Here is a 43599-nt window from a genome sequence, read left to right as displayed (position 1 = left end):
TATGGTAAAATAAGACAAACCCAAGAATATTTTGGCCGATCAACCGTATTTGGCTAATCTTGGAGAAAAAAATTTCAGAATTAGGAAAGCAGGCTCAACTAATGAAGGTATTTAAACAAATCATCGCATTTCTCAATAAAATAAAGAACATAGACCTATTGGGATATAGAAATGAGGGACTATCCGATAAAGATAAAGAATATATAGACAGTCTCCCCACCCAAAATCCTTATGGAATTATCGGTTTGATCATTGGTGCGTTCGCATTCGCTTTTGGACCAAAATATGGCTTTATTCCTGTTCTTACTCTTATCTTTTGCATCGTAACGATGTTTACATTTGATAAGGAAAAAGAAGATAATCCTTGGCCGTTTTATATAGGTATCATACTCTCTTTCATAGGGTTATATATGTTCATTAAAGGTGAATCTCACCACCTAATCATCTAGTATGTCCACAAGTTAAACGCTAATTTGATTAGAACAGCCTGATTTTTTCGTTGATCGAGGGCAGTAATTTAATTAAATAGGAAAACAATGCCGCTACATTGCCTAACATATTCAGAAGTAAATCCGCTCTTTTTTATTTTCTTCTAGTCGCTTTTATCCTGATTCACTTTTAATATCTGTTTCAACGTAGTATGAATATTTGTAAGCGCAATTAAAATCGCACCTAGCATGACAAAGGTTACAATTTCCCCTGTAAAAAAGGAAACAATGCCAATCACTAAAAAATATAAAATGTATAAACCGTTACTCATTTCACTTCTCCTTTCTTGTAAATGTTCTTTTATCTCTGCATTTATTATACCCTATCCATCTTATGGAAAATATTGCGTATTCCATTCACACGCCAATTTCCTTGAGCTGATATCGTACATAAAGGCCTGTTCCATTAATCAGAGCGACGATTTATTTTTTTACACTAAAAAAGAACTTGCACCAGGCAAGTTCTTTAAACTCTTTCTCTGAGTAAAATACTCACGAGGTCCTCTCCTTCCTTTGCAAAAGCACAGCGGCGATTACGATCACGCCTTTAAAGGCTTCCCGTAAAAATGGCGGGACACCAAATAGATTTAAAAGATTGTTCATCACAGCAATGATCAGCATCCCATAAACCGTCCCAAGGATAAATCCTCTTCCGCCCATCATATTGGTTCCGCCGACGACGGCTGCAGCAATGGCGTCCATTTCCATTCCTCTTCCGGCATTTGAGAAGTCCATTGAGCCAATTCTCGACACTTGAATAATCGCTGCAATCGAAACAAGGAGTCCCATCAGTGCATATACTCGCAGCTTTACTTTTTCAACATGGATCCCTGAAAGCTTAGCCGCTCGTTCATTGGAGCCAACCGCAATAATTTGTCTTCCGAATGTCGTTCTATTCGATACATAGTAAAGAATGAAAGCAATGATGGCCCAGTAAATAATTGGCATTATCATAAAGCTGCCGATTTTAAAGCTAGCAATCTGTAAAAACTCTGCTGGCACTTTCGGATTATATCCCTGCATGAAATGCTGGGTTACACTGCGAAAGATCATCATCGCGCCTAAGGTGGCAATGAATGGCGGCACCTTCCCTTTAGTAATTGATACGCCAATTAACGAACCTAATAAATAGCCGAAAAGCAAAACAACGAGAATCGTAATCACAAATGCTGGAGCACCGGATATCCCCATGGCAAGCAAGAACCCTTTTGTTCCAGTGTCAAGGAGCATCATCGATAGTGCACCGGTTACAACGAGCGTAGAGCCGACAGCTAAATCAATGCCGCCTGTCATAATCACAAAAGTCATCCCTAAAGCAACGATGGCTGTTGCGGCATTGTTTCGAAGGATATTGGTCCAGTTGTTGATCCACGCCTGAAACCAGCTGCCAAAGGAATCATAATCAAAACCTAGCACAAGCGTTTGCAGGATAATCATGATGATAAGTGCAATGGCAATGCTAAAAAGCGGGTCACTTGACCACTTGTATTTAAACCATTGAAAAAAGCTTCGCTTATTTATCGCAGCCTTATCCAGATTTGGGTTCATTCCTGTCGATCCCTCCTTTTTCAGAAGTTCGCTGACCTCCCGTAGCAAGCCTCATCATCTCATGCTCGGTCATCTCTTCTCCAGCTACCTCTCCTTGAATGACGCCATGATACATAACTAGAGCGCGGTCACATATACGGATAATTTCATTTGCTTCACTTGAAAGGACAATAATGGCAATGTTTTCTTCCACAAGCTTTAGAATAATGTCATAGATATCTTCCTTGGCCCCGACGTCCACCCCTTGGGTAGGATTGTCCAAGATTAGCAGTTTCGGCTTAGCAGCCAGCCATTTCGCCAGGATGACCTTTTGCTGATTTCCGCCTGAAAGGCTCGTAATGCTGTCCGTCAGCTTCCCCATTTTTATTCTTAGCGCCTTGCGCTTTTCTGCAAACATCTCCTTATGTTTTTGCCTATTGATCGTGCCATTTTTTGAAAAAGCCGGCCAGGTCACAATCGAGGCATTCTCGATAATATTCATATCCTTGATAATCGCATTTTCCTTGCGGTTCCTGGGGACATACGCAATCCCTTCTTTAATGGCCTGTTGGGTGCTCGTGATTTTTACTTCTTTTTCGTTGAGATAGATTTTTCCGGACGCCATGTCCTCCGCTCCAAAAATCGATTGAAAGAGTTCACTTCGGCCATCCCCAAGAAGACCTGTAAAGCCAACAATTTCCCCTTCCTTAATCGAAAAGCTTATGTCTCTGAAGTAACGGCTATTTGAAAGACCCTCTACACGCAAAATCTCTCTGCCGATTTTTTTCTCTCTGTTTAACGGCTCGGTCCTTACGTCATGGCCAACCATAAAACGGGCCAGGTCATTCGTATTCACTTCATGTACGTTTCCGTCAGCGACAAGGTTTCCATCTCGGAGTATAATATAACGATCACAAATCTGCATGACTTCATTCAATTTATGAGAGATAAAGATGATCCCTACATCATGCTCGCTTAATGTTTTCATCATTTTAAAAACCCGTTCAATCTCTTGATCTGTTAATGACGTTGTGGGCTCATCCATAATAATGAAGGAGGCGTTCGTCATCATGGCGCGGCAGATTTCAACGATTTGTTTATAGGAAGCATCTAGGTCCCGGACCATCATTGCCGGGTCGAGATGAACATTCATTTGCTTAAACATCTTTTCTGTTTCTTGCTGCATTCGCTTTAAGTCCAGGCTTCCTCTTTTTGTCTTTAGCTCTCTGCCTAAAAACATATTTTCGTAAATGGGCATGTCGTTAATCAGGTTCAATTCTTGATGGATGAAGGCGATTCCAGCTTGCTGTGATTGTTTGGGAGTATGGAAAGCAGCTTCTTTTCCATTGACAAGGATGGAGCCTGAATCCATTCGATGGATCCCGCCGAGGATGTTCATTAATGTTGATTTTCCTGCGCCGTTTTCGCCTAGTAATGCACAGATTTCACCGCTTTTTATTGTAAAAGAAACATTCTTAATGACATCATTGCTTCCAAAGGACTTCTTAATGTTTCGCATTTCAATCATGCAATCACATCCGGATAGAGTTTGTAGATAGGTTGATCTGCGCTCCAGGAAGCTCGCTTACCTTGGAGTGGGCGGTGAGCCTCCTCGTCGCTTATGCTCTTGCGGGGTCTCACCTGTCACACACTTCCCGCAGGACGTTGAATAGGCTCCCTAAATAGACACCGCACGAAGGAAATGCGGATGCATTTTCGAAGATCTCGCACCTTTCGCTACGATCAACCAAGTTTTTTCAAAAGTACACCGTTTCAAAAGTAACAAACGATTAGAAACATTTTTAGAATACAATCGTATAGATTATTAACTGCTTGAAAGGGGGGATATTTGTGAAGAACATCATAACCATAGCTGCTATTGTTTTGTTTTTACTGGTTGGCTGCCAAAACATTCAAAATGGAACACTCGATACTTCTAAATTAACGTTAATAGAAATGAATGATGTGACAGATGCACAAAAGGAAAAAATGCCAGTCACATATCAAGCCCCTTCTGTTAAAGAAGGGCTTTCCGCCCTTCCATTCGAAATGAAATTGCCGGCACATCTACCTTTTAATGCTCAAGCTTTTCAACCGCCTACAATTACTGATATGTCCCATGATGGCAAGCTATTGATGGTTGATTTTAAAACCTCTTCAAAAAGTAATTCAGGAGAAGCAAATATTTTAATGATAACTGCTATTAATAGTAAAGTAGAATCAGATCTTACTAGTTCAAAAGTGGTTAAATTAAGCAGCGGTGTAATGGCTTATTCTACAAATAAGTCACTGTCCTTCTATCTAGATGGCATCTCCTACTCAATCACATATATAAATGATGACATTCCTCAAGAACAACACAAAAATGAAATCATAGATATTGCCAATCAGATGATTGAACAATAAAAGATAACAAGCACCTTTTCCTTAGAAAAGAGAGGCTATAGCCAGTGCCTTACCCCCTCTTTGATTGTTGATGCTTTTTTATGAAATTAAGGCTTAGTATGGGGAGTTTTCATCCAGGAATTCTTCATAGTTCTCTCTATCTACTATGGTTGTCGGGATGATTGTTTCTTTTTCTACTTCTTCTCCTTTTAATACTTTAAGAGCGACGTCTACAGCATCCTTGACCATTGCTGGACTGTATAGGGCGGATTGAATCCAGATGTCTTGATTTTCCGGCATCATCTTAAAATATTCCTGCATGCCGCCTCCGCCTGTTACGACTTTAATATCCGTTCTGCCTGCTTCTTTGATCGCTTGCAGGACTCCGATAGATGTTTCATCGTCCGTTGAGTAGACGGCATCAATTTTGTCCAGGCTTGTTAAAATGTCTGCAAAATCCTTTAAGCCATCTTCTCGTGTGAACTGGGTAGCATATGTGTGAAGCTCGATATCAGGGGCAATTTCTTTCATGGTTTCTGTAAAGCCCTTCCCTCTAAGCTCAGAAACGGAGCCTGATGACGGAACTTCAAGAATGACAACATTTCCTTCTGTACCGATCTTGTCTACCACATATTTCGCCCCTTGGATCCCCATGTCTTTATTGTCTCCGGCCACACGATAGATTTCATCTGAATCGATGACAATATCAAAATTGACGATCTTAATTCCTTCATCAATGGCTTTTTGAATCGGCACTTCCATTCCTTCCCATTGCGGGAAGGCGACAATCGCTTCTGCCCCCCAGGTCATGAGATCGTCTAGTTGAGTTGTCATTTCCTCTGCATTGCTGCTTGTTTGGATTTGGTATTCAATTTCGGTGGAAAGTTCCTTGGCGCGTGCTTCTGCATGGTAAGCAACCGCCGCAACCCATCCGTGTGTAACAGCTGGAGCCAAAATACCAACCTTATACTTCTTCTCTCCCGAATCACCTTCCGAACCGGTACCGCTGCCTTCATTTGTTTTTTCTGAGTTACACGCACTTAAAACCGGAATCAGGCACAACACAAGCAGCATGAAGAGATAGAAAGCCTTTTTCATTCAATAACCCCCTTAGTTTAAAAAATTGTCATCTATCACAGGCTAAAACCAGTTTAACGCTTTCATATAAAAGGAATTGTTACTGGGAATAAAGGTACGTTTGATAGACTTTAAATCCGAATCTTCTCTCCGGTTTCTAAAGATATTTCTATCGATTTCAACAGCTTAAGTGTATAAAATACATCTTCTAGCGGGATCACATGGTTTTCTTGATTCGTTTCAATGCAGTGGATAAAATAGGATAGTTCATTTTGAAAAGCATCCCCATTCACAAGGTCTATGGAAGTTTTCGTCTCATGATTATAGTAAATAAACTGTTGATTACCAATATGCTCAATATTCTCACCCGCTGCCACCCGATACTCTATCGTGCTCTGGACAGCCTGTGCTCTGAACGACATCGTAAACGGATAGCCGTTTGGCATACGGTGTGAGGCTTCAACAAATGCTTTACTATTATTTTTAAAAAGAAGGGTCGTCATAATATGATCCCAGGCACCATAGTTGTTTTTCGTGCCTACCGCATAAACGGATTCAACTTCGCCAAGCAGATACGAAATGAAATCGATATCATGAATATGGAGGTCGAATAAAGCACCACCGCTCTTTTCTGGATGACGGAACCAATCACTCCATGCCGGCGCCTGGCCTAGACGCTTGGCATGAACAATTTCGATATTCTTTAATTGATCGGATTGGCTGTAGGTTTTAATAATCTGATATGCTGGCCAAAAGCGGAGCAGATGACCGACAAATAGTCTCACGCCATTTTCCTGAACTGCTTTAAATACACGCTCGGCAGATTCCAATGACAAAGTTAACGGTTTCTCGCAGATGACATGCTTTCCGGCTCTTGCCGCCTTGGTGATAGACTCTTCATGCAAAAATGTAGGTAAACAAATGTCGATGATATCGATATCCTTGTGACGTAATAACTTATCATAGTCTGCAACAAAGGTACCGTTAAAAAGGGGGCGAATCTCCTCGTCTTCCACTTCACCTCGTGTACAAATTGCGGCAACTCGACAATTTTCAATCGATTGATACGCTTTCAAGTGCATTTTTCCGATAAATCCTAAACCAACGAGGCCAATGTTTTTCATATGGTCCTCCTTATTCGATTAGTCTTGAAAGATAGGCGTACGACCTCTTTACGGCTTCGTTCACTTCTTCTAGGTCGGCTGGACCTGCAGGGGTGAATTCAATTTCTACACTGATTGGTCCTCGGTAATTTGCATTTGTTAATATTCGAAAGATTTTCCGAAAATCTAAATCGCCATCTCCGATCGCAGGGAAGTTCCATTCATTAAATGCACCGCGTTTATCCTTTAAATGCATAAATGCTACACAATCAGCAGAGGCTTCTAGATCATCATAAGGCAAGGTATTTCCGTAAAAGATCACATTAGCTGTATCATAATTTATTTTGATACGGTTATTTAGTGAGGCAGCCAGTTTCTTCAATGCCACACCTGTCGAATAATTGTTTCCATGCGTTTCTATCACAAGGGTTTTATTTAATTTTTCACATTTTTGGATGACTGGTTCTATGTTCTCGGCGAGTATCCTTTCGTCCTCAACGACATCGGAGTCATGATGGGAATCGCCTGTAGCTGTAATGATATACGGGCAATTAAATTCTACGGCGAGGTCGATGCTTTTTAATAGGTTGTCGATTCCTTCTGCTTTCATGACGTTGCTATGGGCGCCAATTCCGACGCATTGCATTTTATACTCGTGAAGCAATTCTTTGATTTTATGAAACTGTTTGGATGACATTTCTGGCAGGACATGAGCGGTATGGTCTTTGACTGCGGATAGTTCAATTTGTGTGAACCCTGCTCTGCTTGCACCTTTTACTGCATCTTCTAGTGAAAAACCGTGATACGTGTTGGAATTGATTGCAAGCTGGTTTAACATTCTCGCCCCTCCTTTCTGCTTAATGGATGGCATTGAAACAGATAGTTAAAAATATGAAATCCATTACATGTTTAGTATGAAAATTTACTATTTTAAAGGTAAAAAGTTTGGTAGATGTTGATTTGTGCTACAGGATGCTCGCTTTCCGCGGGGTGGGCGGTGAGCCTCCTCGTCGCTTGCGCTCCTGAAGGGGTCTCACCTGTCCCACTACTCCCGCTGGAGTCTCGCACCTTCCGCTCCAATCAACTATTCATTTTTGTAGTTTCATAATAATCCTGCAGAATTCTTTACTCAATCTACAAACCTAGAATTTTATCAATTATTTTTAGACAAGCAAGTGCTTCCTTACTAGTGACTGGGGGTTCTTGGTCATGGATGATGCAATCGATGAAGGCGTCGATGACTCCAGAATTTGTTTGGTTATCATTGGTTTGAATGGGTTCTAGTTCGTATTTTATGAGGGTGCCGTCTTTTTTTTCGATCATGAGCTGGGATTCTGGGTGCTGGTAGATTTTGATTATTCCCTCCTGGCAATAAATCGTGGTTGAATTGTCTTCGGAACCATAGTAGGTCCATGAAAAGGAGGCTGTTCCTAACCTGCCTTTTTTCGTTTTTAAGGCGCAGACTACATTGTCGCAAACTTCGATGATCTTTCCTGTTTCGTCTACCTTATCAAGTGCTCCATGAAAGGAATGCACTTCTTCGATTTCGTCATCTAATAGGTAATGAATTAAATCGATTTTATGAATGCCAAGATCGCCTGCCACACCGGAGCAGGAACGGTCTTTTTTGAAAAACCAAGTGGCATTCGATTTGTCGACTCCCCAGTTTTCTGGGCCTTGATGACCAAAGGAGGTTTTAAAGGTTAACACTTCGCCTAGTTCCTTGTTATCTAGAACTTCCTTTGCTTTTTGGTGTGCCTTCGTAAAGCGCTGATTATGATCTATCATTAGTTTCTTGCCTGATTTTCGTTCGGCTTCGATGATTTCCTCGGCAAGCCTCACGTTAATCGCTAATGGCTTTTCACAGAGAACATGCTTGCCGCTTAGCAGCGCATTTGATGTATTGATATGATGCACCTCATTGGAGGAACAATCACTGATTGCTATAATGGATGGATCATTGAAAAGTTCTTCCACTGTTTTTACGGCACGTCCGCCAAATTCCATCGCTAATTCCTTCGCTCTTTCTGCATTCCGGTCATAAAATACCATTTCCTCTACATGCAGATTGGCTTTATACTCTGGTGCATGACGGTATTTAGCAATCGAACCGCAGCCGATAATTCCTACTTTCATTCTCAATCCTAAAAACCTCCTTACCCCATTGTTGACTCACGAATAATTAAATCATGATCAAGCACAACGCTTTCCACTTGTTCTCCCTTAATACTCATGATCAGCATGTTTGCAGCAGTCATCCCCATTTTGTACATCGGCTGAGAAACGGTTGTCAGTGTTGGATTCGTCATGTTGGAAAAACTTATATTGTCAAAACCGATAATGGCCAGATCGTTTGGTACATGCAGCCCGTTTCCGTTGATGCCTTTTAGCGCGCCAATCGCTAGCGTATCGGAAACTGCGAATACGGCAGTTGGCCTTTCTTCTAACTCAAGCAGCATTCTCATTGCCTGCACACCATTTTGAAATTCCAGATCTCTTGTGTGGTAGATCCATTCTTCACGAATAGGCAGATTGAACTCCTTTAGCGCTCTTTCATAGCCGCTTCTGCGCTGTCTTGCATATAAAAATTTTTCATCCGAATTAATGAGGGCAATTTTTTTATTTCCTAAGCGAATGAGATGTTTAACCGCTTGATAAGCAGCGAGCTCACTATCAATGGTTACGTATGGAATACTTCCGCCTTCGTCATATTCGCTGCAGAGGATTACAGGGTGACTTTCTGCTAATTCCGTCAGCTTCTGCATATTGACGGTCGGATCCATGGAGATGACCCCATCAGCTAGTTTATTTTTGATCATATTGAAGTAAATATTTTCCCGCTGCGGGTTTGAATCTGTTTCGCAAAGAAGAATGTTGTAGCTGTTAGCAATCGCTGTATTTTGAATCCCGTTAATAATTTCTGTGTAAAAAGGATTGGAAATGCTAGGGAGAAGGACGAGTAAAAGCCGGCTTTCAGAGTTTCTTAGATTCCTCCCTAGCATGCTCGGCTCGTAATTTAGTTCCTTAATCGCATTTTCAACCTTTAGTCTTGTTTTTGTGCTGACTGATGCCGCATGATTAAGCACTCTTGAAACGGTTGCGACGGAAACCCCTGCTTTTTCAGCTACTTGCTGGATATTTGCCATGATCCTTTCCCTCTTTCATACTCTATGACAGCAATTTGTAATCGATTACAAAATGATTTTAGAATTTATTGGATTGTTACTCAATATATTATGGTAACGCAATAAATATGGCTGTTTTATTGATAAAAACTTAGTTTGGTAGAGTTGAACTCACATGACTAATTCAAATTGCTTTTAATAATTGGCATGTAACGGATTACAAATTTCTTTTTTTTAGAGGATGGTGTTTTGATATGAAATTGGGTGTTTTTACTGTTTTATTTTCTGATAAAAGTTTGGATGAGATGCTTGATTATGTTGCTTCGATGGGGATTGAGACGGTGGAGCTGGGGACGGGCGGGTATCCTGGAGATGCGCATTGTAAGGTGGATGAATTGCTTGCGGATGAACAGAAGCAGAAGGAGTTTTTAGAGAAGATTACTAGCATAGGATTAATGATTAGTGCCCTCAGCTGCCATGGGAATCCGCTTCATCCGCAAAAAGCAGTGGCTGAGGAAGCAGACACTATTTTTATAAAAACACTGCAATTAGCAAGTAAGCTTGGTGTGCCTGTCGTTAATACCTTTTCCGGCTGCCCTGGTGACCATGAAGGTGCAAAATACCCCAACTGGCCTGTTGTCCCTTGGCCCAATGAATTCCAAGAAATTTTGAAATGGCAATGGGAAGAAAAAATCATCCCGTATTGGAAGGAAAAAGCGGCACTGGCTGAACAGCTCCATGTAAAAATTGGCCTTGAATTGCATGGCGGGTTCTCCGTACATACCCCTGCCACCCTGCTGCGTTTAAGAGAAGCATGCGGTCCAGCAATCGGGGCTAATCTTGACCCAAGCCATATGTGGTGGCAAGGCATTGATCCGGTTGAAGCTATTAAAATACTAGGGCGTGAAAATGCCATCCATCATTTCCATGCAAAGGACACGATTATCGATCAGCCTAATACAAATCGAAATGGCTTGACAGATATGACCCCTTATAGCGACATGCAAAACCGCTCGTGGTACTTCCGCACGGTCGGATTTGGGCATGATGCAAAGGTGTGGGCGGATATCATTAGTACACTGCGGCTTTACGGATATGATTATGTGGTGAGCATTGAACATGAGGATGGGCTGATGTCTGTGGATGAAGGGTTTGCGAAGGCGATTCAGACATTGAAGCCGGTGATGGTAAAAGAGTCGGTTGGGGGGATGTGGTGGGTTTAGGTGAATCAGAGGTGATTGCTGAATCTATTAATTTAATCTTTATATTAAAAAATAGTAAGGAAAGCTTTCTTTTTAAGGCTTTCCTTATCCTTGATTAATGGAAAAAACGCCATCATGTTTAGTGTGGTTGAAATACTAATTGATAAAGGAGAGTCTATTACTTAAGCTGGTTATTCAACAAACGCATACAATAACAATTACCGATTCACAGAAACCCATAAAATGTATGCGCCTTGAATGCCCTCATGTGGATACAATCGCCTCATTTCAAAATAAACATACTTCATGAATGTTACTGTATTTTTTTGTTTTTATCCGCTAAATACTTCGCATATTGAATCGTATTTCTAACTACATCTAATTCAAGTTGATTAATAATAGGCGGACCTGGCCTCCAATTTACTTCAAACAGCCACAATTTTTGGTTTTCATCTAATCCAACATCAATTCCTAATTCATCAAGTGATCGATCATATAAAGAATCAAAATGAGTAGAAAAGCTAATTGCAAATTGCTCAAGATACCTTTTAATATCGTACCAGTAGTCATCAAACTCTGTTTGTAAAAAAGAATCTAACAAAGTGCTATAACCCCCACTACCCATATTTGATGTAATGCTTCCCAAACGGCCTATCCTTGGAAAAATGGAAGTGATGACCCATTTTCCTTCTCCATTTTTTTGTACATGCAACCGGAAATCATAAACATGACCAGATTTCATTTGACATGATATAAACTGTTGAATTAAGTAATCTTCTTCTTGTATTTTAGGTATAAAGTCATGCAGTTGCTTTTCCCTCATTGAAAAGGCTTTTCCTGCCACATTCATTTTGTAATGGGATATTCCTTTCTCAATAAAAATGACACCGACGCCTTGATGCCCAGACAGCGGTTTAAGAATGAGTTTTTCATACCGTTGGATCATTTCAAAAAAATGCTTAGCCGTTAATTTTTGAAAAGGAATAAGGTATTGTTCAAACTCTTTTGCTTTTTTAAGTCTGTTATAAACACTTAATTTATCTCCAATCGAATGACTTGTAAATGGAATCCTATCACGCAAATAATCAAAAATCCCCTCCGCTTTATCACCTATAGGATAAGCTGAATTATAAATGACATCAGGAAAGGGAAATTCCTTTTCAATCCACTCGCCGTCTTCATAGACTTTCCCTAAAATTTTTTGCTTTTCAATATTTACTTTCCCTGGGGTAAAGTAAAAAAAGTTTACCCCTTCAGCTTTTGCTGCAGCGGCATAGGCGTATGATTTCTTTACATTATTGGGGTCTGCGCGATGATGAAGCATGCCAATGAGGGTCATGATCCTTCTATTCCACCTTTCTTTAAAACCTTTCCATTATTAATTAAAGTCATCGCTTATCACTCCAAAGCCTCAAGATGAAAACGCAGCTCTCTTACCGCTTCCTTGGCGATTCTTTTCGCTTCATCTTTATCATCGGATGAAGTCAAAATGTATCCGTAACGATCCCCCATAGAGAAAGGTGGACGTAAAATTTGTCCTTTTCGGGGTTTGATAAAAACCCTCTCGACACCAGGATATTGAGAACAGCGATTTTTGCCAGTCACCTTAAGTAATTTTCCTTTACAGTTACTTGTTAAATAATGAGCATAGGCATACTTATTATGTTTTTTAATGAGTCGAGGCTTATTCCCTAAAAATAATTGAATGGTTTCCTCTACTAAATTAAACCCATATGCAGCTTCAATAATTTGATTCATCGCACCGCCTGAGATTCTTGGGTTGATCTCAATCAATTTCCATTCTCCTTTTACCAAGCGCATTTCCAAATGACAAGCACCATTCTTCATTTCAAAAGCTTGTAAGATGGAACTTACTGTCTCATATATTTTATTGTAAAAGTCACGAGCGGGATCTGCTAATAGACAATATCCGGTTACGATAAATCGGCGGAAAAACGTAATCTCTTGTTCTATGATTGCGACAATATGAACTTCTCCATTGTGTACTAACACTTCAATTAAATATTGGGGGCCTGTTAAAAATTCTTCCAGTAAAATGGGTTTCTTTTCATATTTTTTCAATAGATATTGCATCGAGCGCTTTAATTGATCCTCATCATTTGCTAGTAGTACATCTTTCGAGCCAGAAGATAGAGGGGATTTTACTATAAGCGGTAAAAATTTCTTGTTGATTTTATTGATAAATCCCTCTAAAGAATGATTTGGTGAATATATTGCATAACGAGGGGTTATTGGGAGGTCTTTAAGAAGCTCACGGGTTAAAACCTTATCCTCCATTTTTCGAATGGGAGTGGCAGAGACAGCACCTGGACAAAATTCTTCGGATAAAGATGCTGCTATATGAACAAAAGGATCAACAACACTTAAAATCCCCTTTATTTGTTTCCCCTGTTTTATTAATTTGATGATCTTTTCTCTTAATTGCTCGTAATCAAAGATATCGACTAATACCATTTGATGAACATCGGGAAATTCAGTTCTTTGATCAAAGAATCTTCTTTTATTCGTTAGTAATACAGTAAAAAAGCCGAGTCGTTCTGCTGCTTGAAGTGCTTCTCTACTCGAACCAGATTTATTTGTTTCAATAAAAACAATGGTTTTCATATGCTTATGTCACCCTTTCTTCAGTGATTTTTATTAAAACCAACTGCATGTTGCTGCTTAGTATTAGAACTTTCGATTGCCGCATTCGTTCCCCCTGTACTGTCTTTTCCAGCTCCACTTGCCACTTGAGTAGCCCCCGCCATTTCTCCAGCTTGATTGATCTGATTATTGAATGGCAATTAAGTAAATAGCATCCCTTTTTACTTTATAAAATGTCGAGCGGAAGAAACTGCTTGGACAAATATACAAAGTCATAAATTTTTCCAAATAACTTTAAGCAGGATATTTTTTCACTAAGAAGAAGGACATCAGCTACTTCCTCTTAAGGAGGGCTGTCAAAAACAGGTGTATCCGCATGCCAAATTGACCAAAGAATTTTTTCATTCAGCGTTTTAATAATAAAAATACCTTCCCCAATCTTTGAAAGATTTTGAGAAGGCCTCTATTAATAGATTCTTTTTGAATGATCATTTAGATATTAAATACATACCTATATTGATAAAAGCGGGAAGAACGAATGTGAAAATTGTACAGTTTGATAGAGAGTAAACGGCAACTATATCTTAGTTTTTTATTGCAGCTTCCAAAAGGAAGATGAAAAGCGTCTTTAGCAATGATTACACTAAACTTAACTTTTCAATTGCCTGCTTTTCATCTGGAAAGAAAAATATATCCTTCCCTTTATTGCACTCGTAAATAAAGTCCTTCAAACTCTTACTTGAATATACAGAAAAGTCTCCTATAATTGCTTTTCGTGAACCTTCACAAATTGAAAAAGCGTATTTTGAATCAAAGTTTGATCAAAATACGCTTTCAATATATCTTAATTAATGATCAATTTATCATAAAGAATCTATCAGCTTGTGTTGGACACATTCATGCCTTTTCTTAAGGGAGTTAAATCCACACATCGTTTTCAGCAGTCAATTCTCCTTTTGTTTCACCCGTATTAACGACACCTCTTGGTTCCACTATCATTACGTGACATTCCTTTTCAGCATAGGGCTTATGCTCCACACCTTTTGGAACTATATACATTTCTCCTTTTGATAGCTTCACCTCACCATCACGGAATTCAATGGCCATCTCACCGTCAAGTACGATAAATACCTCATCCGTATCTTTATGATTATGCCATACAAAATCGCCCTGAATCTTGACTAGTTTAAACTGATAGTCATTCATTTCCCCAATGACTTTAGGAGACCAGTGATCAGTAAATTTCGATATCTTTTCGCTTAGATTGATTGGATGATACGCCATTTAAGTTCCTCCTCATGTTCCGTATCATTCTATCTTAACAGAGTACGATCAAACGTAGTTTCAAAATCATCCATTTATATCAAACTATAAATGGCGCAATTGCTGAAACGACGAAATGTATACGGACTGTATGGTTTTCGGGAATAATTATTCATGTGCTATTTTCGATACAACTAATTTATATGTTAGAGAAGCCCCTCTGTCACCATATCCAAAATATCACTTTTCGCTTCAAGAATATCCTTTTCTGATCGTACAGCTATCTCTTCTGCCACTTTTTGTGCGTTTTCAATCGTTGAAATTTCATCAATCGTCAGGATGTTTCTGTTTTCCATAATAACCTTCCCATCAATAATGGACGTTTCGACTTCATGTCCTCTCGCAGAGTAGACAAGATTTGGGACAATATTTCTTATTGGCTTTGTGTAGATAGGGAAAAAGGACGGGTCTTGTAAATTCACAATGATGATATCTGCCTTTTTCCCTTTTTTAAGTGAACCGACCTCATGATCAATCCCCATTACTTTAGCCGCTTCAATCGTTGCCATTCTTAGTGCCATTGTAGCGTTGAATACTCGTGGGTCAGCCAATTTCACTTTATTTAATATCGCTGCAAACTTCATTTCATTAAACATATTATTACAGTTATTCCCTGGGGCTTGATCAGATCCAAGACCAGCAGTACCGCCGGATTGGATAAAATGGTATACAGGTGGCACAAGGCCATCAATGATTCCGATACTGCCTGCGCAGTAAATCATCCCTGCCCCGCGTTTTGCTACCAGCGCAGTTTCTTCATTTGTTGCTTCTGTTAAGTGGACAGCAATTAATCGTTCATTTAAGAATCCATGCTCATCAAGAAAATCAATCGAACGTTTCCCATAGCGCTTCGCCATTTGGTCAATTTCTCTGTCTCCCTGGGCTACATGCATATGCAGCTTCGTATTTAATTTATCCCCTTGCGCCTTTATTTCATTTAATAATTCAAGACTCATCATATCTGGGCCATGCGGACCTAAGATAACAGAAATTCGTCCATCTTCGCTCTCATGATGATTTTCATATAAATCGAGATTGCGTTTTAATTTCGTGTTCCCGATGGAGGAATCAAATGGATACAGCTCCCCTACCGGCAAATCCCCTACATTATCAGGTATCTCATTGACAAGCTCAGCAACCCTAGCCCGTGCGCCTATTTTTCGATAGTTCTCTACAATAAGATCCATACGGCCGTCATAATCACAGAAGGTCGTTGTGCCTGCCTTGATTCCCTCCATAATATTGACCATGGAGCCGATGACACTTTCTTCTGCGCGTAAATGTTTTTGAAATGGCCATAATCCTTTTTGCATCCAATTCGACATGTCTTGGGCAACGCCGCGGAAAATGGCAATCCCCGTATGGATATGCGCATCAATCAAACCAGGCATGACTAATTTATTTGTTGCATCAATGACTCTCTCTGCCTGATACGCTCTTTTTATTTCATCGATCGTTCCTACGCCTTGAATCGTATTTCCTTTAATGGCGACAGCCCCATTTTCAATGAACCCAACGCCTTTTCCTTCCATTGTTAAAATATGCCCGTTTTGGATGATAAGATCTACTTTCACTTTCCTCTCTCCTAACTACATGTTTATGTTTATTGGATTTTGTGCGTTTTTCGCCTTCTTATTTAATAGATATAAAGCTGTAAATGTGGTTGCTGCAGTCGCTACAATTCCCAGCCAGCCAATGGTTGCACCAGATACTAAAAAGCCTATAAACGAACAGATTCCTATTAAAATGGCATAGGGCAATTGCGTTCTTACATGTTCAATATGGTCACAGGCTGCACCTGTTGAAGCTAAAATGGTTGTATCGGAAATGGGCGAGCAATGATCACCAAACAGCCCGCCGCTAATGACGGCTCCGGCAACAAGTGCTAAATTAATATCCATAGCTACTGCCATTGGAATCGCAATTGGCATCATGATTGCGAATACTCCCCATGAGCTTCCAGTCGCAAAAGCAATTAATGAACCAAGTAAGAATATAAGTGCCGGGACCGTAAAGGATGGCAAATAATCACCAACAAGCTGGGACATATATGCACCTAACTCCATTTCACCAGCAATTTTTCCAATCGACCAGGCCATGACTAAAATCATTGGAACAATCATTAAATTAATAATGCCTTGAGTCCATTCATCAAAAGCTGTTTTAATCGAATGAAGCTTCGAGGCAACAGAAATGACACCAGCTCCAATGGAGCCTACCAAAAATCCGCAAGAAATCGCTAAAACAATATTAGCATTAATAAACGAGCCTCTAAATCCATTCTCGGCAATGTTCCCTGTCCAAAAAATAACTGTAAATATCGTTACAAATAGCAGAAGCATCGGAACTAAAAATTGATAAAACTTAAATTCATAGCCTTCTGGAAATTCATCCCCTTTTTCAGCAACGAGCGGCTTATCATTTTTCCCGATGACTTCTCCTGTCTCTATGGCTCTTTTTTCCGCATGGTACATCGGACCAATATCAAGACCCGTATTAATTACGTATAGAACACCAATCATCGCAAAAAGACCATAAAAATTATAGGGAATCATCTGAATAAATAAAGACCAAGGGTTATCTGTTAAACTAAGAGCGGTAATCTGTGTGGCGAGCAATCCTGTGATGAAGGGGCCGTAGCTGCTGATGGGGGACATAGATGCAAGTGAAGCGCCCATTGAGTCTAAGATGTATGCCAGTTTCACACGTGACACATGCAGCTTATCGGTTAATGGCCTCATAATCGTTCCAAGAATGAGAACAGGCTCTGTATAGGAGAATAGCAATGCACTCCCCCATGTCATGTTTTGTGCTTTTCTTCTAGTATTTACTTTTTTCGTAGCGACTTGGGCAAAAGCTTGGGCGGCGCCAGTTACTCTTAAAATATGAATAAAGCCGCCAGCAAGAGAGACTAAGATTAAGAGTGCCGCATTCCATGGGTCAGCGATCGATGGGACCATATAATCTGAAATGCTTTTCGCAAATCCTGTTAATGGATTCCATGAATTTATGATGGTTGCTCCTGCCCATACACCAATAAATAAGGACAGAATCGTTTGTTTTGAAAGTAAAGCAATGACAATTGCAATTAACGGCGGCAAAATGGCTAACGCCCCAAATTCCATATATCTTCCCCCTTAAGTAGTTGTGACTAGCATAAAACGTCTAATAATTATTTTTCGTCACCTCCTTAAAAGAGTCTTCAATCGCTTGAATTAGTTTCTTCATATGGCTTTCCATTATGACCATCGCTTGGTTTGCATCCTTCGATTTTATAGCTTCCAAAATTTCTTTATGGTCTTTTATGTAGTGCTCACCTTGAGAATTTGTTTTTAGAAAAGGGAATTTTTTCTCCATTTCAATTTCTTCATGGATTAGTAATTTTAAGGCAGCGCTAAGAAAACGGTTTTGGGATGCTTGGGCAATCAGTTCATGGAAATGGCAGCCCACTTCAGTTAACTGTAAGTTTTGGCTCACATGTGCACAATGCTCTTGAAACGAGTGTTCTATCCGCTTGATATTCTCCTCTGTCGCGTTTAATGCCGCCAGCCTAGCCGTTTCCACCTCGATGACGATTCTTGCATGCATGAGCTTAAGCAATTCTTCCTGATTTTTAGGCTTTGAAGCTTCGAGAAATTCCTTTTCAATCGTAAAGCGATTTAGTTCCTCCTCTATCGCATGTAAGCATTCAAGCCCAGCTTCAGATATGACTCTTCCTTGATTTTTATAGAGTTCTGTATACCCCCTTTGATCCAAAATTTTCAGGAATCTTCCTATGCTCGCAACGCTTACTTCGATGTCGTATTCAGCTAATTTCTCCTTCAGGTTCCAAGAGCCTAGAGGATTTTTTGAATCAGCTACTATTCTGAGAATGACATAATTTCTGTAGTCATTCTCATTTTTAAAATACGCTTGCTTCATTTCCTTAATCAAAATAAATCCCCAACTTTCTTTCCTGCTCATCAGTAATGAGTAGTGATAGTTCTAATATTTCGACTTTTCTGTTTTAATTCCTTCTTGGTAATAAAAAAAATTAGATGATCGTTAACTAATAAAAGCATTACTTGATTAATAGTAATGCCTTCATTCGTACAAACAGATTATTTGGAAAACATTCCACAATTATTTAGGATGTCATCCGTACTAAGTAAAGATGCTTCTCTAATACTCACGTTATTCTCTTTCATAAATGACTGTACTGCTTGGTACCCGACCGCATATCCTGCAAATGATGATAAGCCAACAGGCTGGTAGCCTTGTTCCTTTGCAATGGTGTCACCAAACATATAGCTGCTAACCTCAGCAAAGCCTTTCACATCTAGTGCATCTTTTATAACTTCTTTTGAGTATGCTAAGTCCTCCGTATCAAGAGACGTTACCCAGGGCCCTAAAAGAGCTTCTCCATAAAGTTCTTTTGCAAAAGACTCTGCTAATCCTTCTATAATTAAGTAATCACCAACCGTTACGTTTCCATGATCCCAATCAAAATAGGAGAAACGTATATTATGATGAAATTCATGGGCAATGACGGCAGGAAGTCTTGGAATATTATAGGCATTGGGATATATAGATATTTGAATAAATCCTGGAATGCCTCCAAATCCACAATACCCTTTTTGTAATTCGAGCTTTTTCGGGTCCGCTATGAACATGCCAAATCTCAATTCATCCGCATGTACCTTTAAATTATTCTCTTCAATAAAGACAACACAATCATTCAACGTATTTTGTGCAGTTTGAAGAGCTTGAATTTCTTTTAATCTCTCTAATGCCCTTCTCCCCATTTCAGTATCTGATATGCTAAGATACCCAAGCATGTTTGTAGCCATAAGTACATCATATCCATTCGGCTGCTTTGCTTTTAATGGCACATTAATCGTATTCCACATTTTTTCAAACGGCTTCATCATTGAGTACCGGTAAAAATTTTCTCTATCTTCCTCTATTGCAAACAAGTTTTCATATTGTTCCACCGTATCCTCTATTATTATTTTCATTCCTGCCACCTCTTTTTTTGGTAATCTGTAAAAATCTCAAACCCTCATGCTCAATTGCCACTATAAAGGATTACGCAACGTAAAAGTCAATATTAATTTTCTATGTAAATAAAATGATGAAAGACAAAAAGAGAGCCATTCAATAAATGAACAACTCTCCTTCGTATTTCAACTCTATTCATCTAGTGTCTGCCAAATTAATATTAATAAAAATGAAGTGGATAGGTGCGATAGCTTGCCACTGGCATTTTTTCTGTTGTGTAGAAGCCCGGAGCAGCTTTTAATACATCTGGGATTCGATTCACAACTGTTGCGCAGGTTAATTCGACTGTTGCAGGATTTGAAATTTTCACCACTGTTTCTGGCTCACCTTGAATGACCCAATCATTACAATCCGTTTCACCTTCCGCATACACTTTGCCAATACATTCGCTTACAATCACAGGTCCTTGATGGGTTGCAGTCGTCACAACAGCTGACATTCCTGTTGCGTGTCCAGCAGGGATTGTTTTTCCTAATGTTTCTGAATATAAATCTTCGTGATGCGTCATTGGCACTAATTTCTGATTCTGAGATTTAATCGTCCAGCCAAATTGGGAACATAGCCATTCATTTGAATTTCTCATAAAAGATGGAAGATCATTATTGCTAGCAATTTTTTCCTCAAATTCTTCTAATGTTAAACCTGCTCCATGCACCTCGGCAAGAGCAATTCCGTAATGCTCAACATTGTAGCTGGATTTCCCTTCAATGCGAATAATATGATGTGTAGCACCAGCTAAAGTAGTGATTAAGTTCCCCCAGAATACATCCTGATAGCCAGACCCTGTTAATGTACAATGATGATCTTTTGCTAAACGGTCTAAACGATTCGTTATTTCAGGTGAAGTAGTCCATGGATAAAAGGCTTCTTCACAAGTAGAGATTGCATTTACGCCGTGACGAGCAGCTAATTCAAAAGCATCAGCAGTGTCTGTCATTAAGCTCTTCGTCATAATAATACAAACGTCAGCATCCGTTTCTTTAAATACTTCTTCAGCATTCCTTCTAATAGGGACATTTAGTTTAACATCTAATCCAGCGACTTCCCCCACATCCTTCCCGATAATCGCTGGATTCGAATCAATGGCTCCAACAATTTCTGCACCTTTTTCATATAAATAGCGCAAGCTAACCATACCCATTTTTCCACAACCATATTGAATAACGCGAACTTTTTCTAACATCACTTATTCCTCCTTGGTTTGCTCAGTATTTCACATGTTAGTATACATGTAAGAGAGTTTCTATAGTTATATCGTAAACCTTATTGTTACAATAAGGTCAAGCACTATTTAATTTCTTTTTCACAGGAATTTGCAGTTTCATAATCATCCGGCGTTCATACTGTGTCCAGCACGGCAATTCCACAATAACTTCGCAAATATAATCTCCAGCTATTTCAAGCTGATTTTCCACGATATAATCGATTAATTTAAAGGCATACACTTTCTCCTGCGAAAAGTGATCACAGTAAATCGATACGTATTCATGTGCAGGCAGACGCTCGATTCCCTTTACGTCGGAACAAGTTGCATCAACAAACATGAATATCTCTGTGGACGTAAGCTTCCTCTGTTTAATGGTATCCATACGAGTAATCGAGCCTACATTACAAAAATACGAAGTTGGGAACTGATGAATAAGGGCTAGATCCCTTAGCCCCCTCAATATATATTCATATGTTTCTAACTGATCGTCATAAATATCTCTTTTCCCGTCATAGCAATAAATGATTCGTTCTGGGAGGTATTCCCTCTCAACTACTCCCATTTCCGGGATTTGCCTATATGCCCTATAGTTTTCGGCTGCTATCTTCAGCGTTTTTTTCATTTGTGCTAGCTCATTCATTTTATGATCAATCCATTGAATTTTTTCATCAAGAAGCTTTGGAATGGAATCCGCATCTTTTTCTGCAAAAGCTTCTTTTATTTCTTGCAGTGTAAAGCCCATATTCTTTAAATACTTTATAAAATCCAGACATGCACATTGCTTAATACTGTAAAAACGATAATTTGTTTCTGGATCAATATAGCATGGTGACAGCAGCCCGATTTTATCATAATGATGCAAGGTTTGAGTCGTAATATTGTTTAGCTTCGCCATTTTCCCGATGGGAATCTTTTCTCGCATTGTTAAACCTCCTAGCTGTCTATCAAAGTAGAAAAAATAATTACTTTTATTATGACAGCGAAAGAGGATCATTTTACGCTATTATTTTGAACATTTTATGGAATGGAAACATCACCGAGGACTAGTTAGCATACAAGTAGCAGAATGACCGTCTCACTAGGACATACACGATATGTGACAACATTGTTATGTCGACGCGTGATTTTGTTATATAAATCAAGGGATTGGATAAATATTACCTGCTAAACTATACGTTGTTCAGAACATTTAGACTAACATGCGTGGAAACGACGCTGCTTCACCTGCTAGGAGCATGGCCATGTAAAGGATATACCTTCTTGTAACAGCAATAGCTACATAAAAAACTTACTTTGACCAGGGAGAATCGGTAATGAAGTACTCAGTAAAACTGTGTTTGTTAATGATTGTAATGATTTTAGCGGTTAGTGGTTTTACACCAAATATAGCTAAAGCCGACTCAAGTGAAAAAACTCGAAAGATCGAACAGTTTGTTGAACAGCAAAAAAAGATCAGTAAAATTCCAGGGATATCATTAGTTATTGTAGAAAAGGGGAAAACGGTTTATCAAAAAGGCTTCGGATACGCTGATGTAAAGGCGAAAACACCCGTTACTTCTAATACATTATTTGAAATCGGATCGACAACGAAGGCATGGGAGGGGGACAATGTTACTAATAATAATCATTCAGATAGCTATCAAAAGTTAGATAGCATCGTGACCATCCTGTGTATTGTAGTCGGATATTCAGGTTTATTTTTTATCCTACTAACGTTGAAAGTAATGAGGAAGCTTGTTAGAAAACAACGCATTAGGACATCATTAAACTTAAAGCGGATCATACTATTATGCATTCATACGTTAATTGTAGCTGCAATTTTGATACTCATACTCATTGGTTTGCCGTGGACATTTATAAAAGTTTGGGCCCCCACTTCGATCACAGTGTTACTTTATAGTGTCATAACAACAAGCATCATTTATTATTTGTTTGGGTTATTACTTATTTTCACCAAAAGTGATAGTAAATAAAAAATAAACATAACCAGCTCGAGTCCTCTTACTCCACCTAGCAAGTGGGTTTTCAATCAGGGTCCCTATTCAAGAACGCTTTTCCAGTAAAGGAAGCGATTGCTGAAGATCAAAGACAGAAAACAATCAAACTTTTTAATAAAATCGAATCTAAGAATCTATTTTGAACAAGCTTTATTTCAAAATAGATTCTTGTTATTTATTGTATAGGTTTGTGAGATATTTTTGATCAAACTTTATTTTAAATCAACAGCAGCACTACTGACACGGTTCACCGATATAGGATAGAGTAAACGGAATAATGTTTTTTGAATGCAAATATAATGTTCCATCTTTTTGATGCCATGCGTGAAAAATAGCGACCACATCTTTGAAAATAATATGAACTTCCTAGAATTCGCAGGATCGATCAAAATTCACTAGGAAATGACTGCATCTTTCCGTGCAAAGTGAAGCACTGCCTCCTCCAATACATCAATCCCCAATAAAATATCATCTAGTTCAGTGAATTCATCCGGATGATGGCTGAGACCATCTACTGATGGGACAAAAATAAGACCTGTCGGGCATAGTTTTGTCATGTTCATCGCATCATGACCAGCTCCACTTGCCATTACTTGGTAGGAAAGACCTCTTCTCTCACAAATGGCTTGCGTCACATCTCTTATTTCTTCGGATAGTAACACTGGTTCTTCACTAATAATTTCCTTACTGATAATTTCGAGTTTTCTTCTCTTTTCCACGGTTTGAATGGTTTGGACTAGGTGGTCTAACACCCTCTGTCTTGAATCTATTGAAGTTGATCGAATGTCCACTTTGATTTCTACTTCACCTGGCACGACGTTCATTGCGCCAGAAGGAATATCGACCACCCCAACAGTAGCAACCGTTCCATAATCTTGTTCATTTACCGCTATTTTCTCAAGCTCCAGCGCGATTTCGGAGGCACCAAGAAGTGCATCCTTTCTCATATTCATTGGCGTTGTACCAGAATGCGAAGGGGTGCCCACTATTTTTATAGAAAACCGAACCGGTGCCGCAATTCCAGTAACAATCCCGATTTTTTTATGATTGCCCTCCAGTACCGGACCTTGTTCGACATGCAATTCTAAAAACGCCTTGATTTTTTCCTCTTTCCTATTCGCATATTCAACACTATCAATATCAAGCGCGCAAAAGGATAGAGCCTCCTCCAATGTCATGCCATCACGATCTTTTAAATCTCTCACTTTTTCCTTGTCAAATAGGCCAGCCATTGCTTTGCTTCCTACAGTTGATACACCAAATCTAGAAGACTCCTCACAAGCAAATGCAATCACCTCAATGGGATGGTCTGTTTCAATCCCCTTTTCATTGAGCCGTTTAACCACTTCCAATGCAGCAGTCACACCGACTACTCCATCGTACTTCCCCCCTTGATAAACTGTATCCAGATGAGATCCCATTAGCACAGGGGGAAGACCTTTTATTCTTCCTTCTCTTCTCGCAATCACGTTTCCACACGGATCCATACGAATGTCTAATCCCTCTGCCTTACACATACGCATAAAAGCGTGTGTGCAAGACTGTTCTTCATTTGTATACGCCACTCGTGTAATTCCTTTATCGCATGCGTTATATTGATTGATTTTATCAAAAAGTATCTGATATCTTTCCTTGCTGTCCATACAGATATCTCCTATCTTCTCGTTTATAGATTCTAATTCTTCTATTATACAAGCTTCACCATCCTATTATCATCATATAATTGTTCCAAAGGGAAGTGTGTTTTATTGTATAGCTTGGATCAATGAACTAAGACCAGCAATACAAAAGGAAAATCCGGCACTAGATTCATAGGGCCGGACCAACTATGTATGAAAAACTGACATTACTTCTCTCCATGTATTTTCTTAAATCAATAAGCTGTTACAAATAGCAACAATAACTCGTTTTCCTGCTGGTATCCCCTCTAAATCTACTTTCTTCCTAGTAATTCAATCGACTGCTCTTTGTGTAATTGATATAAAGGATTAGTCGGATCATGTTTGATCGCATGTTCAATTGCATCAATCGCCTCTTCATGTCTTCCTAAAGTTCTAAGACTGTTCGCTTTATGGAATGAAAAGTCGTACCGATGCGGCTGGAGAGCCAAAAGCTTATCCATCTCCGTGACAGCTTCCTCGTGTCTGCCAAGTTCTCTTAAATAATTTGATTTATGATAACGGTAAAAAGTCTCATTCGGATCAAGGCTACAAGCTTTATTGTATTCAGCAAGTGCTTCATCCTGAAGATTCATAAGCCGCAAGCAATTCGCTGTATAGAAATAAAAGTCTAGATCAGTAGAATCTATTTTTAATGCGCGTTTGTATTGTTCAAGCGCCTCTTCATATCGCTTTAATTCTTGTAAAACATAACCTTTATAAAAATACAAATCTAGGTTTTCCCGATCCGTTTCAAGTGCTTTACTAAGGATCGTGAGTGCTTCCCCATATTTATTTTCTATATAAAGCGTTTTCGCTTGCTGAATGCTAGCATTCGTTTCGACATACGCTTTTGTAAGGATTTTTACTACCTTATGTTGATTGAGTTCTTCTGCATGCTGTAGGGATGACTTCCCATCTCTATCCTCAAGGTGTATATCTGCACCAGCTTCGACTAGAAGTTGGATCACATCAGAATATAATCGGCCGCCATTCCCTAAGATGACTGCCTCTAATAAAGCGGACCAGCCCAAATCATTCACATGATTCACTGGAACGCCTGCATCTAAGCAAACTTGAACGGTTTTCAAAAACCCTTTTTCACTAGAGGGCAGCAAGGCAGTACCGCCAAATCGATTGACGCTTTGGAGATCAGCACCATAGCCAAGCATCAAGCGTAGGATTTCGTGGAATCCGTTAGCACCCGAGCAAATAAACGGAGTTAACTGGGTAATATCTCTTGTATTCACATCACTTCCAGCTTCCAATAAAAGCTTCACTACAGAAATTTGATTTTTTTGTGTGGCAGCCATTAAAGCTGTACTCCCATTCCCATCTTTATATTCAACACTTGCCCCTTCTTGTAAAAGACGTTCTACTTCTGCAGCATTTCCACTTTTACTAGCAATAATTAGGTTTTCGTTTAAGGTTTGATCATACATACGTTCTATCTCCCTTATTATTTTTCAAGTTGTAGAAAAGACCCTTCTTGTGTAATTATCGAATTAAATTCTTATGATTCAAACTATAGTCAAAATTCTTCCATTGAGTTTTTTTACTTAATTTAGAAAAAAGAAGATCTATGTTTGCTTTATAGAGTATATCCTTAATAGCAATATTCATCGAAGTTGAGATGAATACTTCTTATTCGACATTAATAGGGTGTCTTCACTGTTAATAAAGTTATAAATAACCCCACTATATACAGTAACAGAATTAATTGTATATTGTGGGGTTAATAGTTGTAAAAGAAAACCATTTAATTCATAAAATAAATTGATTAGAACATGGTTAACGGAAGAACCATGGTTTCCAACTCATCCAAAATACGCTTTCCTAATTTGGGCAAAGATGCAATGGAGAAATGAATATTTCTTTCTTATCTGTATTCGCATTCCAAATATAGCCAATTACCTGAAGAAAAGGATTACTACGTAACTTTATAAACGTGGGTGTAGTTGTAACATACTGAGGATATACCTCCATATGGACTTTATAATTGTCACCACCAACTTTCAATGTTGTAGAAAGAAATGACGATGTTTCCTTATCCTATCCACCATCATCATTAAAGTAATATCGATCACTCCTATCTTATGGGTAGCTTGTTCCTTTCAAAACTTCTGACTCAAAGCAAAAGCGGCGTTCGTACTGTAGTCACTATTTTCCTTCAAATCGTTGCAGATTCATTGCCTTTCGTGTTACCTGTAAGTCTTTCTCGAGGATCCGTCTCGGTTCCCGCCAAACGTTTTAGAAACGTATTCCTCCAATTCAAAGACAATTCTTCTACTTCGAGGATTTGTTTGATGCCCTCGATATTATTCTTCTCTCGGTGCATAATCCGATTGGCAAATGAAACCGTAATTTCCTTAGGATGACGATGAAGAAGCGATAGTCCGTCGTCTTTAGAGACGACACCCTCTGCCAGAACGCGAAAGTAAAATCCCGTGTAGCCAGTTTGCTGTACCTTCAAGAGCATATCCGGTACACCATGCCTGATCGTCAACTTGTAACAAGGCTGTCTCGGCTGACTAACTTGAACGATTGCTTTACCAAGCTCAAAAACGTCCCCAATACAGACATCAGTTTCCAACAAGCCTTTTATCGTTAAGTTTTCTCCTAAGGACCCGTACTCTAACGGTCTATTCAATTCATTTTCCCAAAATGGATAGTGTTCATAAGGATAGACACATACGGCCTTCTCCCTGCCTCCATGATGAACGAGATCTCCCTGCCCATCCCCTTCAAAGTTTAGATAAGATAAATACAAAGCTTCGTCTGTAGCCTTCTTAAATATCCCCGTAGAAACGTCTTTCTGCTGAAACTTGACCTCCCTTGGCATACCTACATTTAATGATAAAATTTCAATAGTTGCCATTTGAATCACCACTCTCAAAGATTTTGATCAAAAAGTTTACTGATACGACTATATACCATGTTCCTGCATTCGTTCACGATGAATCTTAATAGCAAGCCATGACGACCAAAGAACTCAATTTTTCTATCTTTTAAGGTTCTTCTGGCTGCCATTGCTTCTATCCAACTGGTGACTTTTTTAATTACCTGCGTCAAAACTGAGAAGCGAGCGCCACCGTCTCCAATACAGCATCGATTACATCCTGCACGTCACTGTCGGTCATCGCCGGAAAAATCGGCAGAGATATTGCTTCTTCGTAATAGGATTCGGCATGGGGACACAGATGATCCGTATAACCAAGCGATTGATAATAACTCAAGAGTTCGCTCAACAGTTGGGAGTGTCACTGTGCAGGTTCCAAATATAGGTTTTCCAGACATAACAAGCGATCGAATTTCCTCGATTAAACCCATATTTACTCATCATTTTCCCTATTGTTGTACTTTCACCTCCAGGAATAATGATGCCATCTATACCGGTTAATTGTTCTTTTAATGGCGATGCCAACTGCACCAACTTCATGAATCATGTTCAGATGGTCGTCCACTGCCCTTTGCAATGATAAAACGCCTATTTTCGTTTCCATTATTGCCCTCGTTCCTGCATGCTATTTATTTACTTAAAATATGGAAATTTCGTTACAGGATCATAAGTTGAGTATAATATCGAAATTATGATAAGACTATTCCATTAATATTATAAAAACAATAGTTTTTTCCTATGATTCTAGCAAGCCTATCATTACGATAGGCAAATCATAATTGATACGGCATGAAACCTTATACTATAATGCTTCTTAAATCTATTTATAATCAAAGAAAAGTTGGCGATACTTATGGCGATTCGACGTTTATTTCATACGTTAACTGAACTGACATCTCATAAATGGTCCTCAAAGTTGATCGGGTCATTTACTAAAACAAGAGCCAGCCGCTGGCTTATTTCCTGGTATTCGAGAGCATACGGGATTGATACCGAAGATGCTGAAAAGCCTTTGAAATCTTATCAGTCATTAAATGAGTTTTTTATTAGACGTTTGAAGGATGGCATTCGTCCGATTGATCAAAGTAACGCCGCGTTAGTCAGTCCCGTGGATGCCGCCATTACTGGAATAGGCCGAATAGACGAAAAAAGCATCATCCATGTTAAAGGCCAAAATTATACTACGAACGAGCTGTTAGGTTCTGCTCCAACCTTTAACAGATATCGCGGAGGTTTCTTTATTGTACTTTATTTAAGTCCAGCTAATTATCATCGCGTTCACTCACCGGTTACCGGAACGATCATTGAGAAGAACCATATTTTAGGAAGAGCGTATCCCGTAAACGAGTTTGGGTTAAAGCATATGAACAAAGTATTAAGTCGTAACGAGCGACTAATCACTTATATGAGGCATCAATATGGCGTTTTATCTATCGTTAAAGTCGGTGCAATGAACGTAAGCAGTGTCAAGTATACGAACTCGCTCGCGATCCATCTCAATAAAGGAGAAGAGCTTGCTTATTTCGAGTTCGGGTCAACTGTTGTTCTTTTCGTTGAGAACGGAGCTTTCGAGTTTCTCCAAGAGCTTTGTTTAGGAACTCAGGTACGTGTAGGTGAACCACTTGGATATTGGGGACCAGGCTTTCAGAACGAATAGAAAACGGATGCTCTAATTGATATTCGCCTTTTCGTGAATACTTGTTGATTAAAGATTCATATTGTTTAATTAGTTTAGCCACATTCGAATATCGGCGATCATTGGTCCTAAAGGAGCTATTCGCCAACTTGCCAAGGTCCATGAATCAACCTAACACCGCCTTCCGATTATGTATCAGCTAATTCTTGCTCATTTTATATGCTGATCACTGACAATATTGTTGGATACTAAAAAACTCGTTAATGTTAAGGATTAACGAGTTTAATGAAAAAACATAAATTACATTAAAGTTGGTACTATTTTCAATACTAATTAGTCTGCTTAATTAATGTTAGTATGACGATTCATTACTTCTTACATTTTATTTACTACCATAGGATGCATTGGCGTTGTTGTTACATAATCAGATATTCTACCTGTTCACTTACTTTTATTTTTTCATAAAACAAAACTTACCTAAAAATCATGTTATGTTTGAGTAATGAAATCAACATCATTCTATGTGAGATTACGAGAAATTTAACCTAATTATTTGAAATACAGTATCTAAAACTTATTCCCATAAAATTCGGCAATTTTCGCCACAACCTTTTCTTGCTGCTCTAATTTAAGTTCCGGATACATTGGAAGTGACAATGCCTCTCTAGCTGCCTTTTCGGTCGCAGGAAAGTCCCCTTCTTTATACCCAAGACTTTTGAATACAGGCTGAAGATGAAGAGGTAGCGGATAATAAACCATTGTCGCAATTCCCTGCTCTTTAAGATACGACTGTAGTTCGTTGCGTTTCTCTACTCTAATCGTGTACTGATGGAAGACGTGATAATTTCCTTCTTTCTCAACTGGAGTTATCACTTCTTCACCCAATATTTTCTTTAGGAGACTTGTATATATTGCAGCCTTTTCACGCCTAAGTTCACCCCATCGCTCCAGATAAGGAAATTTGACATTTAGAACAGCTGCCTGAAGTTCATCTAAGCGGCTATTATAACCATTAACATGATGATAATATTTAGGCTTGCTTCCATGAACACGGATAATTCGACTCAGTTCTGCTACTTCATCATCATTTGTTACTATCATGCCGCCATCTCCATAAGCGCCCAAGTTCTTAGTAGGGAAGAAACTGTATGTTGCAACTGTTCCAAATTCACCTACAGTCTTCCCATTATGCTTCGCTCCTATGGCCTGTGCAGCGTCCTCCACAACTGCAAGATTATGTTTATTGGCAATTACTGAAATTTTCTCCATATCAGCCATTTGACCATATAGGTGTACAGGTATAATGGCCTTAGTTTTTTCTGTAATAGCTTCTTCAATTTTATTTGGATCAATGTTGAATGTTACAGGGTCAATATCCACAAAAACTGGTGTTGCACCTAATCTTGTTATGGCACCACCCGTTGCAAAAAAGGTGAAAGAAGTTGTAATAACCTCGTCCCCTATAGTTACTCCTAGAGCTTGTAAAGCTATAAGGACTGCATCGCTGCCGTTTCCGCACCCTATTCCGTGTGTAACATTATTAAACTTTGCAATGTCGTGTTCTAGTTTCTTAACATTTTCACCCAAGATAAAACTTGAAGAGCTCATTACATTATCAAGTACTTCCAATACTTCACTCTTTATTGATTGATACTGTTCACTAAGGTCTAACATAGGAATTTTCAATTTTACTTCCTCCGAAAGTTATTATTTTATCAAGTTTTTTTTGACAGGACTAAACTAGTAAAAAAATCAAAGGTTTCACTTTGATTATTCCATTAAAATGTAAGGGTGCATCCTCTATTATTCGTTCTACTTACACTTCTTTTTGCTTCTTAATTACTAAAATCCCAAGAAATACTAGAAGAAAAAGTATCAGGAGTTAACTCTGGATGAAAGGCACAAGTAAGGACATTTCCTTCTCTTGCTGTAACAAATCTACCATCTTATTTTGCAAAAACCTCTACATTTTCACCAATACTTTCAATATAAGGTGAACGAATAAAAAGAACCTTATACGGATCGCCAATACTTGAAATATTAAGATATGCTTCAAAACTAGCAATTTACCGGCCAAACTCATTTCTTTTTACAGTAATACCAATAATTTGAAGGGAGTGATTCCTCTAAACCAACCAGTTCTTTAGCATTTATTACAATCTTACCAGCCACGTTCTTGCATTCTTTCCTCAAGAGACAATTTGGAAATGTCGATTCCTTTCATCGCAGCTCCAAGTTCCTTAGAAAGCTTGCCAATTAAATCATAATCAGTGTAATAAGTTGTAGCTTGAACAATTGCACCTGCAAATTTTTCTGGATTTCCGGATTTAAAGATACCTGAACCAACAAACACTCCATCAGCGCCAAGCTCCATCATTAACGCTGCATCAGCAGGAGTAGCAATACCACCGGCAGCAAAGTTAACAACTGGCAGCTTGCCTAGTTCTTTAATTTGTTTTAAAACTTCAAAAGGCGCACCAAGAACCTTTGCTTCAGTCATTATTTCATCATCGCTCATCACAGAAACCTTTCGTACCTGTGCATTTACTTTGCGCATATGGCGTACTGCTTCCACGATGTTACCTGTACCAGGCTCACCTTTGGTACGCAGCATTGCAGTACCTTCTCCGATACGGCGAGCAGCTTCTCCAAGATCACGGCAGCCACATACAAATGGGACAGTGAAATCACTCTTCAATAAATGGAACTCTTCATCAGCAGGCGTTAACACTTCACTTTCATCAATGAAGTCAACACCCATTGCTTCCAGCACTCTTGCTTCCACAATATGACCAATACGTGCTTTAGCCATTACTGGAATGGATACTGCACTCATTACTTCTTCAACAATTAGAGGGTTTGCCATTCTTGCAACACCCCCGGCTGTGCGGATATCAGAGGGAACTCTTTCTAATGCCATTACGGCAACAGCACCTGCTGCTTCTGCTACTTTGGCTTGCTCTGCATTGACGACGTCCATAATAACGCCGCCTTTTTGCATTTGAGCCATGCCCCTTTTTACAGTTTCAGTTCCTATTAACTTTTCCACTTTTTATACACTCCTTTTTCACTAGCTATTACATTTTTAATCTATTGATCATTATAAAAATCTATTGATCGTATTAAAAGTGTCAGTTTTTCAAAAAATGACAAGGTCAGTTACTTATCTATATCATATTGTTGCAAAGCATCTATTTGCATATCGAGATTTTGTTCTTCTGTACTGACACGAGCATAACCAAAAATCAAATTATTTCACTTCCTATCTAAATATATCTATTAAATTTGTATCAAAAACCTCATTGAATTAAGATAAGGAACTTTTTTTGATATGGGTGTTGGTACTCGATATGAATGAGTTTTAACTCCTTTGTAAAAAAACAACCAAGTCCCATAAACGGTCGTTATGGGACTTGGTTGGTAAACAGTATATTATTAATCGCACCTAGTTCTATATAAATTAGAAATTAATGTTAAAATATAATGAAAATTATGAAGGAATGCACTTAAACTAGTAATTTATCTAGACAAGTCATTCTCTTTTATATACATCAAATGCTTAGACGACATTTCCCTTCTAATAAAGATTTCCGCCAAACATAAATTGAGCATCCAACAAAGCCACACCGCAATGGTGTATGACGTAACATAGGAAAGGTTTACACCATGGTGAATAATTGTGACAATAACGTAAATGGTCATGTTTGCAAAAGAAAGGAAGAAACTACGCATTATCCAATACTTGTGGGGAATTATTTGTTTCTTTTTAATAAATAAATACCCCTTGAGTGTTGTTAAAATCCATAAGGTGTTTAAAATGAGAAACCCAATTGTGCTGAGCCATCCCCCTGTTGCAAAGAAAGACACATAGAATCCAGGAATGTAGTTCAAAATAATCGACAAAACATAAATACGTCCATTCCAACGGTGAAACTGCAACGATTTCAAGCGAATTCGTTTAATCAAACCTAAGGGTCCTGTCATGAGAGCTGCTACAGCGAGAAGAATGTGAATACGAATCATCAAAATCCATAATGACTGGTTCATTAGGAATTGATCTTTATTGGAAAGAAACCGTTGAAACAACGGGTCAATTATAAAGTTTTTTGAAAGCGTATGTAGTACCCATATTATAGGGATGACTATAATAAGAATATTTGTCACCTTTTTTACTCGGTTCATTTTTTCCATCCTTTTTGAAGGTTACTGTAGGCATTTATCTAATAAGTAAAATTCATTTTAATTCGAAATATTTATAGGAAACACTACCCTTTCATTTTAAATGAAGGCTGAAAGAGTAGCATTTCTCTTTCTTAAGGAAATGATTTATTCCTAAGCCCCATGACATTTTAATTCTTTATTCTCTAATCTTTAAAAGGAGCATTCATCACCCAATCTACAAACCCCATACGAAGCATAGAAGAACTCAGATTATTTGGCTGTTGCTGTGCATTTTTTAAATCGGAATCATATTTAATAAGTTCAATCATAGATTTTTTGAAACCTAATCGAGGATAAACGTCAATTATAAAATTAAATGTTTCCTCCGGAATATCTTCTATACGTAAACCAACTACATCCATTCCCGCCCCGAAATGAACTAAAGCAATCTCTGGTTGTTTTTCTTCAGCAATTTCCGAGGTGTGTAGAATAATAGCTTCACGTACCACATCAATTTTATCTTGTGAAAAACCATGAGAATGAAGGAATTTTTCTGCATGATCAGCACCTTCATATTCAAATGAATGTTTACAACAAACATGCTCTGTAAGACCAACATCATGTAAGACAGAAGCAAGATAAAATAACTCCTGATCATATTTAAATCCATATTTTTTCCCCAATGCATCACCAAAGGCATATGTCCGTAAACAATGATTATAAAGAAATTCTGGAGAAATCTCGTAAATCAATTGGGTAGCTTCTTTTGCTACCTTACTATCTGGAATAATAATGTTATGCATAATTTCCTCCTTAGTTTTAATTGTTTTCAATAAATTCATGTCAGATATCAATAGCATGATAAGAATGTTGCATGCTCTTCAAATACTAATTCTCACACCCTCTACTTTTAGAAATTCTACTTTCAAGTTAAAAAGGACCGTTCGGTCTCTTTTAAGGTAACTTATTATATGTTAATGTACAACTAAAAGATGTTACAATTTATCAACAATAATAATGGAGGATATTATGCAAAAAGGTGAACAAACACGGAGACACATTATATTAAAATCGGCAGAATTGTTTAATCAAAAAGGCTATGCTGGCTGTTCAATGAATGACATTATGGAGGCTACAGGGCTACAAAAGGGTGGAATTTACCGTAATTTTAAAAGTAAGGATGAGATTGCTTTAGAGGCATTTGAATACGCCATTGATACTGTCTCACAACATTTTTCTGAGGCTATAAGCAATGCTAATACAACATTGGAAAAGGTTGGTGCTTTTTTTAATGTATACGAAGATGTAATAAATAATCCACCAATAAAAGGGGGATGTCCTTTGCTGAATACTGCTGTAGACAGTGATGATACGAATCTTCTGTTAAGAGAAAAGGCACTTGGAGTTTTCTATACATTTCTCAATATGATTGAAGGGATTATAGAAGAAGGTATACAAAACGAGGAGTTAAAACCGGATATCAATACAAAGGAGGTAGCTTCCTTTATTGTTGCAACCCTTGAGGGAAGTATTATGGCTAGTAAACTAGAAAGGGATAATAAACACGTTACTTATAGTAAGCAACACGTGCTGCGTTATTTGTTTATGCTACAAATTTAGCTTGTTTTTTATTTTGAGAAACAACGAGCTTTTTGACTTAATGGTGATGAGATTGTATCCGAAATTGAAAGATAATCTAATGAAAATAAATTCTATGCTACAATCCGTTTCCAATCCGTTTTTTATATGTATCTCACCTAAACCCCTTAAAAAGCCGATTATCCCTTAGCGTACAGGAAATCGGTTTTTTCAATGTAAACAATCGCTTAGCGTACGAAATTCACGTTTTGTTGGTGATCCCCCTATTAGAAGCCATCATAGATCTCTTGATTAATATTTCTATTTTAAGAAATAGTCTAAATTATTTAAATTCCTGAGTTGTAATACTTATTTAGGCGTTCAAGCATGCTGAACTAAAAAGACATGATTGAGGCGCCACCTAGACTCGAATTAGGGATAAAGCGATTGCAGAGCTTTGCCTTACCTCTTGGCTATGGGCCATTCAATAGGGTTAATTCCTTCATTATCTTGAGATTTGTGAACCTATGTATTTAGTTTCAGTTTCTTCCTATTATATTACTGTTTATTCACCCCGTTTCCCTATTTATTGTATTTTTTGAATCTAGTTATTATAATAATGAATAGGTGACTCTGTTAAAAGTGCTGTTATTTTTAAAAATAACCATACCAGAATTAAAGGTGTTGATAAAAATGGAAATGTTATCATGTCATTTGAATAGGTCAAGTGATATACCTTTATATGAACAATTATATTTACATATTAAAAAAGAAATAATAGAAGGGCACTTACAATACGGAGCAAAGCTCCCCTCTAAGCGAAAGCTAGCTGATTTTCTAAAAATCAGTCAAAATACGATTGAAATAGCCTATCAGCAATTGACCGCAGAAGGATATGTCGAAGCTTACCCCCGTAAAGGATATTTTGTCATGATGCATGAAGACTTAGAATATATGCAGACAAGTCATCCCTTAAAGGAAAATACAATAACAACTCAGAATTATATAAAATACAATTTCCTTCCAGGCACGATTGATACTGAAAATTTCCCATTCTCCGTATGGCGTAAATACGCAAAAAATACGATCAACAAAGAAAATCATTCTTTGTTACCGCTCGGCGATTCACAGGGGGAGATGGAATTACGGCAGGAAATCGCATTCTATTTGTATCATGCCAGGGGGGTACGATGCTCACCAAATCAAATTATTGTTGGGGCTGGTATCGAAATTTTATTGCAACAGCTCTTTCTTTTATTTGATAAAAAAATGGTTTATGGTGTAGAAGACCCCGGTTACCATTTGATCTTGCAGATTCTTAAGGGCTTTCCAAATGAAGTGTATCCTCTTGAAGTAGATGAGGAAGGGGCTAAGGTAGAAAGTATTTATCAAAAAAATATCAATGTCGTTTATATAACTCCTTCCCATCACTTTCCATACGGTACTGCATTATCTGTAAACCGCCGAACAAAGCTATTAAAATGGGCTGCATCGGAGAAAGAGCGTTTTATTATCGAAGATGACTATGATAGTGAATTTCGCTATAGCGGTAAATCAATTCCCTCCTTACAAAGCATGGATGTTTATGAAAAAGTGATTTATCTAGGTACATTTTCAAAGTCATTAATGCCGTCAATTAGAATTAGTTATATGGTATTGCCTAACCTTCTCTTGCAACAATATATAGAGAAATTGTCGTTCTATTATTCCTGTTCAGTCTCAAGAATTGACCAACATATTTTAGCTCAATTCTTGAAAGAAGGGGATTTCGAAAAACATTTAAATAAGATGAGAAAGATTTATCGGCGTAAGCTCGAAAAAATTATAGATTTATTAAAACCATATCAGGAGAAACTCTCTATCATTGGAGCACACTCTGGCCTTCATATCGTTCTTGCCGTTAATAACGGGATGAATGAGGAGGAACTAGTTCAAAAAGCAGCTGAGAAAGCCCTGAAGGTTTATCCATTATCTGCTTACTCACTTGGTAGAAAACCTGAGAAAGCCCCGGAAATTATTCTTGGTTTTGCCGGAATTCCTGAACGTGAATTAGAAGATGCTATCCAATTGCTATTAGAATGTTGGTTGTTATGAATTATATTAAGGGACAAGACTCCTCTATTATCTCCCAGGCGACTTTTAAAAAGGCAGATAAGGAAAAACAAACATAATGAATAGGGCTCTGTTAGATTTCAGCAGATGCCCTTATCAATTTATATATTGATTTTGATAGCGAAGAAATTCATTCGCGTTACCCTTCTCTTTGAAAGCGTAAAATTGGCTTACGTGACGCAGTTGTTTCATCTAAGCGTTTTATAACAGTGTTATGTGGAGCTTCTTGAACAATTTCTGGATTGCTCTTAGCTTCATCAGCAATTTGAATCATTGCATTGATAAAATTATCCAAGGTTTCTTTCGATTCTGTTTCAGTAGGCTCGATCATAATTGCCTCTTCCACAATTAATGGGAAATAAACAGTTGGAGGATGAATTTCTAAATCCATTAGTCGTTTGGCAATATTCAATGCCCTCACGCCAAGTTTCTTCTGTTTTTTACAAGATATAACAAACTCGTGTTTACAATATTGTGTAAATGGGAGTTCATATTCTTTTTCAAGGCCTCGCATCATGTAGTTTGCATTAAGGACAGCGTACTCACTAACTTTCTTTAATCCTTCTGCACCCATTGTACGGATGTACGTATATGCACGCACATTAATTCCAAAGTTTCCATAATAACTTTTCACCATACCAATGGATTGCGGTAGATCGTAGACTAATTCATACACACCATCGTTTTTACGAATAACGGGTTTAGGCAAGAACGGAGCGAGATCTTTTGAAACACCTATTGGGCCAGATCCTGGACCGCCACCACCGTGTGGACCAGTAAATGTTTTGTGTAGGTTCAAGTGCACCACATCAAAACCCATATCTCCTGGTCGAGTATATCCCATTATAGCGTTTAAGTTTGCACCGTCATAGTACATTTTCCCGCCCACACTGTGGATAATCTCTGACATTTCAAGGATTTCAGTTTCGAACAAACCTAGAGTGTTCGGGTTTGTTAACATGAGAGCGGCAGTATTTTCATTTACTAAACGTTTTAAATCCTCAATGTCAACTAATCCTTTTTCATTTGATTTTACTTCAACAACCTTAAATCCTGCGACTGCTGCAGTAGCCGGGTTAGTACCGTGTGCTGAGTCAGGTACAATTACCTCATCACGATGATAATCACCATTTGCTTCGTGGAAGGCTTTAATCATCATCAATGCTGTCCACTCACCTTGTGAGCCAGCAGCTGGCTGTAAGGTGATTTCATGCATACCTGTGATTTCTTCGAGGTGAACTTGCAAATCATACATTAATTCAAGAGCACCTTGAACAGTTTTCGGATCTTGATAAGGATGAATATGACTAAATCCAGGAAGTCTGGCAACATCTTCGTTAATCACCGGATTATATTTCATCGTACAAGATCCCAGTGGGTAAAATCCAGAAAGTATACCGAAGTTACGGTTAGATAACCCTGTATAATGACGCATTAATTCCAATTCACTTACTTCAGGAAGTTCTGCATCGACAGTACGAACATATACATCCTCAAGTTCTTCTTCCAAATTAACTTCTGGAACATCAAGCGTCGGCAAATTATATCCAAATCTTCCTTCTTTACTGCGTTCAAAAATTAATGGAAAATTCTCTTTAGTCATTGATATCCCTCATTTCTTTTACGAAAACATCAATTTCTTCTTTTGAGCGAATTTCAGTGGTAGCAACCAGCATGTGGTTTTCTAATTCTGGATATGCTTTGCCAAGATCAAACCCACCGATAAATCCTTTTTCAAACAACTGATCATTTACAACAGATACTGGTTTGGAAAGTTTAATTACAAATTCATTGAAAAATGACCCATTAAATGCTGCTGGTAAGTTAGCCTCCTCTAATTTTTTCTTTGTATATCTTGCCTTGTGCATATTTAATTTCGCCATTTCTTTTACACCGTTCTTACCAAGAGCACTCATCGCGACTGAACTTGCTAAAGCGTTCAAAGCCTGGTTTGATGTGATGTTTGATGTTGCTTTCTCACGCCTAATATGCTGCTCTCTCGTTTGTAATGCTAAAACAAAACCGCGTATGCCATCTCGATCTACGGTTTCACCAACAAATCGACCTGGTACTTTACGCATTAATTTTTGAGTTGTTGCAAAGTAACCACAATGTGGTCCACCAAATTGCGCCGGAATGCCAAATACTTGCGTATCCCCAACAACAATATCTGCACCAAATTCACCTGGAGGTGTTAAATACCCAAGTGCAAGCGGATTACTGGAAACCACAAACATTACTTCCTTTTGTTTCCTAATCAGCTTATTAATTTTTTCCAGCGGCTCGATTTGTCCGAAGAAGTTAGGATATTGAACAAGAACTGCTGCTGTATTTTCATCAAGTTCTTGTTCTAATTGTTTTAAATCAGTCAAACCGTCTTTGTAGTTGATCTCGACGATTTCGAGTTTCTTCCCGTTTGAGGCCGTTTCAACAAGCTGCCGATACTCAGGGTGCATAGCAGCTGAAATAAGAATTTTTTTACGTTTTGTCTGAGCTACACTCATATATACAGCCTCAACTACAGCTGTTCCCCCATCATATAAGGAAGAGTTGACAATTGGCATTGCAGTTAATAAAGAAATCATTGTCTGGAATTCGAACATAGCTTGCAGTTCACCTTGTGTAAGTTCCGGCTGATAAGGTGTGTAAGCTGTATAGAATTCTTGTCTAGAAATGACATGATCAACGACTGATGGTATGAAATGATCATAAACGCCCGCGCCTAAAAATGAACGATATTCAGTTAAATTCGCATTTTTGCTTGCCATTTCTGTTAGTTCTTTTTTCAACTCATATTCACTAACTGGTTTTTTAAGGTTTAATTCCCTGTCCAATCTAACTTCTTCTGGAATATCAGAAAACAGTTCTTCTGTGGATGATACACCGATTTTATCTAGCATTTCTTTTTTATCAGTTTCAGTTATTGGTAAATAACGAAATTTCATTACGATGCCCCCCTATTTATCTCGTTTATAAAATGGTGTTTTTACGATATTTGCTTTTAACTTTCGTATTCGAACTTTTATTTCTATTTCTGTACCTTTAATCTAAAACTTCGAATCGATAACTGCTAATCCGATATTTTAGTTTAAATCCAGTGATTATGTATCAATTATTTTTAAACTAAATTCACATTTCCCTCATTGCGTTACGCCAATTTCTATCTGTTGACTCATTGTTTTAAAATTATCCTAGACTAAAATCTTCATGTTATTCTATAGTGATAATTTTAGAGATATCATAGACCACAAAACTGATATTTACCCATAAAAAAAGGGTAAAAGATTCAAATACTTGAATGTTTGATTCTAGTCAACGTTCATGAATGAGAAAAGTACATGATGGAGGCGCCACCTAAAATCGAACTAGGGATAAAGCTTTTACGGAACTTCGCCTAATCACTTGGCTATGACGACATTATTTCTGTTTCTTTCTACTGTGTTCCTAGCACAGTTAGAGAGTAATTACTGAAAAATGTGGCTTCTCATAATTTTGAGATGTTATTGCATAAACTCAAATATTTAAACTATTTTCTACCATAAATTTCATCTATTAAAAAAATATAATAAATTAATATATAATAATAGTTAAAACCTATCATCAATATAATTACTTGGGAGGAAATTCGATGGAACTAAAACAATTGGAATACTTTATCGTATTGTGTCAAGAGCTGCATTTTACACGTGCGGCGGAGAAACTAGGTATTGCCCAACCTTCTCTTAGTCAACAAATTGGTTTGTTAGAACATGAAGTAGGGCTGCCTTTATTTGAACGTATTGGCAAAAAAAATATACTTACTGATGCAGGTAAAACATTGCTCCATCACAGCTACAATGTTTTTCATGAAATTTCCCAGGCACGTGCTGCAATTAGCGAACTTCAGGGATTAGAGAGAGGCACGCTCAAAATAGGCTCCCTACTTACAGTTGTTAATTATTTGCTTTCCCCAACAGTTATCGGGTTTCACAATGCTTATCCCAATGTAGAACTTTCTGTACAAGGGTTACGAACTGGAGATATTTATAAAGGACTATTACAGAATGAATTAGATTTGGGTATCGTTTTTTTACCGTTGGAACATGAAGACCTAGAAGCTATTCCGCTCTATAAAGAAGATCTTGCTTTTGCTGCACCTATCGATCACATCATTGCAAAAGAAGCGTGTGTATCACTTCAAGTTTTAAAAGAGACACCATCTATTTTATTACCTGAAACCTATTTTCTTCGACAAGTTATTAACGAACAGTGTCGCTTAATGAATTTCGCACCCAAACCAGTACTTGAAATGACGACGATGGAATCTATCATTCAAATGGTAAGCAAAGGCGTCGGTGTTACGATACTACCAAAAGCTTACTTAGATTATATTGATAATATTCATATTAAAACGATTCCTATTCAAGATCCGGTAATCACCACACAGATTGGCATTGCTTATCGAAAGAACAAACATTTATGTGCTGCAAGTCGTGTTTTTATGGACCAGTTGATTAAAACAGTTAAAGATGAACGCTTTAACTAGAGCTTTATCAGGTATATCTTTATGCTTTTCAATACTTTTTCAGCACAACTTCAATGAGGTCATCGGCTTGGTCAATTTCTTCTTTAGTAATTAATAAACTGGTGCCAGACGGATTACATGGATTCCCGCTGTAATTATTACGAGCAGTCCTTGTTGCAGTAGCTCTTGAATTATTGGGGCGATCGGTTCGTGGCATTCAATACCAATTAAGAGACCAAGCCCTCTTATATTTTGTACACTAGGATCGTGCTGAAGTTGATCTGTTAAGCGCTGCGATGTGAATACTCCAAGTTTAGTAACATGTTCCATTAAGTATCCCTCAAGACAGTTTTGCCAAATTTTCTCGCTTCTGCTACCACTTTTCTGACCATGTTCCGCTATGAAAGTAACTTGCCTTACATCCCTTCTACTAAAAAGTTCATAGGTACCATGGCAAATTGCGTACTTTCAACACCTTGAAGAAATAACATCTCATAATTAGTAGGAATGTTTAGAAGATCCTTCAACAATTGTTGTGTTTCTCCATTGATATTCTCATACACCTTACTTGATTTCTCTAAAATAGACAAACTAGTTCCCTGTAGATCGAGAAATTCATCTTGTATTTGAAGAAATACTTCTAAAGGTAATGTTGCTGGCCCCACATAAAATTTTAAACTTGTTTCATTCTGGTCCCCTTATTTAATTACAGATACTTTAAACTTCTTCATAGCTCTTCTTTTTTAATATTCTTGTTTCTGAAATTCTATAATGTTTTCTTTGACCCCTAATTCCCCATGTATGCGGTAAGCAGCAAAGTCTGGAGGACCTACGCCTCGTTTAAATGTAATGGAATGACGAATGGCAGCTGTAATAAACATTTTTGCTTCTTTAACAGCCTCTTGAACAGGTTTACCTTTTGCTAACAGGGCTGTGATTGCGGCAGAATAGCTACATCCTGCTCCATTTGTATGAATTGTATCAATACGCTGCGCTTCGAGTATATGAAATTTCACTCCATCATATAGCACATCAACAGCTGGACCTTTCAAGCGACCTCCTTTGACAAGGACATATTTTGAGCCTAGTTTTTTTAATTCTATTGCTGCTAGTTTTAAGTCATCAACAGTTGCAAGTTGTTGATTCGATTTTAATAATAGTGCTGCTTCTGGCATATTTGGTGTAATAATTGTTGCTAAAGGTATTAATTTTGTTTTAAGGGTATTGATAGCATCGTCTTTTAACAAAGGCGTGTCCATTTTACCAACCATGACTGGGTCCACAACAACTTTTGTCGTGTCGGCTTCTTCAATCCACTTGGCTACATGGGAAATATTCTCCTTTGTATAGAGCATTCCCGTTTTTATCGCATCTACCCCGACATCACGAAGCGCTGTATATACCTGTGCTTCAATAGCACTTAGTTCTATAGGAAACACATTTTGATTTGTATATGGATGGTATGCAACAATACCAGTGACAGAACTTAGACCAAACACACCCATCTCTTGGAAAGTTTTTAAATCAGCTTGAATCCCAGCCCCTCCTCTTGCAGCAGAACCCGCTATTGATAAAGCTCTAGGTACCCACATATAATCAAATCCTCTCTTGTATATGAATCTAAACTTTCTTTGTCTATAATTTGTGACCTAGTGTTTACCCATCCATCGAAATAGAGTGTATTTACGCGGATATTAAAATAAAAGCACTCTTTAAAAAACTCTTTCGTTTTCTCTAGTGCTAAAATTATTGTATAAGTAAAAGCTAGCAAGTGATTTTATCGTATGTACTCCTCTGTGTACATTAGCTGTGTTGATGCTGCGTTATCTAAGTAAACCAACGGCTACCAATGAATCTTTTGATTCAGTATCGGAAATTGTTTTTGTATATTGATCGATTCCATTATTATTCTCACCCTCCTATACTTTTGACATTACTAAGTGCTTGATAATGAGCCTTGATTGTATCTTCAA

The 43599-nt window shown here is 38.1% G+C and carries 41 protein-coding genes, 1 tRNA gene and 2 pseudogenes; 8 read left to right on the top strand and 36 right to left on the bottom strand.

The window, feature by feature from the left end; translation table 11 throughout:
* The first annotated feature begins 101 nt into the window (after positions 1-101).
* A complete protein-coding gene (locus RUH74_RS18980; RefSeq protein ID WP_313802853.1) occupies positions 102-449 on the top strand; it encodes a cell division protein FtsK in 348 nt (115 codons plus the stop codon).
* Between the two features lie 143 nt (positions 450-592).
* On the opposite strand, the gene RUH74_RS18975 is transcribed toward RUH74_RS18980, so the two are convergent.
* The 3 genes from RUH74_RS18975 to RUH74_RS18965 form a co-directional block, all read right to left on the bottom strand.
* Complete coding sequence (locus RUH74_RS18975) at positions 593-760, bottom strand: hypothetical protein (RefSeq protein WP_313802851.1); 168 nt, start codon at positions 758-760, stop codon at positions 593-595.
* A 220-nt stretch (positions 761-980) separates the two neighbouring features.
* Positions 981-2036, bottom strand: a complete 1056-nt coding sequence (locus RUH74_RS18970) for an ABC transporter permease (RefSeq protein ID WP_313802849.1) — start codon at positions 2034-2036, stop codon at positions 981-983.
* Positions 2017-3543 (bottom strand): sugar ABC transporter ATP-binding protein, encoded by a 1527-nt coding sequence (locus tag RUH74_RS18965; RefSeq protein WP_313802847.1) that lies wholly within the window; start codon positions 3541-3543, stop codon positions 2017-2019. Before RUH74_RS18965 ends, RUH74_RS18970 begins: the two co-directional genes overlap by 20 nt.
* A 323-nt stretch (positions 3544-3866) precedes the next feature.
* On the opposite strand from RUH74_RS18965, the gene RUH74_RS18960 reads away from it, so the two are divergent.
* Entirely contained in the window at positions 3867-4421 is a 555-nt protein-coding gene (locus tag RUH74_RS18960) for a hypothetical protein (protein WP_313802845.1), read from the top strand.
* A gap of 93 nt (positions 4422-4514) precedes the next feature.
* Here the strand turns inward: RUH74_RS18960 and RUH74_RS18955 are convergent, their stop codons facing one another.
* The 5 genes from RUH74_RS18955 to RUH74_RS18935 form a co-directional block, all read right to left on the bottom strand.
* The gene (locus tag RUH74_RS18955; RefSeq protein ID WP_313802843.1) at positions 4515-5498 is read right to left on the bottom strand and encodes an ABC transporter substrate-binding protein; all 984 of its coding nucleotides are present in this window, start codon (positions 5496-5498) and stop codon (positions 4515-4517) included.
* Between the two features lie 110 nt (positions 5499-5608).
* The gene (locus RUH74_RS18950) at positions 5609-6601 is read right to left on the bottom strand and encodes a Gfo/Idh/MocA family protein (RefSeq protein WP_313802841.1); all 993 of its coding nucleotides are present in this window, start codon (positions 6599-6601) and stop codon (positions 5609-5611) included.
* A 10-nt stretch (positions 6602-6611) separates the two neighbouring features.
* Entirely contained in the window at positions 6612-7418 is an 807-nt protein-coding gene (locus RUH74_RS18945; protein WP_313802839.1) for a sugar phosphate isomerase/epimerase family protein, read from the bottom strand.
* Between the two features lie 296 nt (positions 7419-7714).
* Complete coding sequence (locus RUH74_RS18940) at positions 7715-8722, bottom strand: Gfo/Idh/MocA family protein (protein ID WP_313802837.1); 1008 nt, start codon at positions 8720-8722, stop codon at positions 7715-7717.
* A 14-nt stretch (positions 8723-8736) separates the two neighbouring features.
* Positions 8737-9726, bottom strand: coding sequence for a LacI family DNA-binding transcriptional regulator (locus RUH74_RS18935; RefSeq protein ID WP_313802835.1), 990 nt, complete (start codon positions 9724-9726; stop codon positions 8737-8739).
* 233 nt (positions 9727-9959) lie between these two features.
* On the opposite strand from RUH74_RS18935, the gene RUH74_RS18930 reads away from it, so the two are divergent.
* Positions 9960-10928: a sugar phosphate isomerase/epimerase family protein gene (locus tag RUH74_RS18930; protein WP_313802833.1), complete on the top strand. Its 969-nt coding sequence runs from the start codon at positions 9960-9962 to the stop codon at positions 10926-10928.
* Positions 10929-11220: 292 nt separating this feature from the next.
* Here RUH74_RS18930 and RUH74_RS18925 read toward each other — a convergent pair whose 3' ends face one another.
* The 11 genes and pseudogenes from RUH74_RS18925 to RUH74_RS18875 all read right to left on the bottom strand — a co-directional run bounded on the left by RUH74_RS18925 (position 11221) and on the right by RUH74_RS18875 (position 22003).
* Positions 11221-12246, bottom strand: coding sequence for a YheC/YheD family endospore coat-associated protein (locus RUH74_RS18925; protein WP_313802831.1), 1026 nt, complete (start codon positions 12244-12246; stop codon positions 11221-11223).
* Between the two features lie 59 nt (positions 12247-12305).
* Positions 12306-13532, bottom strand: a complete 1227-nt coding sequence (locus RUH74_RS18920) for an ATP-grasp domain-containing protein (protein WP_313802829.1) — start codon at positions 13530-13532, stop codon at positions 12306-12308.
* Between the two features lie 20 nt (positions 13533-13552).
* On the bottom strand, positions 13553-13711 hold the full coding sequence (locus tag RUH74_RS18915) for a hypothetical protein (protein ID WP_313802855.1): 159 nt from the start codon (positions 13709-13711) through the stop codon (positions 13553-13555).
* A 438-nt stretch (positions 13712-14149) separates the two neighbouring features.
* A pseudogene (locus tag RUH74_RS18910) lies at positions 14150-14281 on the bottom strand (DUF4180 domain-containing protein); the annotation flags it as partial.
* A 148-nt stretch (positions 14282-14429) separates the two neighbouring features.
* Positions 14430-14795: a cupin domain-containing protein gene (locus RUH74_RS18905; RefSeq protein ID WP_313802827.1), complete on the bottom strand. Its 366-nt coding sequence runs from the start codon at positions 14793-14795 to the stop codon at positions 14430-14432.
* Positions 14796-14980: 185 nt separating this feature from the next.
* On the bottom strand, positions 14981-16408 hold the full coding sequence (locus RUH74_RS18900) for an amidohydrolase family protein (protein WP_313802825.1): 1428 nt from the start codon (positions 16406-16408) through the stop codon (positions 14981-14983).
* Positions 16409-16423: 15 nt separating this feature from the next.
* Positions 16424-17959, bottom strand: a complete 1536-nt coding sequence (locus tag RUH74_RS18895; RefSeq protein WP_313802823.1) for a Na+/H+ antiporter NhaC family protein — start codon at positions 17957-17959, stop codon at positions 16424-16426.
* A gap of 40 nt (positions 17960-17999) precedes the next feature.
* Positions 18000-18767, bottom strand: coding sequence for an FCD domain-containing protein (locus RUH74_RS18890; RefSeq protein ID WP_313802821.1), 768 nt, complete (start codon positions 18765-18767; stop codon positions 18000-18002).
* A 167-nt stretch (positions 18768-18934) separates the two neighbouring features.
* The gene (locus tag RUH74_RS18885; protein WP_313802819.1) at positions 18935-19831 is read right to left on the bottom strand and encodes a DUF2268 domain-containing putative Zn-dependent protease; all 897 of its coding nucleotides are present in this window, start codon (positions 19829-19831) and stop codon (positions 18935-18937) included.
* Positions 19832-20034: 203 nt separating this feature from the next.
* Positions 20035-21057 carry an NAD(P)H-dependent amine dehydrogenase family protein gene (locus RUH74_RS18880; protein ID WP_313802817.1) on the bottom strand — a complete coding sequence of 341 codons (1023 nt, stop codon included), beginning with the start codon at positions 21055-21057 and terminating at the stop codon, positions 20035-20037.
* 97 nt (positions 21058-21154) lie between these two features.
* Positions 21155-22003, bottom strand: coding sequence for a MerR family transcriptional regulator (locus RUH74_RS18875; protein WP_313802815.1), 849 nt, complete (start codon positions 22001-22003; stop codon positions 21155-21157).
* Between the two features lie 391 nt (positions 22004-22394).
* On the opposite strand from RUH74_RS18875, the gene RUH74_RS18870 reads away from it, so the two are divergent.
* On the top strand, positions 22395-23054 hold the full coding sequence (locus RUH74_RS18870) for a serine hydrolase domain-containing protein (protein ID WP_313802813.1): 660 nt from the start codon (positions 22395-22397) through the stop codon (positions 23052-23054).
* A 419-nt stretch (positions 23055-23473) separates the two neighbouring features.
* Here RUH74_RS18870 and RUH74_RS18865 read toward each other — a convergent pair whose 3' ends face one another.
* The 6 genes from RUH74_RS18865 to RUH74_RS24195 all read right to left on the bottom strand — a co-directional run bounded on the left by RUH74_RS18865 (position 23474) and on the right by RUH74_RS24195 (position 28239).
* Positions 23474-24721: a Zn-dependent hydrolase gene (locus RUH74_RS18865; protein ID WP_313802811.1), complete on the bottom strand. Its 1248-nt coding sequence runs from the start codon at positions 24719-24721 to the stop codon at positions 23474-23476.
* Between the two features lie 290 nt (positions 24722-25011).
* A complete protein-coding gene (locus RUH74_RS18860) occupies positions 25012-26178 on the bottom strand; it encodes an ankyrin repeat domain-containing protein (RefSeq protein ID WP_313802809.1) in 1167 nt (388 codons plus the stop codon).
* A 728-nt stretch (positions 26179-26906) separates the two neighbouring features.
* Positions 26907-27614, bottom strand: coding sequence for an MOSC domain-containing protein (locus RUH74_RS18855; RefSeq protein ID WP_313802807.1), 708 nt, complete (start codon positions 27612-27614; stop codon positions 26907-26909).
* Positions 27615-27804: 190 nt separating this feature from the next.
* Positions 27805-27972 (bottom strand): DegT/DnrJ/EryC1/StrS family aminotransferase, encoded by a 168-nt coding sequence (locus RUH74_RS18850; RefSeq protein ID WP_313802805.1) that lies wholly within the window; start codon positions 27970-27972, stop codon positions 27805-27807.
* A gap of 8 nt (positions 27973-27980) precedes the next feature.
* Positions 27981-28166 (bottom strand): hypothetical protein, encoded by a 186-nt coding sequence (locus RUH74_RS24200; RefSeq protein ID WP_396230104.1) that lies wholly within the window; start codon positions 28164-28166, stop codon positions 27981-27983.
* Complete coding sequence (locus RUH74_RS24195) at positions 28099-28239, bottom strand: hypothetical protein (protein WP_396230105.1); 141 nt, start codon at positions 28237-28239, stop codon at positions 28099-28101. The genes RUH74_RS24200 and RUH74_RS24195 overlap by 68 nt, the downstream gene beginning before the upstream one ends.
* Before the next feature lie 249 nt (positions 28240-28488).
* Here RUH74_RS24195 and asd point away from each other — a divergent pair, with 249 nt between their 5' ends.
* Positions 28489-29292, top strand: a complete 804-nt coding sequence (gene asd / locus RUH74_RS18840; protein WP_313802803.1) for an archaetidylserine decarboxylase — start codon at positions 28489-28491, stop codon at positions 29290-29292.
* Between the two features lie 546 nt (positions 29293-29838).
* Here the strand turns inward: asd and RUH74_RS18835 are convergent.
* From RUH74_RS18835 to RUH74_RS18815, 5 genes and pseudogenes are all read right to left on the bottom strand, one after another.
* A complete protein-coding gene (locus tag RUH74_RS18835; RefSeq protein WP_313802801.1) occupies positions 29839-30957 on the bottom strand; it encodes a DegT/DnrJ/EryC1/StrS family aminotransferase in 1119 nt (372 codons plus the stop codon).
* Positions 30958-31432: 475 nt separating this feature from the next.
* Positions 31433-32320: a pyridoxal 5'-phosphate synthase lyase subunit PdxS gene (pdxS, locus tag RUH74_RS18830; protein WP_313802799.1), complete on the bottom strand. Its 888-nt coding sequence runs from the start codon at positions 32318-32320 to the stop codon at positions 31433-31435.
* A 113-nt stretch (positions 32321-32433) separates the two neighbouring features.
* Positions 32434-32520 (bottom strand): annotated as a pseudogene (locus RUH74_RS18825) (recombinase family protein); the annotation flags it as partial.
* Between the two features lie 270 nt (positions 32521-32790).
* A complete protein-coding gene (locus RUH74_RS18820; protein ID WP_313802797.1) occupies positions 32791-33453 on the bottom strand; it encodes a DUF2306 domain-containing protein in 663 nt (220 codons plus the stop codon).
* 182 nt (positions 33454-33635) lie between these two features.
* A complete protein-coding gene (locus tag RUH74_RS18815; protein WP_313802795.1) occupies positions 33636-34235 on the bottom strand; it encodes an HD domain-containing protein in 600 nt (199 codons plus the stop codon).
* 226 nt (positions 34236-34461) lie between these two features.
* Here RUH74_RS18815 and RUH74_RS18810 point away from each other — a divergent pair, with 226 nt between their 5' ends.
* Positions 34462-35052 carry a TetR/AcrR family transcriptional regulator gene (locus RUH74_RS18810; protein ID WP_313802793.1) on the top strand — a complete coding sequence of 197 codons (591 nt, stop codon included), beginning with the start codon at positions 34462-34464 and terminating at the stop codon, positions 35050-35052.
* Between the two features lie 370 nt (positions 35053-35422).
* Here the strand turns inward: RUH74_RS18810 and RUH74_RS18805 are convergent.
* Positions 35423-35492, bottom strand: a tRNA-Cys gene (locus RUH74_RS18805).
* Between the two features lie 211 nt (positions 35493-35703).
* Between RUH74_RS18805 and pdxR the strand changes: the two genes are divergently transcribed.
* Positions 35704-37104, top strand: coding sequence for a MocR-like pyridoxine biosynthesis transcription factor PdxR (gene pdxR, locus RUH74_RS18800; RefSeq protein ID WP_313802791.1), 1401 nt, complete (start codon positions 35704-35706; stop codon positions 37102-37104).
* A 157-nt stretch (positions 37105-37261) separates the two neighbouring features.
* On the opposite strand, the gene gcvPB is transcribed toward pdxR, so the two are convergent.
* Positions 37262-38725, bottom strand: coding sequence for an aminomethyl-transferring glycine dehydrogenase subunit GcvPB (gcvPB, locus tag RUH74_RS18795; protein ID WP_313802789.1), 1464 nt, complete (start codon positions 38723-38725; stop codon positions 37262-37264).
* The gene (gene gcvPA / locus RUH74_RS18790) at positions 38718-40067 is read right to left on the bottom strand and encodes an aminomethyl-transferring glycine dehydrogenase subunit GcvPA (protein WP_313802787.1); all 1350 of its coding nucleotides are present in this window, start codon (positions 40065-40067) and stop codon (positions 38718-38720) included. Before gcvPA ends, gcvPB begins: the two co-directional genes overlap by 8 nt.
* Positions 40068-40750: 683 nt before the next feature.
* Here gcvPA and RUH74_RS18785 point away from each other — a divergent pair.
* A complete protein-coding gene (locus RUH74_RS18785; RefSeq protein ID WP_313802785.1) occupies positions 40751-41647 on the top strand; it encodes a LysR family transcriptional regulator in 897 nt (298 codons plus the stop codon).
* 90 nt (positions 41648-41737) lie between these two features.
* On the opposite strand, the gene RUH74_RS18780 is transcribed toward RUH74_RS18785, so the two are convergent.
* From RUH74_RS18780 to thiD, 3 genes are all read right to left on the bottom strand, one after another.
* The gene (locus RUH74_RS18780; RefSeq protein ID WP_313802783.1) at positions 41738-41956 is read right to left on the bottom strand and encodes an aminotransferase class III-fold pyridoxal phosphate-dependent enzyme; all 219 of its coding nucleotides are present in this window, start codon (positions 41954-41956) and stop codon (positions 41738-41740) included.
* Between the two features lie 86 nt (positions 41957-42042).
* Positions 42043-42291: an aminotransferase class V-fold PLP-dependent enzyme gene (locus tag RUH74_RS18775; RefSeq protein WP_313802781.1), complete on the bottom strand. Its 249-nt coding sequence runs from the start codon at positions 42289-42291 to the stop codon at positions 42043-42045.
* 78 nt (positions 42292-42369) lie between these two features.
* The gene (thiD, locus tag RUH74_RS18770) at positions 42370-43218 is read right to left on the bottom strand and encodes a bifunctional hydroxymethylpyrimidine kinase/phosphomethylpyrimidine kinase (protein ID WP_313802779.1); all 849 of its coding nucleotides are present in this window, start codon (positions 43216-43218) and stop codon (positions 42370-42372) included.
* Between the last annotated feature and the right edge of the window lie 381 nt (positions 43219-43599).

Origin of the sequence: Cytobacillus sp., assembly GCF_032154635.1 — a bacterium.
GTDB lineage: Bacteria > Bacillota > Bacilli > Bacillales > Cytobacillaceae > Cytobacillus.
The sequence above is the reverse complement of the archived record's forward strand: the minus strand, read 5'-3'. Positions and strand labels throughout refer to the sequence as shown.

Bases quoted from the DNA above. Each gene is read 5' to 3' on its own strand.
- RUH74_RS18980 (WP_313802853.1), top strand. From the start codon at position 102: ATGAAGGTATTTAAACAAATCATCGCATTTCTCAATAAAATAAAGAAC.
- RUH74_RS18975 (WP_313802851.1), bottom strand. From the start codon at position 760: ATGAGTAACGGTTTATACATTTTATATTTTTTAGTGATTGGCATTGTT.
- RUH74_RS18970 (WP_313802849.1), bottom strand. From the start codon at position 2,036: ATGAACCCAAATCTGGATAAGGCTGCGATAAATAAGCGAAGCTTTTTT.
- RUH74_RS18965 (WP_313802847.1), bottom strand. From the start codon at position 3,543: ATGATTGAAATGCGAAACATTAAGAAGTCCTTTGGAAGCAATGATGTC.
- RUH74_RS18955 (WP_313802843.1), bottom strand. From the start codon at position 5,498: ATGAAAAAGGCTTTCTATCTCTTCATGCTGCTTGTGTTGTGCCTGATT.
- RUH74_RS18950 (WP_313802841.1), bottom strand. From the start codon at position 6,601: ATGAAAAACATTGGCCTCGTTGGTTTAGGATTTATCGGAAAAATGCAC.
- RUH74_RS18945 (WP_313802839.1), bottom strand. From the start codon at position 7,418: ATGTTAAACCAGCTTGCAATCAATTCCAACACGTATCACGGTTTTTCA.
- RUH74_RS18935 (WP_313802835.1), bottom strand. From the start codon at position 9,726: ATGGCAAATATCCAGCAAGTAGCTGAAAAAGCAGGGGTTTCCGTCGCA.
- RUH74_RS18930 (WP_313802833.1), top strand. From the start codon at position 9,960: ATGAAATTGGGTGTTTTTACTGTTTTATTTTCTGATAAAAGTTTGGAT.
- RUH74_RS18925 (WP_313802831.1), bottom strand. From the start codon at position 12,246: ATGACCCTCATTGGCATGCTTCATCATCGCGCAGACCCCAATAATGTA.
- RUH74_RS18920 (WP_313802829.1), bottom strand. From the start codon at position 13,532: ATGAAAACCATTGTTTTTATTGAAACAAATAAATCTGGTTCGAGTAGA.
- RUH74_RS18905 (WP_313802827.1), bottom strand. From the start codon at position 14,795: ATGGCGTATCATCCAATCAATCTAAGCGAAAAGATATCGAAATTTACT.
- RUH74_RS18895 (WP_313802823.1), bottom strand. From the start codon at position 17,959: ATGGAATTTGGGGCGTTAGCCATTTTGCCGCCGTTAATTGCAATTGTC.
- RUH74_RS18885 (WP_313802819.1), bottom strand. From the start codon at position 19,831: ATGAAAATAATAATAGAGGATACGGTGGAACAATATGAAAACTTGTTT.
- RUH74_RS18880 (WP_313802817.1), bottom strand. From the start codon at position 21,057: ATGTTAGAAAAAGTTCGCGTTATTCAATATGGTTGTGGAAAAATGGGT.
- RUH74_RS18875 (WP_313802815.1), bottom strand. From the start codon at position 22,003: ATGCGAGAAAAGATTCCCATCGGGAAAATGGCGAAGCTAAACAATATT.
- RUH74_RS18870 (WP_313802813.1), top strand. From the start codon at position 22,395: ATGAAGTACTCAGTAAAACTGTGTTTGTTAATGATTGTAATGATTTTA.
- RUH74_RS18865 (WP_313802811.1), bottom strand. From the start codon at position 24,721: ATGGACAGCAAGGAAAGATATCAGATACTTTTTGATAAAATCAATCAA.
- RUH74_RS18860 (WP_313802809.1), bottom strand. From the start codon at position 26,178: ATGTATGATCAAACCTTAAACGAAAACCTAATTATTGCTAGTAAAAGT.
- RUH74_RS18855 (WP_313802807.1), bottom strand. From the start codon at position 27,614: ATGGCAACTATTGAAATTTTATCATTAAATGTAGGTATGCCAAGGGAG.
- RUH74_RS24195 (WP_396230105.1), bottom strand. From the start codon at position 28,239: ATGGAAACGAAAATAGGCGTTTTATCATTGCAAAGGGCAGTGGACGAC.
- asd (WP_313802803.1), top strand. From the start codon at position 28,489: ATGGCGATTCGACGTTTATTTCATACGTTAACTGAACTGACATCTCAT.
- RUH74_RS18820 (WP_313802797.1), bottom strand. From the start codon at position 33,453: ATGAACCGAGTAAAAAAGGTGACAAATATTCTTATTATAGTCATCCCT.
- RUH74_RS18815 (WP_313802795.1), bottom strand. From the start codon at position 34,235: ATGCATAACATTATTATTCCAGATAGTAAGGTAGCAAAAGAAGCTACC.
- RUH74_RS18810 (WP_313802793.1), top strand. From the start codon at position 34,462: ATGCAAAAAGGTGAACAAACACGGAGACACATTATATTAAAATCGGCA.
- pdxR (WP_313802791.1), top strand. From the start codon at position 35,704: ATGGAAATGTTATCATGTCATTTGAATAGGTCAAGTGATATACCTTTA.
- gcvPB (WP_313802789.1), bottom strand. From the start codon at position 38,725: ATGACTAAAGAGAATTTTCCATTAATTTTTGAACGCAGTAAAGAAGGA.
- gcvPA (WP_313802787.1), bottom strand. From the start codon at position 40,067: ATGAAATTTCGTTATTTACCAATAACTGAAACTGATAAAAAAGAAATG.
- RUH74_RS18785 (WP_313802785.1), top strand. From the start codon at position 40,751: ATGGAACTAAAACAATTGGAATACTTTATCGTATTGTGTCAAGAGCTG.
- RUH74_RS18780 (WP_313802783.1), bottom strand. From the start codon at position 41,956: ATGGAACATGTTACTAAACTTGGAGTATTCACATCGCAGCGCTTAACA.
- thiD (WP_313802779.1), bottom strand. From the start codon at position 43,218: ATGTGGGTACCTAGAGCTTTATCAATAGCGGGTTCTGCTGCAAGAGGA.